The organism is Brevibacillus sp. NRS-1366 (assembly GCF_050467985.1).
On sequence record NZ_JBITPN010000025.1, the window covers coordinates 115,343 to 164,566 of the forward strand.

Below are 49,224 nucleotides of genomic sequence, written 5' to 3' on the forward strand. Positions count from 1 at the left end.
AGCAGCGCCAATAAGTGCTTTCGGGATATCTTTTTCCGGGTTTTTGGATTCCTCAGCCAACGTTGCTACAACCTCAAAACCACAAAAGGCAATGATGACAAATGGCAATGTCTTCATTAACGGCATGAACGTACCGTTTGGCGCAAAATTCATGTAGAATTCCGGATTGATCTGCCCAATCCCCAACAGAATAAAAGTAGCGGAAGATAAAATGAGGATAATGCCAAATCCTGCTTCGATAATCGTAGACAGCTTTACACCTACATAGTTGAACACCAAAAACAAAATCGCGGTCGCTAAAGCACCAGCCCATTCCGGGATCGTCGGCACTAATTCATGAAGGTAGATACCAACCGAAACAAGCTCGACATTCAACCCAAATAGAAGTGCAAACCAATATATCCAGCCCACCATGAATGAAATGGGATGATCGTTCCCGAACGATTGTTTGGTATACTCCCAGATCCCCCCACATTTTGGGAACATTGTCGCTAGCTCGGCGAAGACAAATGCAGAGGCAAAGGTCGCCAGCCCGCCAAATACCCAATAAGAAACCAGTGCGAGGGGACCTGCCGCTGTAGCTGCCCCTCCCACTCCAATCATAAATCCTGATGCCACAACAGTTGCATAGCCCGTCAGCATCAATAGCCATCTGCCTAAAACACGATTTAGCATTTCATTTTTCCTCCTCTCTCTGTTTGAACACGACCATTTTTGTTGCAGGTTGTAACCGTATTACGCCAAAAACCACTGGGGCAGTTCCATGCGAGCACGAATCACCAGGAACTTCCAGACCGCAGATGACATTCGCGAAGTCAGTCCTGGGGTATCGATGTGAAACCAGAGGTCAGTGTAAAAGAAAGTTCCACATGACCTCTGGTTACATTACGTTAGATTAAAAAATAGCTTCTCTTAAATTCTTACCTTGGTTGGATGGTAATAAGGCTTACTGCCAAAACTCGTCATCAATAGTTCATACGTATCCACTCTGCGGTCTCTGAGCATCGGCCAAATTTGGCGTACTTTTCTGTTTTGTTCCAAGTCAATCTCGGCAATGAGTACCTCATCGGTTTCTGCATTGGCCATTTCTTGGATGTGTCCCCATGGATCAATAACCAGACTGGATCCCATATAGTGCATATCATCTTCTATGCCGACCCGATTGCAAAATGCTACCCAAACGCCATTATGTATGGCGTTGGCTTTTTGCATGGTGCAAAGAGCTTCAAAAATGGTTCCACCTATGTGATCTGTTGGCGGCAAACCATCAATATACATTTCCACTGTAGGTACCAGAATCAAATCAGCGCCACGCAATGCTAAAGAACGCGTAACTTCGGGGAACCAGGCATCATAACAAATGGCAATTCCTATATTTCCCGCTGCTGTTTCATAGACTGGGTAGATTGTATTTCCAGGACCATAATAAAACTTTTCATTAAAACCTTTGTTTTCAAAGGTATGAACCATCCTTGTGGTTCCGAGCAATGTGCCGTCTGCATCAATGCAAACTGCGCTGTCATAGTACTCGCCAAGAAAGCCTTCTTCCATATAACTCGCCACAATGACAATATTCTTTTCTTTTGCTTTTTGGCACAGAAACTCTGATATAGGTCCTGGAATGGATTCGGATGATTGAAATTTTGAAACGTCATGCGGATGTTTAGGGAAAAACAGCTCAAATCCGATTTCCGGGAATAGGATTAATTTTGCACCTTTTTCGGCTGCTTCATCAATTTGAGCAGCGGCTTTTTTTAAATTATCGCTCATAGAAGGTAGTGCGCTAAGTTGACCCAATGCAATTTTCTTTTTCATTTCCATTTTGATTCTCCCCTTTTTTATAATGGTTAAAAGAATATAAGAAAATGAACGAATGAAAAAACAAATTTTGTGCTATTAAGTCCTCCTTTCCTTTATAATGAATTCGCTTTCGTGTTCATCACCTCCCTAAATACAGCTATCCGATCTAGGTTAGCGCCAGATAAAATTTGTACAAGCCCAACACCACTAACCATTTGCTTATCTCGGCGGTGATCTCGCCGCATCTTTCATTGATAGAGCGCTTCCAAATAATTTTTGTCTCAGCTCTTTCATGCTCCTCCACATATCGCAATCCCCCATTTTTTCGCTCATCGTCAACACCCTCTTTGAATGCATAAATTACCTTTACTCCCTAAAGAAGAGCGATGCTTGTCCAATTTTTTCATCTTCTTCTACAACCGCATGGACGTCGGGAAGTGACACCTCCGTATGTTTTTTGGATGCGCAAAAAAGGACAGAGAGCCGGCTAATCGCCGTATTCTCTGTCCTGGGTACCTGAGAGTTTAAACGCTCTATTCGACCGTCCTTACCCCTTTGGTGGCTGTTCGCTCTCTCCAGAGTCGCGTCGGATGGCGGTTCTTTTACCTGAGAGATTTGTCTTCGGCTGGCTGGCCGTCGACTTGCTCCTTCGGTGCCCGGTGGTCCTTGTCTTTCGCTCGGGTCTCTCCCTGCCATCGTCATTCGCTTATCAATTTGCGTAATTCATGTATTACACACCTTGTGTATGCGCGAAACAAATAAGTTCGAAAATTCTGAACCAAAAATCAATACTATATCTTCCCCGCGGCCTTGCTTTCATTGACTACGGCAGCTGAATCTGCAGATGGTCGTTACGGGAGAGATCTCTTTACTTATACCCAAATCTTTAAATATTTCTGAATAATTACGATTCCTTCTGTCCTGCAAATTTATTAATTTCTATCACTATGATAAAAGTAACCTGATGAAAAAACACCATCCAATCAACGAGTTATTTTAACCATCCAATTGAAATGGACGACTTGTAGTCGAACAGCACCGCGTGCTTGCTAAAGAAACGACAACCGATGAATTAGCCGGTTGCCGTTTCTTGGTCTTGATTACGCAAAGCTTAGTACCTACGGAATATTACTATGCTTTATAAGCATATGACCCGAAATCTAAAAACTACAAGCGATATCGCTGATAGATTACTTTACTCGTTTGGAAAGTGGATGATCTTCTTTAAGTTCTAGCAAATCCCATAGGTTTCCATATAGATCCTTAAATACCGCAACCATCCCGTACGATTGATCTTGTGGCTCTCTCACAAATTCTATTCCTCTTGCGATCATTTCATTATAATCTCTCCAAAAATCATCAGTGTTCAAAAATAGAAAAACTCTACCGCCAGACTGGTTACCGATAAATGGCTCTTGTTCAGGTTTGGATGCTCTAGAGAGTAATATTGTGGTGCCGACTGAACCAGGGGGAGAGACAACTACCCACCGTTTATCTTGTTCGGGCTGGTATGTATCTTCAACTAAGGTAAAATTTAGTTTCTTTGTATAAAACTCTATCGCCTCATCATAATCTTTTACAACTAGAGCGATATGGACTATTGATTGAATCATTTTCGCAACTCCTCCAGATTTAGGGCTTTCGAATACGCTCAATCCATATAGTAACATATTATTCCATGACCTTTATGCTTGTCATAATGACTCCAATTGTATAGTTATCTAATGAGCACCCTTTTCACTCAGTAAGTCTCTACCTCTCCCTCCGATTACTGTAAGGATGATGTTTCTAAGGATGCCATTTCAGTTCGTTCAGGTTGACAACTTGTCCCAACGAGTTGGTGAATCCAAGACTTATGCTACGATCCTCTTTTGAACTAGGTTACTCATCTTCCAGACTGGATAGATTGGTCTGCTTTCGATTTACCAAATAAATAGCGAGCATGATCAAAAACAGTCCAGCTACTAAATAAGTACTAAATGACTCATGCAAAAATGCTACTCCGACAGCTACCGATATCAGCGGCACAATAAATGTGTATACTGCTGCACGACTAGCCTCCCCTAAGCTAATAAGTTTAAAATAAGCAATGGAACCCGCGGGCACTCCAATAATAGCTCCATACAGAAGACAAGATACATATGTGCTATTCCAAACGATAGCAGTCCAATCCTCAATAACCAAACCGAGGCAAATCAATATGGTTCCTCCAATGATGCATTGCATCGCAACGCTCCATAACAAGTCCACTTTCCTCTCTACTTTTTTTAGATAGACGGTGCCAATTGCCCAACTAATTGCCGTAGAAAGTGCGAAAGAAATCCCAATGACAGAAATTTGACCGGACATTCCTTCTACACTGACTATGGCGACCCCTAAAAACCCGAGGATAAGACCAACTATTTTTATGACTGATATCGATTCCCTGAGCCAAAGCCAGGCAAAAATCCCCACGAGTATGGGTTGGAGATAGACAATAACCGAAAATAAACCGCTTGGCAAGTAAGTTAACCCCATCGTCTGTAGTCCGAAAAACAGGATGATATTAAAAAATGAAGAAATGAGATAGACAGGCCAGTTTTCTTTGAAACGAATCCGCCTACACCTTGGAAGTAGCAAAATCAGCATTCCCAATCCCCCAAGAATAGTGCGCAACCCAGCAAAAAGAATCGGTGGCGTATAACTAAGCGCAATCTTGTATATGGGCCAGGACAGCCCCCAAACCAAAACAAGAAAACTGATCAATGAAAACATTTTGATCCGCGAAAGTTCCCCCCTTGTATTCATCTCCTTGCACTTCGTAATTCTGCTGACCTTTTCTCCCCACTCATGCGACTTCTCAAATGATCTGGATCGATCTCAATAAAAGAAAAGAAAAGCGAAAGCTCTGTATGATCACAGGCCTTCGCCAAGAGCGTCACTATTTTATCCGATAAAGTAAACAGAGTAGATTACTGTTTCACGAAAGATCTTCAGCGGTTTCATTTACTAGTACTCGCGATGTTATAATCGGCGTGCATATCCGTTTTTCCCGAGACAGACTCTTTTACAAACAATACCAAGATGAGGATTGCCAAGACGTAAAAACCTGATGTTACCATTAATGCTGTCCCCAGCCCCCTAGACATAGCCGCCTGACCGATGATAAACGGAGCAAACGCACTGACTCCTCGAGCAACATTATACACTGTCCCCAATGCTGTTCCGCGGATAGAAGTAGGGAAAAGGGAAGAAAAGAACGGACCGAATCCCGCATAAAATCCATTCACAAAAAATGATACAAAGGCACCAAAAAACAGTAAAATGGTTGCCTCCTTGATTAAGAGGTAGACTGGCACCGATAGCGCCGAAATGGAAAGGAAAAGTATGAACGAGGTTTTTCGACCGATCTTGTTAGCGATAAAGCCAAATCCGATATACCCAAAAAATGCACCTAATTGAGAGACAATAATCCAATTCGATGTTTTCACGATATCCATGCCCTGCCCACCCTCACTGACTGGCGAAGACAAGTAGGCAGGAAGCCATGTTGCTAGTCCAAAAAAACCAAGTAGAGAAAATGAACCAAAGAGTACGCAGATTAAGGCAGATTTGCCGTGGCTTGTAATGATCGTGCCCATCGTTTCCCTAAAAGATAATCGCTTTTCTTGCTCTTTCCAGACATCTGGCTCTGGTGTGTGTTTTCGAATCCAAAGACCGATCAAAGCTGGGAACACACCGACAAAGAAAACTCCACGCCACCCAAATTCAGGGACGACGAAAGACGTGATCAAGGCTGCTACAGCATAGCCGACAGCAAATGCGCTTTGTACAAAAGCCATCGCTATATTCCGCTTTTGGGGTGGCCACGTCTCCATAATCAATGTCGCACCTGTCGCCCACTCTCCACCAATCCCGATACCAACAAGAATTCTAAGTATCATTAACTGTGTTGCTGTCTCAGAAAAACCGCAGAAAAACGTGGCGATCGAATAGACGAGAATACTAATAAACATCGATTTGGCGCGGCCCCATCTGTCCGCAATGAAGCCAAAGATAACACCGCCAAATGCGGAAGCAAAGAGAGTAGCAGAAGCAATCATTCCCGCAACTGATTTTGTCAGTCCAATGTCTTGAATAATATAGACGATGACCATTGAGTATAGCATCAAATCCATAATATCCAGCATCCAGCCAAGATAAGCGGCAGAAAACGTGCGCCATTGATCTTTGGTGACCCCTTTATACCATTTGTTATTCATCTATCCATACTCCCTCCCCAATTAAATCTTCTTGGTATTTGCTGTGTTTTTCAGAAAATTAAGTCAATCGATATCGGAACTATAAACCGTGTACTCATTCACAGACTTACAATCTTCCCCTTCGTTCTCAAACGCTTTCATTTTACGCTTCATCGGAAAGTAATACATGACAGCGGGTAAAACCAATCCAACAACCCATGCGATGTCCGCTCCGTTGAAAGCCTTTGCGAAAACTCCTACATAATAAGTAGTGTTGATAAAAGGGATTTCAGCCAAAATGGAGATGATAAAGGCGAAGGTGGCGATCCAATTAACTTTTCCGTAGCTGCCGTTTATGTCAAAAATATCTTTAACACTATACTCGCCGTGGCGCAGTAAATAATAATCGACAAGATTAATGGAAGTCCAGGGAATTAAGAAATAACTGATAAAAAAGATAAAGTTAATGAAAAACGATAGGAAATTCCCTTGTCCTCCTATGCATAAAACCGTACCTAACGCTGTGATAAAAAAGATGATCCCCATTCGAACTTTCGGGGTAACCTGGAACTTAATAAATGGCTCGAATGTCGTAACCGTGGACATGAAAGCACCATACAGATTAAAGACATTGATGGCTAGTTGCCCAAAGATAATGATCATATACATAATCAGTGCATATCCGCCAAATAATTCAGCTAGATTTCCTCCAGAATTGTCTAGGTAATTAGGGATCGCTGTGGTCAATAATACCCCTAAGACCATCATCCAAATTGTACCGACAATTGTGCCAGCGTAACTGTACCAAAATGTTTGGGAAGGTGGAGTAGTGATGGGAAGATATCGTGAATAGTCGGCAACATATGGAGCATAAGACAATTGCCAGGTTGCAACGATACTGACAGCTAATAAAAACGTTGATAAATCAAAGTGGCTTGATGACCAACTACCTGCTGGCAAGGGCAAATTCAATACGAGATAGGAAGCGATGAAAAAAACAATCACTGAAGTCCATGATAGCAGCTTCTGCATCTTGTGGATCAAATCATGTCCAAACAGGGTAATTACGAAACAAAAAGTATTCAGAATGATGATACTCCAAGTCTGGTCGATCGAAAATGCATGACTTAAAGTTTGGGCTCCAAGCACACCACTACTAGCAAAAAACCCCATATAGATGAACATGCAAATGAACAATGGAATTATCGCACCAATGACACCGAACTGAGCACGACTTTGGATCATTTGGGGAATTCCTAGTTGGGGGCCTTGCGCAGAATGTGATGCCATGAATATCGCACCTAAGAGGGTACCGATAATAATGGCAACTACACTCCAAAATAAGTTAAGTCCTAGACTAACCGTTATGGCCCCTGTTACTAAAGTGGTAATATGCATATTTGCACCAAACCAGATGGGAAACAAATCACGGGCCTTCCCATGGCGTTCTTCCACCGGGATGTATTCAATACTACGCCTCTCAACCTTCATTCTACTTTCCCTCCTGACGAAGTCGTTTCAATAGCGTTTACACCGAGTTGTTAGTCATGTGCAATCTGTACGATTCTAGAATCAATTGAATTTTACCATTTGATCCCGCTGTTCCATCCTTTTATGGGCTGTACAGGCTTCATCTAAACGAAAACGCTTGTCAATGAACAGCTTAAGCTGTTAGTTGCCAGGAGTGAGAAGGTCATTTAGGACGTCTTTTTTAATGTCTCTGCCGGTACCGTCGATAAGTTCCGAAACTGTATTCCACGATGGAGCAGCAAGTTGGAGTTAAGATGATTTTGCGAGAAATAATTGCTGCTTGTCCCGTTGCACTACCGAAATGGAACAAGCCTCCTATTGAGCCAGACATGCCAAACTTTTTTCAAACATCTCTCCACCCAATGAATCGGGAGTACTTGTCCCATGATAGCTTCTGGAACGACCTTTCATATTGGCAAAGCGTGCCTCAACAACAGGAAGCATTTCGCCGTGGATTCGCTTTGCTTATTACGGAAATCTCCAATCACTTCTTTCGGCATTTGGTTCAAGTCTTTTTGAATAACGAACTCCAAGCTTGATGTTCATCAAGTCAACGTTTCCAGAATCTATTTCTGAATTAGGTCGAGCGACGCTGATGAAAGCGGCTCTGCCCCGGTTGCGGTGACCAATGAAGTGCGACCCAATGTCATCGCTAGACCATTCTTATCATCGAATATAATAATGTGAATAAAGAACACCATGCCCGGAACTGCTACCACTGGGTTCCCATGGTAAAGCATGGGCCAATCTATCCATTTTGGAGCGAAAGCGGTCCCCAGACTGTAGCCAGTCGCATTCAAACGGTGTTCACGATGACCAGCAGCATCCAGAACACGAGCGTGTGCATCAAATACTTCGCCAATCGGTCGACCAGGTTTAAGGGCTGCTTCCGCTGCATGAAGGGCTTCAACACATATTGAGTGCATCTGCTTCAAGCGTGGATCAACCTTTCCAACAAGGAAGGTCCGCATCAAGCACGCGTGATAATGACGGTAAACGCCAGCCCACTCTAATGTAAGCTGATCATTAGCATCTAGATGCCTCCGACCGGTGAAGTAGCGGCACATAAGTGCTCCGGGACCCGACCCAATAATGACTTCGTTCGCCGGGTCATCGCCACCCCCTCGGTAGATTGCTCCTTGCAAATCTGCCAGAATATCTCCTTCGAAAGCACCAGGTTTCGTCGCTTTTGCTGCTGCGTATAGGGCCTCATCTGCAAGCTCAGCGGCTCGTTTTACATAAATCAGTTCAGAAGGACTTTTCACCACACGAAGCATATTTACAAGATCTGAAGAATCCTCAAGATTACAAAATCCGTGTAAAGCATCCTCCAACCGTCTAGCGTTGCGACCTGTCAATCCATACGCATCCCACTCCACGCCTAGACGCTTCCCTTCGCAACCATGTTCACGCAGGATTTCACGCAACTGTACCGTTGGCCGCGCATCGGGGCTTTCGACCCAAATCCGGATATCTTCAATAATAGACGTATACTGTGCCTGCAAGCGATCCGGCAATCGAGTCAATAGCGTCATCTTCCCATCAATGCCTAGATACAGGCATTGAAAGAAACAATAACCAAATGTATTGTAACCCGTCAAATAATACATGCTCTCCTGGTGGAACATCAGCAGTCCATCCACCCCCTGTTTTTCCATAGCAGCAATTGTCCGCGCTTGTCGTTCACTAAACTCGTTTCGATCAAAATGAATGTAGTCATTGTGAGTAAAATTTTTTACCGGTCCTGTCATAACACATTGCTCCTTTTCGTTTATAAGTCATCGTTAATAAATTGTTTACGAATATTATTTTTTTGCTATCATTTCACTGTAACCTCAGCAGACCTTAAACGTGCAGTCTCTTCTGGATCAACCTGAAAAGTAATCGGATCAATGGAAACACCGTGCTCTCTCTTTGCGTACTCAATTGTGATTTTCTCGTTCCAAACATCATTTGCTACCAATTGCGGATCTCGCTTGAATGGATTTCCAAATCCTCCTGCACCCGCCTGCTCGTGCCGTATAACATCATTTTGATACATATCCATGCTCACTTTTCCAGGCATCAAGCGATTCTCGGTTTGAGGGTTAAGGATGTTAGAAGCCTTTCGACCGGGCTTACCCCCAGCCAGACCATAAGGCGCAATCTTTACCCGGTCAGCCCGGAGCTGAAGGGTTGCCTCTTTATTCAACAGTCGATATTCGCGAGCAATGCCCAAGCCGCCACGGTACTCCCCGGCACCACACGAGTCGGAAATAAAGGAATATTCCTGAATACGTACTGGATGTTTCGATTCAAGCACCTCTACAGGAGTGTTTGACAAATTTTGTGAAGGATTCGTTATCGCCTCGATACCATCTTTTGTTGGTCTTCCTCCCCAAGCACCACAGACCATGTCTACAATAATAAACGGCTTACGTGATTGATCATAACCACCAATACAAACGACAGAATTACCTCCCTCGCCAGCAGCAGGAACCTTGTCAGGCAAGACTTGGGCCAATGCTCCAAACATCGTATCCACGACTCGATATCCTGTTGTTGCACGTGCTGCAACTGCTGCCGGAAATTCCGGATTCAGCAAGCTTCCTTTAGGCGCTCTCACTTCAATTGCCCGAAACACCCCAACATTGTTGGGAATACTCTGGTCCAAAATACATAACACACTGAGGTACGTGCAGGATTTTGTGAATGAAAAGGTGGGGTTGATTGCTCCTTTGACTTGAGGTGAAGTTCCTTCATAGTCTACAGTAATCGAATCTTCATTCACCGTTAGATTGACATGGATCGGAATTGGGTCTTCCTGAAATCCGTCATCATCCATGTAATCGACAAATCGATAGTTGCCTTTTGGCCATTTGCGGATTTCTTCTCGAGTAAGACGCTCAGCGTAATCCAGTAGTTCCTCCATATATAGTGAGACCATTTCCGGACCGTAGCGCTCAACCAATTTTAAAAATTCTCGCTCACCCACCGTGCAAGCAGCAAACTGTGCAAATAAGTCTCCTATCACTAGATCAGGAACACGAACGTTGCGCTCAATAATTCGGAGCAGGGTTTCATTTTCTTTCCCTTCGCTATACAGCTTCATCGGTGGAATACGGAGACCCTCCTGAAAAATTTCAGTCGAATCGCTCGCGTTGGATCCTGGCACACGCCCACCAACATCCGTATGATGCGTAATCGATACCGCAAATCCCTGCAGCTCTCCGTTATAAAAAACGGGTTTGAACATAAAGATATCTGGTAAATGCATGCCTCCCAGATACGGATCATTCAAAATAATCACATCACCTGGGTGCAAATCATCCCCATACATCGACAGGACTGTCTCAATTGCATCAGGGACCGCGCCAAGATGAAGTGCGATCGTCTTGCCCTGTGCCATCATCCGCCCATAGCGATCACAAAAGGCCGTCGAAAAATCCATTACATCCTTTACAATTTCAGAACGAGCAGTACGAATGACCGTATAAGCCATTTCGTCCACCAATGAATCCAAAGCGTTGCGAACCAAAGCAAAAGTTATCGGATCAATCTGTGTAACATTCCTTTGAGTATCCAAATTAATTAGCCTCCTTTGCTATTTCAAGGACGTGGTCTGTTGGGCCCTCGTAAGATTGTTCTTTTGTAGCGTTTACGTGAATCACGATATTCCCATATCGATCTGAAAGAGCAGAAGCATGCGGTGGTACAATAATAGTAGAATCATATGACTCCACAATAAGCGGTCCATTCACTGGCGTATTCATCAGATCCGCTCTGTCGATTACCGTCGTTTGCATAAAGCCGTATTTTTTACCGAAATAAGCTGTACGGACGTACTTTTCTTTTCCTATTTTCGGCTGCATCACTGTCAGAGAAGTGAGATCAGGTGCATTGGTTCGGACCCCGACTGCACGCAACCGGAGATTGACCAGTTCGACTGGTTCCCCCGTGTCGTATCCGTACGTTTTCTGATACTCTTTGCGGAACTCTTGTTCAATGACCTCCAGCCCTGCCACTTGAATAGGAAGAGGGAGCTCGATCGGGACAGTCAGTTCTGATGATTGGCCGAAATAACGAAGATCTGCAAAAAACTTGATCTGAGCCTGTGTACCCGTATAGCCTTCATTACCGAGTACTGCTCTACCTTCTTCTTCCAAATCGGTTAGCGTTTCATTGATTTGCATCAGCTTATCTTTTAGTAATCCGAGAACAGGGGAGACAAACTCACGACGCACATCGCAGGCTAACATTCCGACCGCTGTAAACACACCAGGTAATTGTGGGATGATTACAGTAGGTATCTCCAGAGAAGCTGCGATATCAGCCCCATGCACCCCCCCGTTTCCGCCAAATGCCACCATGGCAAAATCCCGCGGGTCACGCCCTCTTTCAATCGTTACGGATCGAACCGCTCTGGTCATATTAGCGTTCGCTACCTCGCGTATTCCAAAAGCTGCTTCTTCGAGTGAAAGGCCCAACGGTTCGGCGATCTTCCTCCGAATAGCATCCGCCGCTCGTTCCCGATCCACCAGCAAACTTCCTCCGGCAAGATGATGAGGATTCAAATAGCCCAGGACCAGATTCGCATCAGTTACAGTAGGATCCTCCCCGCCCAAGTTGTAACACACCGGTCCGGGTGCTGCTCCTGCACTTTGTGGCCCAATTCGAAGGGCGCCTCCTTTATCGATCCAGGCGATTGAGCCACCGCCTGCGCCTACCTCGCCAATGTCTACTGCAGCAACCTTTAACAGATATCCCCCCGCCTTAATAAACCGACTGGGTGTGGAAATCCCCTCACGTACTTCATACTCGTTTGTTAAAATGGGTTCACCTTGCTCAATTAAGGACGCTTTGGCCGTAGTACCACCCATATCAAAGGTGATCGCATCGGTTATACCCATTTTTTCAAGCAGCTTAGCCGAACCTGTCACTCCGGCAGCAGGACCAGATGCGACGATGTGTACAGGATAATCTGCAGCTGAATGAACGCTGCGTACTCCGCCGTTTGAAGCAGAGATTAATAAAGGAGCCTTGATTTGCATTTCTTCCAATCCATGCTGCAGGCGGTTGAGATAGGTATTTACTTTAGGCAAAATATAAGCGTTAACGGCAGTCGTACTCGTCCGCTCATATTCCTTCATTTCCGGCAGAACCTGGTAGGAGCATGTAACAAAAAGGTGCGGGTGGCGCTCACGAACGATTCGTTCAGCTACTTTCTCGTGCTCCGGATTCAAGTATGAATGTAAAAAACAGATAGCCACAGACTCGATACCCTCCCGAACCAACTTGTCTATGGCAGCAATTACACTTTCCTGATCAATTTCTGTAATGACTTCACCCTTTGCATCGATTCGCTCCACCACTTCCAGCCGATAGCGTCGTTCAATCAACGACTTTGGTTTATCCCATTTCAAATCAAAAAGGGAAGGCGTTCGAATACGCGCAATTTCCAAAACGTCGCGAAATCCTTTCGTCGTCAGTAAGCCAGTCTTAGCACCTTTATGTTCTAATATGGTGTTTGTGGCCACGGTCGTGCCATGGATAAACTCCTGTATGGATTCAGAGTGAATTCCCTCTGTCTGGCAAACCTCCAAAAGGCCTTCTAAGATCGCTAGACCTGGATCTTCCGGTGTAGAGGACACTTTTCTTACCAAAACCGAACCATCAGGTTTTCTGAGAACAATATCCGTAAATGTCCCGCCAATATCCACTCCTACAAAGGTCCCTGCTCCATTACTGTCTTGACTTCGTGTCATTTGTTCTTCCTCCTCTAGTCATTAAGCCAATTGATGAAAGAAGTTGTAAGTCAATTAAACTTAATTGAATATTCAGTATTTGAATCGATTCAAATTTATTATTTAAAAAAATCTTGTATCGTAATCACCAAGCCATACGCCTTCCCCCCATTCGATTTGAATCAAATTTATCCACATTATTCACTATAATCTGAATATTGTCAAATGTTTTTGTGCTACTATCAATTATTTTTTTATTTTGTCCCATCATAAGCGCTGGTTGAAGACCTGATTACTAAATCAGTTGGTATTATCAGCCCAGATGCTGATAAATGTTCTGATTCACTCTGAATCAATCGATCAAGCAATGTATAGGCCATTTTTGTTCCAATATCGTATAAAGGACGACGAATTACACTTATTGACATAATTTGAGCAAGTTCCGAATCCTCAAACGAGATAAGGGAGACATCATTTCCGATCATAACATGATGTTTTTGAAACATCTTAAGAACCCCAACTAAGATTGGATTGCCTCCAGTAATAATTGCTGTGATTTCTTGCTGTTTTATACCGGTAATCATATTTTCTACTGCCTCAATTCCAAAGTCAGCAGTAAAGTCGCCAGTGTACAATAATTCTTCTCTGATTGGGAGATCTTTCAGCTTCATAGCGTCTTTATAGCCTCTCACTCCCTCACGTGCAGGGTAGATATTCAACGAACCTGTGATAAAAGCAATCTGCTTGTGGCCCAATGAAATTAAATGATCGGTCGCCCCCCTGACACCATTGTAATAATCTGAAAAGACAAAATCAGCTTCCTTACAGTCAATTTGTCTATCCAAAATCAAAATAGGGATATCTAACTCACTTAGTAATTTGTTTACTTTTGGATTATTCTCTTCAGCAATGGCTAAAAAAGCACCGTCCACATTTCGCATGGAAAAAAAATGCTCCAGCTTGGACTCGATATTTGCCTTACCAACGTTATATAGAATGAGACTATAGTCGTATTTATCCAACACGTCATTTAACGCCTTGGCAATCGTTGAAAATGTAAAATTTGAAATATCTGTAACGATAAAAGCAAACGCTTTAGACTTGTTTGTCCGTAAATTTCTGGCGGCACTATTAGGCTGGTACTCCAATTCGCTAATCGCTCTCTCTACTTTTTCTTGCAACATTGGTTTTACTCTCTTATTGTTTAGGATACGCGAAACTGTACCTACGCTTACCCCTGCTCGTTTGGCAACATCGTTGATTGTAACTTTCTTCATTTCGATTTTGACCCCCCATTAGTTAGGACCTCAATGTCATTGAAACAATCTGTTCCCTCTATTTTACCATTTCAGACAACTACAACGCCATTAGAAGAGGGAAAAACGAGACAGCATTACACGAAAAACGGCATAATGACTCTGAAATAGAGTCACTACGCCGCAAGTCTCTACCTATGATACAAGCCTCTGGTCAGTACTTTGCAGGCAGCTTTCTTCGATTTGATAGAATCGCGCTATGCAAACCTCGCTTGCAATGTACTTACAGATTGTCAAAATCAATCTCTTTCAATGGTATGATCTTTGTCTTTTTGACAAATTTATATCCGAAATAGCATATCAAAAATACGAACCCTCCCGAATATGTCACGAAAAATTTAATCCAATCAATCGAACCGCTTACAAAATCTTTATAGTTAAAGCCTAGTACAATCACGGAACAGAGAACAAAAGCAAAAATAGGACCAAACGGGAACCATTTTGCGCGGTATTTCAGTTCGTTCAAACTACGACCTTGGATGACGAAAGCTCTACGAAAACGATAATGGCTTGCAGCGATAACCAGCCATGCAATAAAGCCCAGCAGTGCACTGCCATCCAATAGCAAATAATAGATTGCACCATCACCAACCAAAGAGCTTAAAAAACAGATTGCTCCCATGATCGCAGTTCCGAACAGGGCATTAGTCGGTACTCCCCGGGAATTTACTTTTCCTAAAAAACGGGGTGCTTTATGGCTTTTTGCCAAGGAATAAAGCATACGTGTAGAGACGTACATTGATGAAATACCGGCTGAAAGAATAGCTGTGAGGATGACCGCGTTCATTACCCCCGCTGCTATTGTCATCCCTGCATTTTGGAATAACAAAGTAAATGGACTCATAGCAACCGCTTCCAGATCGGATTGCAACAAGTTGGGATCATCATAGGGGATAATCAAACCAATAATTAGAATAACCCCAATAAAGAACAGAAGTATTCGCCAAAATACATTTCTGGTAGCTTGAGGTATACTTTTTTCCGGGTTTTTGCTCTCAGCTGCTGCAATCGCAATAAATTCTGTCCCCATAAATGAAAATCCGGCAATAAAGAATACCCCTATCATCCCTGACAATCCGCCTACAAAGGGTGCCTCCCCATACGTAAAATTTTTAAACCCAACAAATTCACCACCGATGAGTCCAAAAACCGTCAATATACCTACCACAATGAAAACGATCACGACGGCAACTTTAATCATAGAAAACCAGTATTCAGATTCCCCATATGCTTTGGTAGATAAATAGTTGATGCCAAAAATCACGGCTAAAAACAGGGCACTCCAGATGATTCCGGGTGTATCTGGAAACCAGTATTTCATGAGAATCGCACTGGCAGAAAGTTCAACTGCTAAGGTAACCGAATAGCCAAGCCAATAGACCCATCCCATTGCAAACCCCATAGCAGGGTCAATAAATTTGCTGGGATAAACTTCAAATACTCCCGACACCGATCGAAAGGCAGCCATTTCCCCCAAGCTCGTCATGAGGAAGTACACCATTATCCCTAGTATAGCGTATGTCAGCAATGCTCCACCGGGGCCAGCTTCACTAACGGTACCGCCACTTGCCAAGAACAAGCCGGTTCCAATCGTTCCCCCGATGGCAATCATGTTAACATGGCGCGTCTCTAATTCTTTTTTTAATTCACCGGAGTGAGTTTTCTGCGTCCCGTGCTCCATTTTTGCTCCCCCCACCTTTTTGATTCCCCTTACATAACCACTCTCAAATGCTAACTGGTTGTCTTAATCTTTCGTAATGACGGCAAACCCTTCGAAATCGTACCTGCGCAACCCACTCTCATCCACTTGATAGGAGGCTTTCTCATCGATAATGGCTTGAAGCGCTTTCATTGCGTCCTCAATTAACCTTGGCTCATTGACTGGTTCGTTATGCGAGCAATAAATGTAATCAATATGCGGAACCACGTCATTTGCAATATTTTGCAAGCTATTCATGTAGATTTCCAGATTAGACTTCCCGTAAAACGGTTCATCAAAGTGGGCATAAAGAGCACCTGGATAAAATGTGTCCCCAGTAAATAGAATTCTATTTTCTTCGTCATGCAGCATAATGCTGTCGGAAGAATGACCAGGTGTATGAATAACCTTCAGTTTTCGATTTCCAAGGTCTAGAATGTCACCATCATGCAACAAATCAAATTCGCAAGGGGGCATCATATAGTTTTCAGCAACGAAATCCTTTGGTGGCATTTTTCCAAACATCTCGTTTGTTACATGTGGTTTTAGTTCTTCCACTGTGTAACCTTTTTTTAGAGTGGTTACGGCATTCATATCATCAAAAATGGATATTTTCGGAAACTTGTAATTTTCCCCAATGTGGTCGAAATGAGAGTGACTGTTAACGACTTCAATATCCTTGTCTGTTAAGCGATGGACCAGTTCATGTATGTTCCCCATGCCCATTCCCGTATCGAGGAGAATGGCTTTCTTCTCGCCAATAATTAAATAGGAGATAACCTCCTGGAAATGCCCTGGTTCATAAATGGCATATACATCCTTCGGTAATTTGTATACCTCGAACCATTCATTTGTAGATTCGACTCGTTCTAGCTTTTCATAACTCTTTCTAGGGAGTGCAGAGGCCCAATTCGTTCCGACGACAGCATCTTTCATTTTATCCATGGATACATTCCTCACTTTTATCTTTGTTCTTTTCTGGCGTAATGCCCTCAGCCCGGCCTGGTTTGTTAAAACCTGTCCATCATCATAGCAATTTGACCATTTGACTTACTTCTTCCATCTCGTTTCCTCCCCTCGTGATGCAAATCAATGAGACGCAACAAGGAATAAAGCAAGAGTCATGCCAATTAATAAAATTAACCGTGTCTTGTTCAAACGAGCTAAAAATACAAAAAAACTTGCGAAAAATACGCAAGTTTTTTTGCCTAAGCGACAATCTATTTCAGTCTGTATTTATCAATCTTGTACTGTAGTGATTGCCTGGTTATCTGTAGCTTCCCGGCTGCTTCCGTTATATTCTTGGTAGCAGCCAACGCATCCAGAATGATCCCTTTTTCGTATTCTTCGACCCTTTGCGTGAGTGATTTGTTCTCATGCGTATCCTTCGAAAAATACCTTTCTTTTTCCTGATTCGAATATAAAACATGCTCCGGAATATCATGAAGGGCAATCGTTTTACCTCCGGTTACGATAAAAGCATGCTCCAATGCATTTTTTAGCTCTCTTACATTTCCTGGCCATTCATAATTATTGAACGTATTCTTTACAATTTCACTTACTCCATCAATACTTTTGCCCATCTTCTGATTATATTTTTGTATTAACAGATTCGTCAGCAGCATGATATCTTCTTGTCTTTCTCGCAATGGAGGTAGATTTATCTGTATTACGCCTAGACGGTAGAAAAGATCTTTGCGTATAACGCCTTCCTCTATCGCTTGATATGGGTTTTGATTCATTGCTGAGATAATTCGCACATCAATTTCCTTTTCTTTCTCATCGCCAATACGTCTAATCTTTTTTTCTTCAATAGCTTTCAATATTTTTGCTTGAATGGAGATATCCATTGAATTGACTTCATCGAGGAACAGTGTTCCTTTATCGGCCAACTCAAAAAGACCTTTTCGGTTTTCTGCCCCTGTAAAGCTGCCTTTGATGGTTCCAAAAAGAGTGCTTTCAAGTAGCGAGTTGGGAATGGCCGAACAGTTTTGGGATATAAACGGACCATCGTTTCGAAGACTGTGGCTATGTATAGCTTGTGCAACTAATTCCTTTCCTGTCCCTGTTTCTCCATAAATCAGTACAGGAGAGTTTTCTACTGCAATCTTCCTGATTTTTTCTTTTATTTCAATCATTGTCGGATCTGCAGTTACGATGTCATCCAAATGATACAAATAGCCGCCAGAATGTTTCTGTTTTGATTCTTTCGTTTCGCTTCTCGTTGGCACTCCGTTTACTGACAAGAAGACACTTCCTTCGATTGTACCAATAATCTTATTTTGGTGCTCAATAGGAAACGTCGAATTTACATACTCAAAGGTATTGCCTGAAATATCGGTTAATATTTGTCTTTCATTTATGATCGGATTACCGCTCTTCATGACCCGAAAGTGGCTGCTAGTTTCCTCGGTTAGCGTTGGGAAAACATCTAATATGTATCTTCCAGTAAACCCTTCATTTTCAATGTGCTTTGTCTCCGCATTAAACATAGCTGAAAATTCAATAATCCCGTCGCGATTGATGATAATCAGGCCATCTAGTTGTTCATACAACTTTGAAAAATGTTCAAGATACTTTGTTATCATCTTGTCACCGCCCCTCTGTGAGCACTAGTTAGATATCGTCCATAATTTTTAGTATAACCCAAAAACCGTTCCTACCGTTTCACAAAATCGGGATTTGCAGCTCAAAAATGACCTCGTCTGGATTATCCGTGATCGTGATGTCAATCTGAATGATCTGAAGTGCGTCCCCCGCGATTTCGTGTCCCGATACTTCGATGAATCGATAAAGCTCTGCCAGGTATTGCTCACGGTCCCATAGTTTGCCGTTATACGTAATGCAGGCGTACTTGCCCGACGGAACGACGAGTAGATGTTGCGGTTCGACCTGTGTCATGTCCTTGGCGATGACGAAGACAACGGAAGGCGTTTTCGTTTTCCTGCTACGCAGCTCCTCCTGCGGAATCAGCACGCCAAGTCGGTTGGTAGCCAGTATAGGTGCTCGCTCGGTCAGCATATTCTCCAGCTCTAGAATACCGTAGTACAATTCCAGATGGTTATTGATGGAGCGACCTTGGGTAATGAGTCGGCGCATGCCGATTTGGCGGATGAAGATGCCGGAAGCGTGATCTCTAGCAAGCATGTCTTCGAGATGGCGTATTTTGTCCCCTATGTTCTCCTCAAGCTCGGCTAACTCCTCGATTCGAGCTTGAATCTTATCATATTTTAACCTCAGAAACTGCAGCGACTTCTTCATGTTCCGCTGGTCGAAATATTCCTTAATCTCTGTCGTGCTAATGCCTATTTGGCGCAGCTCCTTGATCGTCCCTAGCACCTCCGATTGTAAAATGGAATAGTATCGGTAGCCCGTTTCTACATCCACTGCATGAGGTTTGAATAGATCGATTCGGTCGTAGTGACGAAGAGTCTCTGTCGTCACGTTGCGCAACTTGGCCATTTCACTGATCGATAGCCTTTCTTTCAAGACATTCAGCCTCCTTGATAGCGAATAGATCAAACACATGCATTGACTTTTGTGTTACACAAAGGTTTACACTCAAAAAAAATCAGTTGCTACGATAGATTTTAAGCGGTAATTCCAGTTGTAGAGTAAAAATGAATGGGAGGTAAATGCAAGTAAACTAGATGATCCTTTTAATCGAAATTGGAATGAAAAAGAATGGAGTGATTCTCATTGGCTATCAAAAAAACAAACAAAAATACATATGATTCACTTGAAAGAATACAGGTAGCAGAAGATTGGTTTCACGTTTATAGAATCCCGAACGATGTTATAGCAATTTACGAGCCATCTCACTTCCAGGGGGTTATTTCCTATCTGATTAATGGCTCTAAAACAGCTTTACTGTGGGACACCGGTATGGGGATTGGCAATATGAAGGAAGTAGTGATGGAGCTGACGGACAAGCCAGTCATTGTCCTAAACAGCCATATTCATTTTGATCACATTGGCAGTAATTATCTTTTTGATGAGGTGCTTGTTTTTGATAACAATGATGCAATAAACAGATTAAAACGGGGGTATTCGACCGCAGAATTAATACCTCATACCAAGGAGAAATTATTTTATAAAGAGGCGCCAGCAGGGTTTGAGCGATCCAATTATTTTATTCCCCCAAGTAATCCTAGACCTGTACAAGACGGGGATACGATTGATCTCGGTGACCGTATTCTGGAAATAATCCATGCACCTGGCCATTCATATGAAAGCATTATGTTGCTCGATAAAAAGAACAAAATGCTGTTTACTGGGGATGGCTATTATCCAGGACACCTGTATGCTCATTTTGATGGAACCGTCTACGGAAAGTCCGATATTGAAACTTATGCTAAGACGATGAAACGAATTAGCCAACTGGTACCCGAGCTACATTCCATCCACCCGTCCCATAATTATCCAATTAGCGACCCAACCATATTGATAAAAGTAGCGGAAGCATTGGAGTTATTAGCGGAGGGTAAAGTCAGCTCTGAAAAGTTGATGCGTGGAGACCTTTCTTTGGCATCGCTGCCAGACACCGGTGAAGTGGTAGAAGGCTATGTTGTTCCGGATGATTTATATATCTATGATTTTGATGGATTTTCTGTAATAACCAGAGACCGTCATAGTAAGTCCAAATAGAAATCATCAAAGCAAAATAAACAAATCCGTCATCATGCAGTCAGCAGAGGCTGTCTCCTAAGTAGATTTTTCTACAGAGGGACAGCCTCATTTTTTATCTGCTTTGGTCTGTTTCTAAAAAAGGTGCTTTGTGTGTATTGTCTACTGCTGAATAGCCTCAAGACCATGTATAAAGTAGTCAATGAGACGCAGCTGATCTTCCTTAAGCTCCCTGCCTAGAGAATGCGATAGCTCTTCCATAATAGCTCTTTTATTATCTTTTTTCTTTTGGCTGATTGCGCATATTTCTCTAAACAATCTGACCTCATCATGAAATTCAGATTTAGATAATGGGTTTCTTCGATGTGAAATCACAAAAATCTCAGCGTCGTATTCCTGTAATTGGTCTAATAGTTTCAGAGTTTTAGCGCTCGTATATTTCCACTCTCCAGTGTAATAATCTGGGTACAAACAATCTCCCAAAAATAGAACCTTCTCTTCTTTAACAAACACCACGCAAGAATCAGGTGAATGATCTCCCCCAACATGCTCGATCAAGCAGCTAGTTCCACCTAAATCAACTTCAATTCTTTGTTCAAAGGTAACCGTTGGCGTCACAATGGTAATATCCCTTCTAGTTGGGAACTCCTTTTTAATGTTCTCGGCACTGAAAGAGATTTCTCTGCCTTCCTTCACCCTTTGGTCTAAAGCTTCATCTGAGTAGTCTAAGCCAACCATTTTTTCAAGTTTTTTTGCTGTTTCACGATGGGCAATCGTCGGCAAGTTCATTCTGTGCATACCAAAAACATGATCCCAATGCCAATGGGTGAGTACTAATAAGTCAATCTTTGTCACTTGATTTTTTGCTAGCTTTTTTAAGAAAAGCTCGGCATGAGTCGATGAATTTCCTGCATCAACTATCAATGTTCGGTTAACACCAGAAATGGCAGCAAGGATCGGTCGATCTGTTTCATCTTCCGGAAGCATGTAAAGTATTTTGTCAGTGATCCGTATTAATTCAGTTTGTTGCATTTTCGTTCCCCCTTAGAAAGAGTTATCCTGTTTTATTTTATTGGCACTAGCCCCAACCCACGATTGAAGCAGAAAGAGTATTACTGTTCCAACGATCAAAAGTGTTGAGACAGCAGCTATCGTAGGGTCCACTTGGATCTGTATGTTTTCCCACATGGCAAGAGGTAGCGTCTTGGTTTTGGGTCCGGCTAAAAAGATCGTCAGTACCAATTCATCAAAAGAAGTAATAAATGCAAACAAGCCCCCTGATAAAATGGCAGGACGGATCAAGTGAAGGGTTACTTTAAAAAAAGCACCACTTGGTGTAGATCCTAACCCAACCGCAGCTAATTCAAGATTTCGATCCACTCCCTTCAAACTGGCGGTAACCGACATAAACACGATCGGAATCGCCAAAATGGAATGGGCAAGAACCAACCCAGCCAAACTATTCGCTAGTTTCATTTGACTAAAAGAATTGTAAAGCGCAATGCCCACGATAATGACAGGGATTATCATGGGCGCGACCATGAGTGACATAAAAAGCTTTTTCCCCCAGAAGTTTAAGCGGGTCACTGCAACGGATGCCATCGTCCCCATAATGATAGAAACAATAGCAGTAAAGAGAGCAACAGTAAGACTTCGCAGTAAACTTTCAATCCACAGCTGATTGTCAAAGAAGGTTTCATACCATTTCAAAGAATATCCAGGAGGAGGAAATTGAAAGTAACTGACAGACGTAAACGACATGGGTATTACCACTAAAATGGGAGCAATTACAGCAGCTAGGATAATCCCTACCAAAACTCTTAGCCACATCTTAATGGTCCTCCTTTAGCAAGGGATTATTACGTGTCAGCAAAAGCGAAAGGGAAAGGAGGAGTAACGTTACCACAAATAAAACAAGGGAGAGAGCGGATGCTAAATGCCAATTTAATGTTGTGGTGACATTCTCTTGAATCAGCATCGAGATCATCATATTGTTTGGTCCGCCTAATAAAGCTGGGGTAACATAGAATCCAATCGCCAGAACAAATACTAATAGAGCGCCGGATAAAATCCCGGGAAGTGATAGCGGAAAAAAAACTTGCAAAAAGGCTTTCCATGGACGCGCTCCCATGCCTTCTGCAGCTCGGACAAGGGACTGATCAATGCCTTCCATGACTGAATACAAGCTTAACACCATGTATGGGAGAAGGACGTGCGTCATCCCGATGATTACTCCAAACGTATTGTACATAAGAGAAAGAGGTTGATCGATCATCCCCAATCCAAGAAGAATTTTGTTGATAACCCCCTGTTCTTGCAGCAAAATCATCCACGAATAAGAACGAGCAAGTAAACTTATCCAAAAGGGAATCAATACTGCACCCAGAATTAGTTTCTTCCATGTGGCGGACTCGATCCTGACTAACAGATACGCAATCGGGTAGGCAAGCAATAACGCGAAGGCAGTCACGAGAAATGCCGTTTTTATTGTCAGCCATAGTACTTCGAGGTAGACAGTATGTGTAAAGAGATGGGTTACATACTCGAAAGTAAATCCGTCTTCATTCGAAATACTCAGCTTAAAGAGGCTTATCATCGAAAAGACCATTAAAAACAATATATAAGCCAAAGGGATAATCGGTAGAAGCCATTGTAATCCTGGAAGTCGAGTTAGTTTATAAGATAAGGATACACTGTTCAAGCGTACCCCTACTTCGTTTTGCGTTTTAATCATCCATCTCACCTCGCAAGAAGCCATTGTTGAAAACGCTCATTTACTTTGTCATAATTATCAACCCACCAGTTTACATTGATGAACAATTGAGTTTTATATTTTTCTGGAGATTGACCCAACCGATTTTTCACTTCATCAGACATCAGATCTAACGCTTTTTCATTTACTGGAGCATAGTCAAGTTCAGAGGAGAACACTGCCTGCTGTTTGGCTTCGAGAGCAAAAGCTATAAATTTCATTGCCAAATCCTTGTGTGGTGCACCTTTGGGGATGACCCAGTTATTTGCCATAATCAAGCCTTCATTGAATTCTAGATCGATAGGTGCTCCATCTGCCTTTGCTTTGGAAATCCTGCCATTCCAAGCCTCAGCCAACACGACTTCCTTGCTCGATAAAATCTGTACGGATTGTGCTCCTGAACTCCACCAAACCTTTATATCTTTTTTTATTTTATCCAGGCTTTTGAATGCACGATCGACGTCCAACGGATACAATTCTTCGGGTTTTACCCCGTCAGCAAGCAGGGCCGCTTCTAATGTTGCCGGGGCATACTTCCAAAGTGCACGTGAACCAGGGAATTTGTTTGTATCCCAGAATTCTGACCAATTTTTAGGGTGATTATCGTTAGAATAAGCATTCGTATTGTAAGAAATGGCAGTCGTAAACAAGTCTGAACCGACACCATACTCGTTAACTAAATCCTCGATCAACCCTTCCTTACTAATCACTCCGTAATCCAGCTTCTCTAGTAAACCTTCTTTTCCCCCACGGATTACGAAGTCCGTATCAACATTGACAACATCCCACTCTACTGCACCACTTTGTACCATTGCTTTGAATTTACCGTAGTCAGTTGGAGAAACACTAATAACTTTTACCCCGTATTGTTTTTCAAACGGCTCATAAATGCTCTTTTTGCTGGCTTCCGTTCTGGCTCCTCCCCAATCAACCACTACTAATTCTTTGTCTTCTCCCGTACTCCCGTCGATTGATGAGCCATTCCCAGGTAAAGCAGAATTTCCGCCGCAGGCACTAATCGTTAACGTGAGAAATAATGACGATAAAACAAGTCCCCATTTTTTAAACATGTAATTTCCCCCTTTTTTTGTCTGTTCATGTCTGTTCATGTCTGTTCATTACCTATACAGAAGCTTCATCAGCGATCAAGGAGGCATCTTTGTCATTCCAGCCTAATAAAACTTCCTTTCCACAAGAGATCCCATCGGAGATTGCAGAAGGTATTTTCACGGTAATTTCTTGTCCTGTAATCGTTTGGGTTTTTGCCTTGACTGCTTCTCCAACGTAAACGGTTTCGAACACTCTGGCCTTGAGCGTGTTTTGGAATTCGGATTCATCCCTAGCAATTTGGATGTTTTCTGGGCGTACTGCCAAGAGCATGGGTGTATTTTTCATATCCTTCTGATGATTTTCTACTTCGACGGTGACCATCTGTGAATCAAGGGTTTTCAATTTTGCTTTGCTTGCTTCGATTCCGACCACATTGCCTTTAATAAGATTGATTTCACCAATAAATTCTGCAACAAATCTATTTTTGGGTCTCTTGTAAAGGTTTTCGGGGGTATCCACTTGTTCAATACGGCCACGATTCATGACACAGATTCGGTCAGACATGGTTAGGGCTTCTTCTTGGTCATGAGTAACGCTGATGGTCGTAATCCCTACTTTTTCCTGAATATGTTTAATCTCAATCTGCATTTTCTGACGTAAATTCTTGTCCAGGGCTCCTAATGGTTCGTCTAAAAGAAGCAGCGGAGGATTGAATACAATCGCTCTCGCTAAAGCAACGCGTTGTTGTTGGCCACCACTGAGTTGCTTCGGATATCGCTCGCCAAAATGTTCAAGATGAACGAGCCTAAGCATCTCTTCGACTCTCTTTTTCACTTCGTCTTTAGGTACCTTACGAATCCGAAGTGGATAGCAAACGTTTTCAAAAACAGTCATATGGGGAAAGAGAGCATAATTTTGAAACAGCATCCCAATATTTCGTTCATAGGCTTTTTTTAGGGTGATATCTTGTGTGTTTAATAATATCGAGCCACTACTTAGTTCTTCGAAGCCGGCAATTAATTTGAGTAACGAAGTTTTTCCGGAACCACTAGGGCCTAAAATGGTTAAAAATTCGCTTTTGTTCACCGAGAGATTGACCGAGTCCACTGCCTTATACTTTTTGTAATACTTAGTGGCGTTAACCACTGATAAACTATCTCCTATACTCATGATCGTTCAACCCCCCTTTTCATTGCTTGAGTATGATTTGCAATTTTATAAATATTCAGTGCGTAAATGTTCAAACCAAATCACCTATTGGGACGATACTGCCATTGAATTTCTTTCGTATTCTGTCAGTGCTTCATCTAAAATTTGTAACCCTTCATCAATCTGTTCCTTCGTAACTGTTAATGGCGGGATCATTCGAATTACTTCCCCATAGTTACCACAAAGGTAAAATAACACACCTTTGTTAAGAGCAATGTCCAGTATTTTCAAGAGTCCCTCGCCATCAGGTGCTTTCGAGACAGGATGAATAATTTCGATTCCAATCATCAATCCAACTGCCCGAACGCTTCCAATAACCGTATGTTTTTCTTTTAATGCCGCAAGCTTCATTACGGCATATTTTCCCATGTTGCGAGAATTCTCAATCAGATTCTCCTCTTTAATGATTTCGAGCGTAGTTAAGGCGACAGAGCAAGCGAGCGGATTTCCGCCAAATGTGGTTCCATGGCTCCCTAATGGCCATTTGCTCATGAGTTCTTTTGAAGCTACGGTTGCACTCAATGGCAATCCAGAAGCGATCCCTTTGGCAATCGCCATAATATCAGGAGTGACACCAAATGTTTGGGCAGCAAACCATTCTCCCGTTCTCCCAAATCCGGTTTGGACTTCATCAAAGATGAGCAAGATATGATGCTTGTCACATATTTCTCTGATTTTGTGCAGCCAGCCTCTGGGCGGAACAATGTAGCCACCCTCGCCAAGCACCGGTTCGACAATCACGCAGGCTACTTCTTCGGGAGTGACCTGATGCTTGAACAGGTTTTCAAAATCCTTCTCTACTTTTTCCATACAATAAACCTCAGGGTCTGCCCCAGGTGGACACTCTTTGACGTTGGCATATGGAATTTGATAGGTGAATGCAGACGGTTGTAAATATTTTCTGTATTTACTTTTGGATGTCGTTACACTCAATGCACCTAGTGAACGACCATGAAAGCACCCTGTAAAGGAAATAACATACGGCCGTTGTGTCACATATTTGGCTAGCTTGAGGGCCCCTTCTATCGCTTCGGTCCCACTGTTGGCAAAGAAAAAGCAATCCAAATTACCAGGTAAAATTTCTGCCAATTCTTCTGCCAATCGCAAAATGGACTCGTAAATAATGACACCTGAGGGCCCGTGAGTCAGTTGATCCGCCGCATCTTTAATACTTTGAACAATTTTGGGGTGGCGGTGACCAGTATTTGCAACAGCAATACCTGAAGTGAAATCGAGATACTTTCTCCCATCCAATCCAAAATAGTAACATCCCTCTTCCTTCACTACCGGAAGATTCGGATGGTCCTTTGCCATGCTGGGAGCGAGTCGATTTGGCATATTTTTTACAAGTTGACTCCAATCATTCTTCATTTAGTAACAATCCTTCCTCAAATTGTATTCTACGAATAAAGTATAATTTCGGAACATCATCACTTGCTCTTACATGTTCTACAGGGTGGAAACAGAGTCCATCTCTTTCTTTTTCTGCAAGGCAATCAATGTGATAAATTCATAAATAATGTTCGCTGCCGCAGCGGAAGTAATCTGCCCATGATCATACGCCGGGAGAACTTCGACGAGATCGAATCCAACAAAGTTAATCCCGGTTAAACCTCTCACGAATGCCAACGCATCATCAATGCTTGCCCCTGCTACTTCAGGTGTTCCTGTTCCAGGTGCATATACCGGATCTAGGAAATCAATGTCAAAAGATAAAAATACGGTCCCCTTACCCACACGTTGATGAATCACCCCCAGCATATTTTGTACGCCAGCTCGCTTGTATTGATTGGTTGTGTATAACTCCAAGCCCAAATTACGTGCATCTTCTATGTCTTCGATTCCGTACAATCCACCGCGCATCCCGATCTGAATGGAACGAGATACATCCAGCAATCCTTCCTCAATTGCCCGTCGAAATACGGTTCCATGGTTGTATTTCTGCTCAAAGTAACTGTCCCACGTATCAGAATGAGCATCAAACTGCAACAGTGCCACCGGACCGTGCTTCTTGGCAATCGCGCGCAGTTCCCCCAGCGTTATGGAATGATCGCCGCCCAAAACAATTGGGATCGTTCCCTGTTTGACAATCGGTATTAGTCCGTCTTCGATCTTGTCATACGTTTCCGCGATATAGCCTGGTACAACCGGAATGTCTCCGTAGTCAACACCCGATATATAATCAAAAATGTTAATGTCTTGTTCGGGATTGTAGGGACGCAGCAGAATGGAAAAATCTCTTATCGCCTCAGGCCCAAACCTCGACCCGGTGCGAAAGGATTGGCCGGAATCAAAGGGAATACCGGTGATGACGAAATCCATGAACTCGTCCAACTTTTCAATGTACGGCAAACGCATAAACGTACGTGGGCCACAAAAACGCGGTGACTGAAATGAATCCTTTGGCTGGTATTTATTCATGAAATCTTCTCCTCTCATTGGTCTCACAAATGATTTTCGGTAATTGAAACTCGAATATTATTAAAAATCTATAACATCGGATTATTCTGAAATTTTCATCGACAGCCTTTGCAATGTATGTATGATTTTGCTTTTTTACACTCCATTCACCTCCCGACATTATTGCTCTATAAGTGGATTTGCCACCCCCAAGTCCGTCATCTTTTAGGTTTTCGTAAAGACAAATAGCTTCGATACGATTTTTTCGAGTGTAAACCTTTGTGTTACACAAAAGTCAATACATCTGTCCCAATCTTTATTTCCTATATTTTTCGAATGGGAAGCAGCAATTATTACCTGTCCGAGAGCGAATTTAAACGCGAGTCTGCTGGACCTGCTTTTCCCACCAAGACCAAACGGCCCAGTCGTGCGGCAAAGACAGCCACTGAGGTGTGATCCAAAGAAGGAGACACTTCCACAACGTCAAAACCAATCACCGGCAGTTCAAACAATCCATAAAGCAAATCAAGGAGTTCCCGGCTATGCAATCCGCCGAATTGAGGTGTACCCGTACCAGGTGCGTATGCCGGGTCTAGTGAATCAATATCGATCGTGACGTAAATATATTCAAAGCGGCTCATTTCCTTCTTGATTCTGCTTACCGTTTCTGCAACACCGATATTGCGAACATCCATCGCTGAATATTCATTTTGTTCTCGTTAATGGATGCCAGCTTTTCTGATTCCACAGAACGAATGCCCACAAAGTAAATGCTTTGTGTATCTGGTACGTTTGTCAATTCCAACGCTCGTCTCTCTACGGAGCCATGAGACAAAAGATCGCCGCCCATTTCATGACAGAGGTCAAAATGCGCATCGATATGGATAATTCCAAATGGCTTGTCTAACGCTCGATCCACTCCGCGTAATACCGGAATCGTCGTGGAATGATCGCCACCGATCATCGTGAATAATTTCCCGGCCTTCACACTGGCATACACGGTTTCCTCCACACTTTGAAACAGCTCGTCCCGACTTTCCCCAGGCATGTCCCCAACGTCAAGGATGTGTAGATTCGAGAGGTCTTCCCAGTGTTCTGTTGTTGGCGGGATTGTATAGGTTCAAACCGGCCCAAATTTTATTGTCTTTGATCATCTCTTGAACAGATTTCATACGCAGTTGTCCTCTCTTGGCCTTTGTCTCCTTAACTTAAAGCAAATCACGTGCCATGGCTTTTCCTTGGATGAACTTTCCATTGTTTCAGGTTTTCTGCTAGAACGCCAAAAAAAAGCAAAAAATCTTGCAAAATAAGCGCAAGATTTTTTGCTTTATACATGTATTATTTATCGATTCATCTTTTCGTACCATCGTTATTTATGCATGGGATTTATGATCTTCGTTTTCAATGAGGTTTCTGTTTATGTACACCTCCCTCACCCTTTCGATTTGGGCGAGGTGGTCGCGGACGTGCTGGATACGGAATTCCAGCAATTGCTTAAAAGTGAACCGCCCCGCATCCTCATACACTCCCACCCGCTCGCTTTGTTCTACTGTCAGATGGTCCAGAATTGTCTGCATACTGGAGCGCAGCAATTGGAACAGAAGCAAATGCTGTTCACGGTCCAATAAATCGTATCCCAAGTCTTTAGCCCATGCGTTTTGGTCAAAGGAAATCAGTAGCGGCTCCTCCTCCGCCAAGACTTTTCTCAGCCTGTGTGTGGACAAAATTTCGGAATCCGTCACATGAATGATAATTTGATGGATGCTCCATTTATCAGGTGCGGGCTTGAAACGAAGTTCCTCCTCGTCCAAGCCTTCAATGGCTTCCCGGAGCATTGCGTATCCGCGACTGTACTCTTCAATCACCGCTTCCACTTTTGTTCCCTCCTTGTATTTGAAACTGTTTTCTGCTTATTATATCATTTTAGGAAAAGTTGGAAAAAGCTAATCGAAGCGCGTATTAAGAAATGGAAAAAGAGGAGTGATGAGGCCAAATGGAACCCTATTTTCGAATCGGAGAAATATCCGCAATGTTTAACATCCCTCTGCAAACGCTGAGATACTACGATAAAATCGGTTTATTTTCTCCCGTCCATATCAATCGAGAAACAGGATATCGATACTATTCTCTGTATCAGCTTCCGCTTCTGCATCGGATTAAAAAGTTCAAAAGCATGGACATTCCCTTCTCTGAAATAAAAGAGTTGGCGGCGACACAGTGGAATGCTGACCGGATGGACCAGGTTTATACCGTCCAGCTCGAGCGGCTTGAACAGAAAATGAGAGAGCTGCAATCGTTGAAAATAGAGCTCGAAGACAAACGGAATCGTCTCATGGCGTTGCAAGCAGAGCCTAAAAACCAGATCTCGCTTCGGCGATACGAGGCAAGAAAAATATTTTGCAAATCAATTGACGTATCTACATATAAGGAGCAGGAAACGGAATATTACCGTTCATTCCTGCCCTTTTCCAACCAGGTTGATTATATCAATACGGAACCCGGCTTTATTGTGACGCAGCCCACTTTCTTTGATGAACGAACGAATGCTTCCTATTTATTTCTGGTAAACCCGACAGTCGTTCCAGAAGGATTCCGGTCTCATCACATGGCAGAAGGCACTTATTTAACGCTTCTTATCGAAGATAGCCACGCAAACTCACCTACCTATTACAGTTTGCTGCGTCAACATATTTTGACTCAAGAAATCGAGACAGTGAGCGACATCTACGAATTTTGTTACACCAGTGTGTGGGAATTACAGGTTCAAATAAACCCCTTGACCCTACAATCATTGTAGGGTTTAGACTGAGGGTACTCTCAGATGAATTTGGAGGGACCCTTATGAAAATACTTGTTGTCGTTGCTCATCCAAGAACAGATTCGCTCACAGTGAGCATGGCGAATCGGTTCACGGCAGGATTAACCGAGGCAGGTCATGAGTTCGAAATCGCCGATTTGTATGCCGAAGGATTCAATCCGATCTTGCATACAATCGATGAGCCTGATTGGAGTAATCCGAACAAAGCATACTCAGACGAGGTGCAGCGCGAAATGGATCGGATCCGAGCAAGCGATGCATTGGCCTTTCTTTTCCCGATATGGTGGTACAGCATGCCCGCCATCATGAAAGGATACATCGATCGGGTGTGGAACTATGGATTTGCCTATGGCACAGGCAAATTGCCAGTTCAAAAAATAAGATGGATCACCATGATTGGCGAGACTCAGAGTCAATTTGAAAAACGCAATTATCATTTGATGGTGGAGCATCACCTGAACGTAGGCTTGGCGCAATATACCGGCGTTCAAGATACCCATGTACACTTTATGTATAATTCATATGGAAAATTTGATGGTAGCTCGAAAGAAAAGATCGAGGCTCATTTTGCCACTTTATTGAACGAGGCTTATCAGATCGGGCAAGCCTTTTAAGTGAGTTTGCCTTCTCCCATATCTTCTTCAATCAAAAAATGCAGCCTTTCCTCGTCAGGAATTAGCTGCATTTTTGCTTATTCGACCATCATCCACTTCAACCAGTAATCATCCGATTTACTTGCCCTGTAATCATCAGCATCGCCTGCAAGACAGGCATCATGCTCACAACATCATTGGAATGAAAACGAACCGTGCGTCCATCGACCAGCTCTATTCCGGGCATCCAGCTAACCGCCGTGGCAAATTGCGTTTTGGTAAACTCTACTTCAATCGTATTCTCCGCCTTTTGCCCGAGTGGCTGCACATTACCCCTATGGAGCAATGCCTCTCTTGCCTGATTACGGATCAGCTCACGTGCGCGTACCGGATGCATCGCCTGGGAAGAGAGGCCGGTAATGCCTGACTTCACAGCTACAGTAAAGACACCCGGAATATCTTCCTCCACTTCCAAGGCGGTCTGCGAATCACCTGTGACCAGCACGACCGGAACGCCAAAAGCTCCTGCAACCGCGGCATTTAAACCGGCCTCGCCTACCTCCTTGCCATTCAAAACGAGCCGATGGATGGCAAGGCCAGACAACGTGTGATTGAGCACGGCGTCCCCTGTCCCGGCTTTTCCGTGGTAACCGATGAACATTGCCGCATCGCATGTACTGTCGATTCCTTGCATCATGCACAAAGGCTTGAAAAAACCACGAATTACATCTGCCTGTGGATGCAATTCCTCCAAAATAATATTGTTCATGGGACCGTGTGACTCGTTCACAATAATCTGCGTCGCTCCTGCTTCCAACGCACCTTCAATTGCCGCATTCACATCCTGCGTCAATAGTCTCCGTCCTGCCTCGTAATGCCGGCGGCCGGGGATGACATCCTCCCATTCAGTTAAGCCAGAAATACCTTCCATATCAACGGAAATAAAAACCTTCATTCGAATGGACCTCCCAATTTTAGTGTGATTCTACTTTGGGTAACTGTCGTGAACCCATTGCGAATCGTTTTATCAAACCTTGTGGATCGCGAACAAAACGAACGAGATTATCTGTGTTGCGACGCCTGAACAAAAAGGCATCTTCGCCGATTGGACGCAGTGGCAGCTCTTCGCTCCCAGCTGCGAGGATGAGCTGCTTCTCGGCATCATCCAGGCGAATCGTAACCTCATCACCTTCCCCAGATTTATACGTGCCTGGGCATTGCTGCAGCTGGGTAAGTGGCACCTCGTAATCGACAAAGGTGACAAACTGCGTATCAAGGGGGCGGCTGAACAAGCTGTTTACTAACCCCAGGCTCAGATCCGAAATCGGCGCATCATCGACGTTGGTCAGTAGGACGCCGGTAATTCCCGCCTCTGGAACAATGAACATGTAAGCGGTAATGCCCTTTAAGCCTCCTGCATGTTGGATCAAGGTGTACTGCTCTGTCAATGGAAGAATGCCTAGCCCATATCCGTAGCTGCGTATCGAATCGCTTTTGGCATGGGGAGCGGTCATTTGCGCTACGCTATCTTCCGTGATGATCCGAACGCCTTGGGATGTACCGCCTGTACGGAACAGCTCTGCATAGCGGAGCATGTCTCGTGCAGAGGATTTGAGAAAGCCAGCTGCACGCGTCGCTGGAGAATCCCACCAGCCAGGGGCGCGCAGCACTTCGCGAACACTATCACGTATTCGTGGTGTGTAGAGCATGGAAGAATTATCATCCGCCCCCAGCTCCTCTACAAGAAAAACAGACCTCTCCATGTCAAGCCGTTGTAAAAGATGTTCCTTAATATACGCCTCATACGTTTTTCCGCTGACACGCTCAATGATCGCTCCGAGCAAGCCATAAGCATCGTTTGAGTAGCTGAACTCGGTTCCTGGGGGGCCCAGCAATTCAAATTGCTGCCCCGCGATATACGCCATCAGCTCTTCATAAGTATCGATCGGTTCGTTGCAATCCGTTTCAAAATGTTTCAACAGCTCTTCTGCTGTCGGATCTATTTTTAAGCTGCGTAGCATCGCGGGAATGAGAGTCGAAAGAGGCGGCAAACCGAGGGTGTGAGTCATGAGATGATGAACCGTGATGCTTTTCGTATGGGCTTCATCCGGCGTGCGGAACTCTGGCAAATAAGTAACAATCGGATCATGTACGGAGAGCTTGCCGTCCTCCTGAAGCCTCATGATCGCCACACATGTAAAAGACTTCGTTATCGAACCGATACCAAATACGGTATCGAGATCAATAGGGGCTTGCTCCTCTCTGTCCCGATAGCCAAACGTTTTTTCGTAAAAGAGTTTGCCTTCTTTCGCTACAGCAACGATGGCCCCTGGTACTTGAAACTCATCGATAAGCCCCTGTGCGTATGCTTCAAACGACGCTTCCCACTCTTTCGTTTTCATGTCATGCCTCCTTGTTTTTTTGATTTCCCCGGTTTGATTACTCATTTGCTTCTCTCGCCGGTCCCATATAAATGGCAAGCAACGATGTGGTCTTTATCCATGGTGAGTTCGATTGGTCGTACAGTCCTGCAAATGTCTATGGCATGGCGACATCGTGGGTGAAACGCACAACCGACTGGTGGGTTTGCAGGGCTTGGTACATCGCCACCTAACACGATCCTTTCCTTCTTTCTGTCGGGATTGGGGATAGGTACGGCTGAAATCAAGGCTTGCGTGTAAGGGTGAAGTGGCTGTTCAAACAGACTCTTTTTGTCCGCGATCTCGACAATCCTTCCTAAATACATAACTGCAATGCGATCACTTATATGACGGATCACGCCTAAATCATGGGAGATGAACAGGTAGGTCAACCCCATGTCTTCCTGAAGCTCTTTCAGTAGGTTCAAGATTTGAGCCTGGATAGAGACATCCAGTGCAGAAACGGGCTCGTCAGCTACGATAAGCTTGGGCTTTACGGCTATGGCGCGTGCAATCCCAATGCGTTGCCGCTGTCCGCCGCTAAATTCATGGGGGTAACGGTCAGCGTGTTGCGGATTCAAGCCGACCAGCTTTAATAGCTCAAGTACTTTTACCCGCATTGTCCGGGGGTCTTTTTGCATGGCTCCCACAGACAATGCTTCGGCTAATATGGTAGAGACCGTCAAGCGTGGGTTTAGCGATGAGTAAGGGTCTTGGAAGATGATCTGCATCTGGTTGCGCAGACTTCGCAGCTTTTCTACAGACATGGAATTCAGCTCCTCCCCTCCAAAGCGGACGGAGCCATCACTTGGTTTCACTAATTGGAGAATGCTGCGGCCTGTCGTCGATTTGCCGCACCCACTTTCCCCGACAATTCCTAGCGTCTCCCCTTTTTTTAGTTGGAAAGAAACGCCATCCACTGCCTTGATATGACCGGAACTCCGCCCAAATAGACCTTTTTTCAGAGGGAAGTATGTTTTGAGGTTATCTACTACCAGCAGATTTTCGCTCATATCGCCATCTCCTTATCCTGATAGACCCAGCATCTGACGGAATGTTTATCCGTACTGATTACAGGCGGTTTTTGCTTCCTACATTTTTCTACCGCATGCATGCAACGGGAGCTAAAAGGACAGCCTTGCTGCACTTCTCCCAAAATCGGCACATTTCCCCTGATCGGAGTCAACCTGTCATTCTCCGTCTCCAGGCTCGGAATCGATTGGAGCAGTCCAACTGTGTAAGGATGTTTGGGATTGGAAAAAATCGTCCGGACATCTGCTTCTTCGACAATTTCGCCGTAGTACATAACCATCACGCGGTCAGCCATTTCCGCAACGACACCTAAATCATGGGTGATTAGCAAAATAGCCGTCTGTGCGGTCTGTTTAAGTTCGTTCATCAAATCCAGAATCTGTGCCTGAATCGTTACGTCCAATGCGGTTGTTGGCTCATCGGCTATCAGAAGGTCAGGCTCGCAAGCCATCGCCATTGCGATCATGACGCGCTGCTTCATTCCACCTGAAAGCTGATGGGGAAAATCACCTACGATACTCTCCGGCCTCGGTATTCCTACTTTTCGCAGCATTTCGATAGTTTTAGCGCGCCGTTCTTGCTTGGTGTGGGCGGTATGCAATCGGAACACTTCATCGATCTGTTTACCGATTTTATGGACAGGATTCAGCGAAGTCATTGGTTCCTGAAAAATCATTGATATATCACGACCGCGAATCTGGCGCATTTCACGTTCAGGCAATTGATTTAGGACCTTTTCTTTGAAACGGATGTTTCCTTCCAGCACACCTAATTTTTTGGAGATGAGTCCCATGATCGACAAGGAGGTAACGCTTTTGCCACAGCCTGATTCGCCTACTAGCGCTAAAGTTTCCCCTGCTCTGATCTGAAAGCTGACTTGATTCACCGCCGTAAACATCCCTCGCTCTGTTTTCAAATTCAGAGAGAGCCGATCGATATCCAACACGGTCTGGTTCTGCTTCATCGTATAGCCCCCTATCCTTTGATCACTTTACTCGGCTTTAAAATGTTCATTTTCGATTTATTTTGGATCAAGTGCATCGCGCAAACCATCCCCCAACAAATTGAAGCCGAGCACCACCAACATGATTGCTATACCAGGGAAAATGGACATCCACCAAGCCTGCCCCAAAAATGCTTTACCGACATACACCATGGCGCCCCACTCTGGCACGGGTGGCTGGGCACCCAAACCGAGAAAGCTAAGCGCTGCTGCTGCTAATATACTGCTACCGAACTGCACAGTCATCAAGACGATGATCGGCGATAAAATATTTGGCAAAATATGCTTTCCCAAAATGACAGCGTCCTTGATTCCGAGTGCCCACTCTGCCTCGATGTACTCTTTTTCACGAATCGAAAGAACAGAAGCGCGTACGATCCTCACATAGGAAGGAATGACAGCGATGACGATAGCAATCATGGCATTCGTAAGTCCCGGCCCCAAAACAGCGATGATCGCGATCGCAAGCAGCAATGCTGGCAAAGCAAGTAAAATATCCATCACTTGCATGATGTAGATTTCCAAGCGCCGATAGTAGCCCGCGATAACCCCCAGCGTCACTCCAATAACAGATGCGATGGTGACGGTAATCAAGCCCGTCAGCAGCGATATTCTGCCACCGTACAGAAGCCGTGAAAAAATGTCACGGCCGAAATCATCTGTACCCAACAGATGCTTGGCTCCAGGAGCCATCATCCGATCTTTGAAGTTCATCTGATCGATCGGATAAGGGGCTAAAAGCGGTGCACAAACACATCCGATTGTAAACAACAGCAAGATTACGGCACCAATCATCGCCATTTTGTTGCGAAGTAGACGCTTGATCACTTGCGACCAGTAGGATCGTGATGGAGTCACTGAAATTTCCGCTGCTTTATCAGGAGGCTGCGATTCATGCGCCACTTCTAGTTGGCTCAAGTTTCCGTTCACATTTCTTCACTCCTTCCTACTCGTATTTAATCCGTGGATCAAACCAGCTGTACATTAAATCGACGATCAGATTTGTAAGCGCAAACAAAAATGCGATAAAGAAAACAAGTCCTTGGATGGTTGGCAAATCTCGCTTCCCTATTGCCTCGATCGCCAAGCTGCCGAGACCCTGCAAGGAAAAAATCGTTTCCGTCACGACTGCACCGGCCAGCAGCGCACCAAATTCGAGACCAATTAGCGTAATAACCGGAATAATCGCATTTTGCAGCCCATGCCGGATAATAACCCAGTGCTGAGGTGCTCCTTTTGCCTGAGCGGTACGCATATAATCCTGTTTGATCACGTCCAACATACTTGAGCGTGTCATCCTCGCAATCATCCCCGCTTCACCCAAAGCGAGAGTGATGGTGGGCAGGACGAGCGAAAAGAATCCATCATAACCTGAAATCGGAAAGATCGGGAGCTTGTAAGCAAATATCCAAATCAGAAACAGGGCGATCCAAAATCCTGGCGCTGAAATCCCAATCAAAGATAAAAAGACCGCGACTCGATCGACCCATGTGTTCTGCTTCACCGCCGAGACCACACCGACCAAAATCCCAATGATCGTCGCAAGAATGACACTGTACAAAGCCAGTTGGAAGGTGATTGGGAATCGATCCACAATTTCTTGCCATACCGTATACCCCGTGATATAAGATGTACCCAAGTCCCCTTGCAATAGCTTTCCGAGAAACCCGGCATATTGAATAATTAATGGCTTATCCAGCCCGAGTTGTTCATTTAATGCTGCTATCGCCTCTTCCGTGGGGTAATCCCCGAGCAAATACTGCACGGGGTCCCCTGGGATCAAATGAACCAACAGAAAGATGAGGATAGTGACGCCGAAAAGCGTACCTAAGAGCGACAGCAATCTTCGATAAAGGTATCGTTGCAAAACTCCTCATCTCCCTTTCGCTATTTCATAATGCGAATGTCTGCAAACGGAATATCCCCTGTAAATGGATTCAGCTTGTATCCTTCAATATTGCGTGTCGCCGTTACGGACTCGCTCACATACAACGGCACCCATGGTGGATCTTTCACCAAGATTTCCTCTGCTTCCTCATAAACTTTCATTCGGTCCTCTTCGTTCATGGTGGTTCGTCCTTTGGCGAGCAGCTCATCCACCTTTGGATTGGAATAGTGGACGCGCTTGGAATTATCGGTCTGCATCAACAAATAAAGGATATCTGGGTCATTTAACCCAAAATAAAGAAGGAAGAGTTCATGGTTCCCTTTCGTTGACCGATCTTTGACAGTGGCTATATCATGAACGGCGATTCTGATGTCCACTCCAATCTCTTTCAATTGACTTTGTAAAATTTGTGCAACACGCTGCAGCGCTGGGTCATCCGACAAGAGCAATTCAAAAGAGAGGGGTTTGCCACCTTTATCCGCGATGCCATCGTTGTTGCTGTCCGTGTAGCCTGCTTCCGCCAGCAGTTGCTTTGCTTTTTCCACATTGTAGCCGTACATTTCCTTGGCCATATTCTCGATCTTCTCGCTGTAGCCCGGGATGGTTGGAGGTAGAGGACCATAAATCGGTTTAGCAAAACCAGACAAGGCATACTGCACAATGGGTTCCCGATCCACAGCCATCGCGATCGCCTGTTTTATGCGTACATCCTTGAAAATCTCTTTTTGGTTGTTAAAGCCTAAATATTTCATGCCTTGCTCCATGTTGGTCTCGATTTTGGTGCCAGGAATAGCCTGCAATTCTTGTACGTATGTGCTCGGAACCTCTTGCAAAATGTGAACGGTACCCTTTTTGAATTCGAGGATTCGCGTATCATCATCTTTCAGAAAACGAAAGACGAGCTTATCAATGTGAGGCGCTCCCTGATTCTCTGCAAAAGGCAAAGCCCATTTGTAATTCGGATTTTTGACGTAGGTCAAAGACGCACCGCGCTTTATTTCGGGATTCATGAACGGCCCAGTAGCGAGCGGAGCTTCTCCGAATTGATCCCCCTTTTCCTTCAGGCGTTCGGGATCAAATGGGGAAAGGAAAGATCCCACGAGCATGTTGGCGAATGGGGCAAACGGCTCCTTGAAATACACCTTCACCGTATGCGGGTCAGTAGCCTCGATCTTGTCAATCGGGCCTGCTAAATCTTTGCTTGGAGAAATGGTAGCGAATCGCTCAATCGATGCTTTGACCGATTCCGCCGTCAATGGTGCACCTGACTGGAAGGTGACGTCTTTACGCAGCACCAGCGTCCATACTTTCCCGTCATCGGAAACTTGCCACGACTCAGCCAGATGGGGAGCTAATTTCCCTTGCAGATCACGGGATAGGATTGAATCATATAGCTGACTATTGGTATTATCGAGCCACGTAGATTTATGTGGGTCCAATGTATCCGGCTCAACTGGTGCTGCGATGACGAGAGCACCACCACCTTCTGTCGATTTTTCCGGGGGCTTTGTCGCATTCGTATTGGTCCCAGGTGTGCTAGTACCCGTAGAGTTGGTACCCGTACAAGCCGCAAGTAGCAAGGTAACACCTAGTCCGATGGTAGCCAAGGTCGTATAACGCCTCTTCTTCATGAACAGTTCCCCCTTTTTTGCTTTATTGGCTTTGTGGAATCATTTTCGCTTGAATACTTTATTAGGTGCGAGTGACTGGATCAATTGGATAAACCGGTCTTTGTAGGCGCTTGTAGTCAAATGATTGGAATAAGAGGGTTGTCAGTCCTGGGGAATCTACCGTAATAATCTGCGCGCTTATTGGCTCAAAGCTGGCCCGGAAGTGTTGGCTGGATTTCAAACAAACGATTTTGAATTGAGTGACATCTATTCCGTGTAGGAGGAAGATTTGCTCATCCAGCACCTGTGTTTTTACTGAACAGACCAGAATATCCACACCACCCGCTTGCAGGCGGACGGATTTCCCCAAATTGACAGGTGACCCTTTGCCCATCGGCGAGGAGGTAATGAACTTCCCATCCGAGAGCGATTTGACATAGGCCGTGAGCGCAATCGGTTCCCCGTGCAGGTTATCTGTTTTGCCACCGAGCTGCACCTCGATGGTCGCTCCCACTCCTTTTTCATGAGCGAGTAAAGCAACCTCTGGATCGTAGATAAAACCAAAGCAGGCATCTTGCAAATCAGCCTCTAGCATCGCGCGCAGCAGGTGCGTTCCGTCTCCTGGCGTGCCACCTCCAGGGTTATCGGACGTTTCGTTTATCACCACTGGGAACTTAGTTGCTGCTTTCGCTAATGCCAGCCCCTCTTGTGGAGAGAGGACCTTGGGAGCGAATTCCTCGCGTTTTTCCCAAATCAAATTAGCAATGTCTTCAGCCGCACGTTTTGCCAAATCATAATCGTTGTTCGCCACCGCGACGACCGTAACACCCAGTTCTGGAATATCTGTGTAAGGAAAGCCGTGAAAGAAAGCACAGTCAACCATGCCGGGCTCCCGCTCCCATTTATAGCACGCTTCATTGATGTCCTTGGCTGGAGATAGATTTGTCGTAGAGGGGGGGATAATCAGTGGCAATGTCGCACGGTACATACGAGGTAACAACTCCCCTACCACCATCCGTTCTGCTAGCTCTACCGCTTCCAGGCCTCGTTCATAGCAATCTGTGTGCGGGTAGAGATGGACCCCGAGGAGGATATCTGCCTCCATTATCATTTCGTCCGTAATGTTTCCGTGCAAATCTAGCGTTACGATCAGAGGGATATCGTAGCCGACTTGCTTACGAACCGCTTTTAGTAAAGCCCCTTCCAGATCATCGAAGCCTTCCGCAACACCAGCGCCATGCAAGGACAAACAAATGGCATCCACTTTTCCCGCCTCGGCGATTCCGGAAAGCAGCTCATCCTGTAACGAATCAAATGTTTCTTTTGTAATTGTGCCCGATGGATAAGCACTTGCGGCAAATGCACCTACCACTTCAATACCCCGCTGTCTAGCCGCATCGATCATTCCCCCAAGAAAATCCCGGACCCCGCTGTGCGCCGCCAAGATTTCGTCTCCCCTCGCCCACTCCCAAAGCTCAAATAGCTCGCGCGTTGTAGGAACATTCGAGAAGGTATTGGTTTCGTGCATGACCTCCGCAATTACGATTCTCATCAACTGTTCATCCTCCCATTTTCACGATTACATCAAAATGAAGTTTATACTTTGAAAAAGGTATATATATGAAGTTGTAACTCTAGTTGCATTATAATCCTTGTTTTGGAAAACCACAATACGGATTTCTGAAAATACATACTATTGCGTTTCTTTATTCGATAAAAGCTTTTTCGTCAGGTCTAATGGACAAAAAAGCCGCCTTATTGATGTTTGAAGGATTTGAGCAACATCATGCAAGAAACGGCTATCATTTGTGTGGTATGTTATCACTACATCGACAGGTTAAGGAGGAAGACCGAATGGCTAAGGAGGTTCGAACGGTCTGTTTTGATAAAAAACTTAAAATCGAAGCTTATTGTTTTAAAGGGATTATGCAGAAATTCCCCAACCATTTTCATGATTATTACGTCTTGGGCTTTATCGAAAAGGGAAAGCGCTATCTGATATGCAAAAATCAGGAATTTATCACGAACGCCGGAGATGTGATCATTTTTAACCCGCGCGATGCTCATACTTGTGAACAGGTGGACGGGAAAACACTGGACTATCGCAGCCTTAACATTCCTGAAAATATTATGCGCCAAGCTGTATGTGAAATCACCGGAAGAGAATATCTCCCCAGGTTTACCCAGACCGTTCTTTATCAAAGCGAACTCGCAACATCCTTGCGAGAGCTTCATCTGATGATTTCTAAGGAAGAAAGTGACTTCAAAAAGGAGGAGCTGTTTTTATTTCTCATCGAGCAGCTCATCCAAGAATATTCCGATACCGTACCCGAGCATTGCGCACAAGAACCGGCCTCTGAAATTCAGTTAGTCTGTGAATTTTTGGAATCAAACTATGCAAAAACAATTACGCTTGACCAGTTAAGCGAATTAACGAAGGTAAGCAAATATCATCTACTTCGTTCTTTTACGAAACAAAAAGGCATTTCCCCCTATAGTTATCTTGAAACCATTCGGATCGGAAATGCCAAAAAACTGTTGGAACAAGGCATTCCGCCGATGGAAGTCGCATTTCAGACAGGCTTTAGCGATCAAAGCCATTTTTCGAATTTCTTCAAAAGAATGATCGGTCTAACCCCTAAGCAATATATGAAGATATTTGAACCCGTAACAGAATCACATTTGCTGGATGGCAGAGGAGAACAATAATGGAGAATCAACGGCTATCTGCCGGACATCTGGCAGCATTTGTAACCATATTGATATGGGGAACGACTTATATATCCACCAAAATATTATTAGTTGATTTTACCTCTATTGAAATTCTCCTTTACCGTTTTATCGTTGGCTATCTTACCCTGCTGGTTGTTTATCCGCATTGGATCAAAACAAAAGGTTTCAACGAAGAGCTGCTTTATGTTTTTGCAGGGTTGTGTGGCGTTACCTTATTCTTTTTACTGGAAAACATAGCCCTTACCTATACGTTTGCTTCGAATGTCGGTGTCATCGTTTCGATTGCCCCATTTTTTACAGCTGTTTTGGCACACTTTAGCCTGGAGGGGGAAAAATTACGTCTTCGCTATTTTGTCGGCTTTGTCATCGCGATTCTCGGAATTGTACTGATTATCTTTAACGGCAGCTTTCTTTTAAAGCTGAACCCTGTAGGAGACCTACTAGCGGTCTTTGCATCCATCGTTTGGGCTGTTTATTCCGTGTTAATGCGAAAAATAAGCAAGCTTGGCTACCATACTGTTGGCAGCACGCGCAAGGTGTTTTTCTACGGTTTACTGTTAATGATACCCGCTTTATTTGTGCTTGACTTTAACCTTGATGTCGCGAGGTTCGCCACCACCCCTAATTTATTGAATCTACTATTTCTCGGTTTAGCAGCTTCTGCCTTATGCTTTGTAAGCTGGAATTGGGCTGTTGGGGTTTTAGGAGCGGTAAAAACTAGCCTTTATATTTATATCGTGCCTGTGATTACGATCGTGGCGTCTTCGCTTATTTTGCATGAGAAAATCACATGGATCGCGATGATAGGGGCCGCGCTTACTTTGGTAGGGTTGTTTATTTCAGATGGGACAAAGCTTGGTTTGAAGCGAAAGCTGTTCAAACAGGCTGATCGGGAAACTCCTAAATCACAGATAGAAGTATAGCTTTCGAATAGAAGAAGCCCAGGAGATCAAGTCACCTTGTCCCTGGGCTTTATTCAATATCATTCATGCTGTTACTTATTTGCTGCTACCCCCGCTCATGAACCATCGTAATGACAACACCGTAAACAAGTAATAAATCGATCATCAATCTAGACCTCCTGCTACTAGTTCTCCTTGAAAGAATACGGCTACTCTGTCAGCACGTCGCGCAACTGCTTCTGCGGCACATGTCGCATCCACCAGCACCATGCTCGCCTCGTCTCCCAGCTTGGGCCATGCCCTTTTTCCTTCCTTGTCCAATAAGGTTCGTCCATCTGTTATAAAACCAAGCGCCTGCCCGAGCGAATACTCATCTTGCAACCTGAATCTTTCCGCCAATCTGCCCACTCTCTCAAGCACATCTCCGTTCCCAAACGGTCGCCAGGAATCGAAAATATTGTCGCAGCCTACCGCTACCTTGACACCTTTTGAGCTAAGGAGGGGGACTGGTGGCAGCGTGACATTGTGCTGCAGGGCGGTGATGATTGTAATGCCGGCTTCAGCCAGCAATGACGCCAATTCATCCGCTTCGTCAGCACGAATGTCGCCGATTGCAAAAGCGTGGCTAATGCTCACTCGTCCTTGCCAGCCTGCCTCGATGGTAAGTGCCGCCAAGCGCTGCATCGTAAAAACACCCAAGTAATCTTCATCATGCAAGTGAAGATCGATCCCAGCATTTGCCTCTACCGCCAAGTCGATCATTTCGACTAGTGACGCTTCGATATCCCCATCAACGGTCGCCGGATCGACTCCCCCAACCAGACCAGCTCCCATGCGCAATGCTTCGCGTAAAAGGGCTTTCGATTTTGTCCGCAACAAACCGTGCTGTGGAAACGCAACGATCTCATGGGAAAGCTTGCCAGAGAAGCTTTCCAGCGCAAGCATGACTCCTTCCAGATTGCTTAGTCCGACTTCTGGGTAAATATCCACATGAGTCCGCACATGGGTCGAGCCGTTGGCAAGCAAAATGTTCAATAACGCTTTTGCACGCTTCTCAGTGGTCATTGGCAATGCTGTCAAAATGCGTTTTTCGATATCGCATTGATCAACGACAGTCTCGGCCTGAATGACGGCACGCCATGATTCACCTAAAAACGTCTTGTCAAGATGGACGTGCTTTTCAACAAACCCCGGAAGTAATAATTTCATTTTTCCGTCAATGTTAGACAAATCGGTCTCCACTGGTTTAACCGCCGATCGGATCTCTGCTATTTTGCCATCCTTGATACGGATATGACAAAGCTCCGTCTGGGTACCTGTCACGGAACCGTTAACGTACTCATATCCCTTCTCCAGTAGCACGTTTGTTAACCAATACTCGTGTTTTGTCATCTGTCCAATCCCCCATAAAGAATCGCCTTTCGTCACATGTGTTCCCTAATGATTTTACATCCTAATGAAGAGGGTGCCCAATTTCAATTTTGAGTCACCCTTACCTGTTCATGCTATTCCATGACGATGTTCCTTACTCCTCACAAACAGCAAGCGTTCCTGCTACCACTTTTCCTTTGTACATAACCGCTTGGCGTTTTGCCCTTCTTGCTACTATTTCAGCGGGATGATTCCACCTGTAACGAAGCCAAGTGTTTCGGAAGGGAACGCTCGTCCATCCATTTATAGTGCTCTGCCAATCGCTGATTGCCACTCTGCCCTGCCACTTCGCATCTTCCGTTATATCTTCCAATCTTTTCATCGTGTACAAGCCAATGGAATCATAGTCGTGCAGATGCAAATCAATATCCGTGTTTGTCTCGACGGCAAGCTCCACCATCAAATCAAGCGAGCGGTCCACCTGTCCATCAAATCCAGCAGGATCTACGCCTCCCACGATCGTAGCCCCTTCTTTCATCGCCCTTATTATTCATAATGCTTGCTGTCGGAATATCGGTGAAAAAATGGGGATCAAGGCCTGTAATATCGGATTGACGAACAACCACGAGAGTATCGTTTTTACTTGATGGAGCACTCTCAGTGGCGTTCTCCTTGATTGGTTGACCAGATGAACAACCTGCTAAGGTAATGGCTGTGGCGCATATCAAGGCGAGCATCGAACTTAGAACTTGCTTTTTCATCGTACAGCGAGCACAAGGAGTTGAGTTTCAAAATGTTTACCTAATTTTTAATATTTTTTACCTTTTCTTAAAAATTATTATTTTCATCTCTTTCACGAATAATCACTTGGCATAACCTTGGGATCGTACAGCTTCGTTTAAAAGAAAAGACCCCTAGCCTGGATCGTTGAAAAATCAACCACTCAAGCTTGAGGTCTATAAGATAGAGAAAGCTCCACCGATCCACTCCAAGCAAAATGTCAACAGCTTCGATCGGAATGGTGGAAAAGACAACAAATTCAGATGCACCTATTCAAAATCTACCCCGATACCGAGCGCTAGCAAACGATCGAAATAGTCCGGACACGTTTTGGAGACACAGCCTGGGTCGGCAATACGGATGCCCTCCACCCTCAGACTGATAAGGGAAAGCGCCATCGCCATTCGATGGTCGTCATGAGAATCCAAGAGCGCTGCATGCGGGACGCCTGGGTAGACGGTCAATCCATCCGGGTGCTCTTCCACACGAACGCCGAGCTTGCCGAGCTCAGTACAAACGGCTGTAATCCGATCACATTCATGGTGCCTGATGTGGGCTGCGTCTGTAAGTGTAATCGGTCCGTCTGCGAATGGGGCCAGTGCAGCAATGGTCAGCGTCTGATCAGAGCACCGCTTCATGCTGTGAGTAAACCCGCCCTTGAGCTGGCCTGTGCCATGCACCTCGACAAATCCATCTCCTCGGGTAATGATGCACCCCATTCGTTCAAGTATTTCTACTAATTCAATATCGGGCTGAAGCGTCTTTGCCGTAATTCCGTTGATCCGAATGCGGCCATTTGTCAGCGCAGCGATCGCCCAGAAGTAGCCACATGTCGAAACGTCAGGCTCAAGTATGACTGAGCTCGCTTTATACCTAGCCGGGTGGACCGAGATCGTCTGACCGTCATTATTTATGATCGGATCAACACCAAATGCTCTCATCATGTCAATCGTCATTTTAATATAATCGGGCTGAACACTACCACCGTTGATGTGAATGGTCAATGCTTCTCGCGCGTATGGGGAAGCGAGTAAGAGACCGCTAATAAATTGACTGGAGGTAGAGCCGGGTACATTCGCCAATCCGCCTTGTAGACCAGCTGCTTTCAATGTCAATGGCAAGCAGCCTTTCATTTCCTCATAATGAATAACTGCTCCCATACTCTTTAGCGCATCAAGCAGCGGAGCTAGTGGCCTCTCACTCATCTGTTTGCTTCCGCGAAGTTTCCATGTACCTGTCCCTGCTGCAAGCGCTCCAGGCAAAAAACGGGCGATCGTCCCCGCAGATCCTACATACAATTCACAGTCTTGGTTCGGCCATTTTCCAGCTGCTCCTTCTACGATGGCTGTTTCCCCTTGTACCTCAACCCGAATACCGAGTTCACGCAGAGCACTTATGCACCAATACGAATCATCACTTTTCAGGATTCCCTCAATTGTAGAAGTCCCTTCAGCCAAAGCAGCAATAATCAGCGCTCGATTCGTTAAGCTTTTACTGCCTGAAACTGTTATATCACCATCTACCCCACCACTATGCGGTAAAACGGATACTGTTTGCTTATTGTTATATTTGGACCACGGCGACCGTGCTTCCCAATCCGGCTGGTTCTTGCTTCTCGCCTTCATCTAGTCCACCCTCTCAGATTGATTGAATCACTCAGCCTGATTATAATGAAGATCAACAAATAGATGAAATCATTATTAAAGCACTTTGTCATAGAGGTGGTTTATATCATGTTCAATCTTGAATGGTATCGCATTTTTCTTTATACCGCTACATTGGGGAACTTAACCAAAGCTGCACAGGAATTGCACATTACCCAGCCATCCGTCAGCTATGCCATCAAGCAAATGGAAGAAGGTTTTGGTGTCAAATTGTTTCATCGTCTTTCCAAGGGAGTAAAACTCACGACGGAAGGTGAGGCGCTCTATCAATATGTGCAGCAGTCATTCGCTTTGCTCCGTGATGGGGAGAAAACCATACAGAATCTAAAGTCCCTCACTGACGGTGAACTGCGGATCGGCGCAAGCGATTCACTGATAAAAAGTTTACTGCTCCCGTATCTTGATACGTACCATTTCCAATATCCCGAAATTCGAATTCGCCTTTCCCACGGGAAGACTACCGACATTGTGCATCGTCTAAAAGAGGGACTAATCGATTTTGGCATCGTGCACATGCCCATTGTTGATCCCGCTATTGATGTCAAAATATTATCCGCGATTCAAGATACTTTTGTTGTAGGGGAAGCTTTTCGGGAGCTGGCTAGTCGTCCGCTTTCCGCTGGGGAAATAGGAACGCTTCCCCTCCTTCTATTGTCACCCGGGAGCAGTTCGCGCTGCTTTGTAGAGCAATGGTTTGCTGCTCAAGGAGTCAGCATTGAGGCAGATATTGAGCTAGGCAGCATCGACCTGCTCGTTGAATTCGCGAGGCTCGGATTCGGTACCGCTTGTGTCAACCGCTCGTTTGTGAAAAAAGAGTTGGAGGAAGAAAAGCTGTTTGAGCTCCGCCCCGATTCTATCCTTCCTCTGCGAAGGATCGGCATCGCCACTCGCCTCGATATGTCGTTGTCTCTGGCCGCGTCTCGCTTTCTTGAAATGCTAACGTCAGTTTTTCGGCATCAGGACGAAATTCATGGAGAAGGAAAAAATTCCTAAATATGATCGGTCACCCAAGTCATCCGGATTGAAAAAACGGTTCACCATCTGGATTTTCTACTCCCAGATGCGAACCGTTTTTTCTTCAAGTATTTTCTCTTCGCTTTTTTTGGAGTACTTTACAAATGATCCATTTCCAAAGCGGTAAGAGTTGATTTTGTGCTAAAGCTTACCGAATTATTCACAAAAATCTTCTTTCTTGATTCAAGCAATCTTTTTACCTTTTTTAGCACGGAGCTTATTTGCCTGGCGTTTATTTGTTCGCTGCTGAGGAGCCGCAACCTTGGAGTAGGATTGTTTTTTAGGAGTCGTTGCATTTTGTGGTTTTCTGGAGGATATAGATTTTTGCCCTTGCTTGGTGGATTTTCGGTTTCCTTTCAGCTTTTTCGCCTCTTGCCTTTCTATTTTTACATTACGCATTTGCGACGAAGCGACTTTTATCGCTGGTTTGATTGACGAGTTACGCGTTTTTTTCGTTTTTATCTTATTTTTGGCATTCGTGGCTTTTGAATCAGCAGCTTTTTTGCTCTTTGTGGCCTTTTCATTTTTCGCGTTCAAGATAGGTGCGACTTCGATCGCAATGGTAATATAAGTTGACGAACGGGTAACTTTTTTTCTTTTTCTTTTGAGTGTTTTAGTCACGGGAGTTGAAACTTTCTGCTTTGCTGGAATGACCTTTACTGAAGGTGTGGCTGCCTCTACGTTTCGTTGAACAGATGCGGGCATCTTTTCAGGAGAGACTGATTTTGACTTTGATTTTGGGGCCTTTTCCTGAACCGGAGCTGATTTTGATTTTTCTTTAACAGATTTTTCTTCTACTGGAGCTTCTTTTGATCTAGCTTTGGCGAGTTTCTCATCTACAGCAGTTGTCTTTGATCGAGCTGTTGCGGGCTTCTCTTGTTTGGCTTCTTTTTTAGATTTTAGCTTGTCGGACTTTTCCTCAACAGGAGTAGCTTTTTGTCTTGCTGTAGCGGACTTCTCTTCTAGGGGAGCTGTTTTTACTTTAAGTTTAATCGACTTTTCCTCAACAGGAACAGGGTTTGATTTTGCTGTCACAGGCTTCTCTTCTGGGGCAGCTGTCTTAGATTTTAC

Annotated in this window: 40 protein-coding genes, 1 pseudogene and 2 riboswitches (1 of these 43 running past the window's edge); of the genes and pseudogenes, 6 read left to right on the top strand and 35 right to left on the bottom strand. The window is 44.5% G+C overall.

Going from position 1 to position 49,224, the window contains the following annotated elements; all coding sequences use genetic code 11:
- From ACIFQN_RS22660 to ACIFQN_RS22725, 14 genes are all read right to left on the bottom strand, one after another.
- Positions 1 to 675, bottom strand: partial view of an APC family permease gene (locus tag ACIFQN_RS22660; RefSeq protein WP_429835310.1) — the 5' portion only. 657 nt of this gene lie to the left of the window's left edge; the window shows 675 of its 1,332 coding nt (coding positions 1–675); the start codon lies at positions 673 to 675; the stop codon falls past the left edge of the window.
- A 237-nt stretch (positions 676 to 912) separates the two neighbouring features.
- Positions 913 to 1,821: a nitrilase-related carbon-nitrogen hydrolase gene (locus ACIFQN_RS22665; RefSeq protein WP_429835311.1), complete on the bottom strand. Its 909-nt coding sequence runs from the start codon at positions 1,819 to 1,821 to the stop codon at positions 913 to 915.
- A gap of 480 nt (positions 1,822 to 2,301) precedes the next feature.
- Positions 2,302 to 2,381, bottom strand: a riboswitch (glycine riboswitch).
- A 3-nt stretch (positions 2,382 to 2,384) separates the two neighbouring features.
- A riboswitch (glycine riboswitch) is annotated at positions 2,385 to 2,502 on the bottom strand.
- A gap of 488 nt (positions 2,503 to 2,990) precedes the next feature.
- Entirely contained in the window at positions 2,991 to 3,413 is a 423-nt protein-coding gene (locus tag ACIFQN_RS22670) for a VOC family protein (RefSeq protein ID WP_429835313.1), read from the bottom strand.
- A 268-nt stretch (positions 3,414 to 3,681) separates the two neighbouring features.
- Positions 3,682 to 4,587: a DMT family transporter gene (locus ACIFQN_RS22675; RefSeq protein ID WP_429835314.1), complete on the bottom strand. Its 906-nt coding sequence runs from the start codon at positions 4,585 to 4,587 to the stop codon at positions 3,682 to 3,684.
- A gap of 194 nt (positions 4,588 to 4,781) precedes the next feature.
- Positions 4,782 to 6,041, bottom strand: a complete 1,260-nt coding sequence (locus ACIFQN_RS22680; RefSeq protein ID WP_429835315.1) for an MFS transporter — start codon at positions 6,039 to 6,041, stop codon at positions 4,782 to 4,784.
- Positions 6,042 to 6,104: 63 nt separating this feature from the next.
- Entirely contained in the window at positions 6,105 to 7,511 is a 1,407-nt protein-coding gene (locus ACIFQN_RS22685; RefSeq protein ID WP_429835316.1) for a purine-cytosine permease family protein, read from the bottom strand.
- 605 nt (positions 7,512 to 8,116) lie between these two features.
- Complete coding sequence (locus tag ACIFQN_RS22690; RefSeq protein WP_429835317.1) at positions 8,117 to 9,301, bottom strand: M24 family metallopeptidase; 1,185 nt, start codon at positions 9,299 to 9,301, stop codon at positions 8,117 to 8,119.
- A 68-nt stretch (positions 9,302 to 9,369) separates the two neighbouring features.
- On the bottom strand, positions 9,370 to 11,115 hold the full coding sequence (locus tag ACIFQN_RS22695; protein ID WP_429835318.1) for a hydantoinase B/oxoprolinase family protein: 1,746 nt from the start codon (positions 11,113 to 11,115) through the stop codon (positions 9,370 to 9,372).
- Position 11,116: 1 nt separating this feature from the next.
- Positions 11,117 to 13,294 carry a hydantoinase/oxoprolinase family protein gene (locus ACIFQN_RS22700; protein ID WP_429835319.1) on the bottom strand — a complete coding sequence of 726 codons (2,178 nt, stop codon included), beginning with the start codon at positions 13,292 to 13,294 and terminating at the stop codon, positions 11,117 to 11,119.
- A gap of 233 nt (positions 13,295 to 13,527) precedes the next feature.
- Complete coding sequence (locus ACIFQN_RS22705; protein ID WP_429835320.1) at positions 13,528 to 14,550, bottom strand: LacI family DNA-binding transcriptional regulator; 1,023 nt, start codon at positions 14,548 to 14,550, stop codon at positions 13,528 to 13,530.
- Positions 14,551 to 14,812: 262 nt separating this feature from the next.
- Positions 14,813 to 16,270, bottom strand: a complete 1,458-nt coding sequence (locus tag ACIFQN_RS22710) for an amino acid permease (protein ID WP_429835321.1) — start codon at positions 16,268 to 16,270, stop codon at positions 14,813 to 14,815.
- A gap of 63 nt (positions 16,271 to 16,333) precedes the next feature.
- A complete protein-coding gene (locus tag ACIFQN_RS22715; RefSeq protein WP_429835322.1) occupies positions 16,334 to 17,233 on the bottom strand; it encodes an MBL fold metallo-hydrolase in 900 nt (299 codons plus the stop codon).
- 275 nt (positions 17,234 to 17,508) lie between these two features.
- Positions 17,509 to 18,876, bottom strand: a complete 1,368-nt coding sequence (locus tag ACIFQN_RS22720; RefSeq protein WP_429835323.1) for a sigma-54 interaction domain-containing protein — start codon at positions 18,874 to 18,876, stop codon at positions 17,509 to 17,511.
- 79 nt (positions 18,877 to 18,955) lie between these two features.
- Positions 18,956 to 19,777 carry a MerR family transcriptional regulator gene (locus ACIFQN_RS22725; protein ID WP_429835324.1) on the bottom strand — a complete coding sequence of 274 codons (822 nt, stop codon included), beginning with the start codon at positions 19,775 to 19,777 and terminating at the stop codon, positions 18,956 to 18,958.
- A gap of 210 nt (positions 19,778 to 19,987) precedes the next feature.
- Here ACIFQN_RS22725 and ACIFQN_RS22730 point away from each other — a divergent pair, with 210 nt between their 5' ends.
- On the top strand, positions 19,988 to 20,935 hold the full coding sequence (locus ACIFQN_RS22730; protein ID WP_429835325.1) for an MBL fold metallo-hydrolase: 948 nt from the start codon (positions 19,988 to 19,990) through the stop codon (positions 20,933 to 20,935).
- A 141-nt stretch (positions 20,936 to 21,076) separates the two neighbouring features.
- On the opposite strand, the gene ACIFQN_RS22735 is transcribed toward ACIFQN_RS22730, so the two are convergent.
- The 9 genes and pseudogenes from ACIFQN_RS22735 to ACIFQN_RS22775 form a co-directional block, all read right to left on the bottom strand.
- Complete coding sequence (locus ACIFQN_RS22735) at positions 21,077 to 21,946, bottom strand: MBL fold metallo-hydrolase (RefSeq protein ID WP_429835326.1); 870 nt, start codon at positions 21,944 to 21,946, stop codon at positions 21,077 to 21,079.
- 12 nt (positions 21,947 to 21,958) lie between these two features.
- Complete coding sequence (locus ACIFQN_RS22740) at positions 21,959 to 22,744, bottom strand: ABC transporter permease (protein WP_429835327.1); 786 nt, start codon at positions 22,742 to 22,744, stop codon at positions 21,959 to 21,961.
- A gap of 1 nt (position 22,745) precedes the next feature.
- Complete coding sequence (locus ACIFQN_RS22745) at positions 22,746 to 23,648, bottom strand: ABC transporter permease (RefSeq protein ID WP_429835328.1); 903 nt, start codon at positions 23,646 to 23,648, stop codon at positions 22,746 to 22,748.
- Positions 23,649 to 23,653: 5 nt separating this feature from the next.
- Positions 23,654 to 24,736, bottom strand: a complete 1,083-nt coding sequence (locus tag ACIFQN_RS22750) for an ABC transporter substrate-binding protein (RefSeq protein WP_429835329.1) — start codon at positions 24,734 to 24,736, stop codon at positions 23,654 to 23,656.
- Between the two features lie 52 nt (positions 24,737 to 24,788).
- Positions 24,789 to 25,886, bottom strand: coding sequence for an ABC transporter ATP-binding protein (locus ACIFQN_RS22755; protein ID WP_429835330.1), 1,098 nt, complete (start codon positions 25,884 to 25,886; stop codon positions 24,789 to 24,791).
- 84 nt (positions 25,887 to 25,970) lie between these two features.
- Positions 25,971 to 27,296, bottom strand: a complete 1,326-nt coding sequence (locus ACIFQN_RS22760; protein ID WP_429835331.1) for an aspartate aminotransferase family protein — start codon at positions 27,294 to 27,296, stop codon at positions 25,971 to 25,973.
- Between the two features lie 78 nt (positions 27,297 to 27,374).
- Positions 27,375 to 28,346, bottom strand: a complete 972-nt coding sequence (gene speB, locus ACIFQN_RS22765; protein WP_429835332.1) for an agmatinase — start codon at positions 28,344 to 28,346, stop codon at positions 27,375 to 27,377.
- A 332-nt stretch (positions 28,347 to 28,678) separates the two neighbouring features.
- Positions 28,679 to 29,373, bottom strand: a pseudogene (locus tag ACIFQN_RS22770) (arginase family protein).
- A 325-nt stretch (positions 29,374 to 29,698) separates the two neighbouring features.
- The gene (locus ACIFQN_RS22775) at positions 29,699 to 30,199 is read right to left on the bottom strand and encodes a DinB family protein (protein WP_429835333.1); all 501 of its coding nucleotides are present in this window, start codon (positions 30,197 to 30,199) and stop codon (positions 29,699 to 29,701) included.
- A 119-nt stretch (positions 30,200 to 30,318) separates the two neighbouring features.
- Here ACIFQN_RS22775 and ACIFQN_RS22780 point away from each other — a divergent pair, with 119 nt between their 5' ends.
- Both ACIFQN_RS22780 and ACIFQN_RS22785 read left to right on the top strand, forming a co-directional pair.
- Positions 30,319 to 31,122: a MerR family transcriptional regulator gene (locus ACIFQN_RS22780; RefSeq protein WP_429835334.1), complete on the top strand. Its 804-nt coding sequence runs from the start codon at positions 30,319 to 30,321 to the stop codon at positions 31,120 to 31,122.
- 44 nt (positions 31,123 to 31,166) lie between these two features.
- Entirely contained in the window at positions 31,167 to 31,757 is a 591-nt protein-coding gene (locus ACIFQN_RS22785) for an NAD(P)H oxidoreductase (RefSeq protein ID WP_429835335.1), read from the top strand.
- 97 nt (positions 31,758 to 31,854) lie between these two features.
- Here ACIFQN_RS22785 and ACIFQN_RS22790 read toward each other — a convergent pair whose 3' ends face one another.
- The 8 genes from ACIFQN_RS22790 to ACIFQN_RS22825 all read right to left on the bottom strand — a co-directional run bounded on the left by ACIFQN_RS22790 (position 31,855) and on the right by ACIFQN_RS22825 (position 41,241).
- The gene (locus ACIFQN_RS22790) at positions 31,855 to 32,691 is read right to left on the bottom strand and encodes a M55 family metallopeptidase (protein ID WP_429835336.1); all 837 of its coding nucleotides are present in this window, start codon (positions 32,689 to 32,691) and stop codon (positions 31,855 to 31,857) included.
- A 19-nt stretch (positions 32,692 to 32,710) separates the two neighbouring features.
- Entirely contained in the window at positions 32,711 to 34,138 is a 1,428-nt protein-coding gene (locus tag ACIFQN_RS22795) for a serine hydrolase domain-containing protein (RefSeq protein WP_429835337.1), read from the bottom strand.
- A gap of 41 nt (positions 34,139 to 34,179) precedes the next feature.
- Positions 34,180 to 35,169 carry an ABC transporter ATP-binding protein gene (locus tag ACIFQN_RS22800; RefSeq protein WP_429835338.1) on the bottom strand — a complete coding sequence of 330 codons (990 nt, stop codon included), beginning with the start codon at positions 35,167 to 35,169 and terminating at the stop codon, positions 34,180 to 34,182.
- Complete coding sequence (locus ACIFQN_RS22805) at positions 35,166 to 36,152, bottom strand: ABC transporter ATP-binding protein (RefSeq protein ID WP_429835339.1); 987 nt, start codon at positions 36,150 to 36,152, stop codon at positions 35,166 to 35,168. Before ACIFQN_RS22805 ends, ACIFQN_RS22800 begins: the two co-directional genes overlap by 4 nt.
- 57 nt (positions 36,153 to 36,209) lie before the next feature.
- Positions 36,210 to 37,055 carry an ABC transporter permease gene (locus ACIFQN_RS22810; RefSeq protein ID WP_429835354.1) on the bottom strand — a complete coding sequence of 282 codons (846 nt, stop codon included), beginning with the start codon at positions 37,053 to 37,055 and terminating at the stop codon, positions 36,210 to 36,212.
- Positions 37,056 to 37,137: 82 nt separating this feature from the next.
- Positions 37,138 to 38,058, bottom strand: coding sequence for an ABC transporter permease (locus ACIFQN_RS22815; RefSeq protein WP_429835340.1), 921 nt, complete (start codon positions 38,056 to 38,058; stop codon positions 37,138 to 37,140).
- A gap of 20 nt (positions 38,059 to 38,078) precedes the next feature.
- Positions 38,079 to 39,710 carry an ABC transporter substrate-binding protein gene (locus ACIFQN_RS22820; protein ID WP_429835341.1) on the bottom strand — a complete coding sequence of 544 codons (1,632 nt, stop codon included), beginning with the start codon at positions 39,708 to 39,710 and terminating at the stop codon, positions 38,079 to 38,081.
- 61 nt (positions 39,711 to 39,771) lie between these two features.
- A complete protein-coding gene (locus tag ACIFQN_RS22825; protein ID WP_429835355.1) occupies positions 39,772 to 41,241 on the bottom strand; it encodes a M81 family metallopeptidase in 1,470 nt (489 codons plus the stop codon).
- 302 nt (positions 41,242 to 41,543) lie between these two features.
- Here ACIFQN_RS22825 and ACIFQN_RS22830 point away from each other — a divergent pair, with 302 nt between their 5' ends.
- Entirely contained in the window at positions 41,544 to 42,398 is an 855-nt protein-coding gene (locus ACIFQN_RS22830; RefSeq protein ID WP_429835356.1) for a helix-turn-helix domain-containing protein, read from the top strand.
- On the top strand, positions 42,398 to 43,345 hold the full coding sequence (locus ACIFQN_RS22835) for a DMT family transporter (RefSeq protein ID WP_429835342.1): 948 nt from the start codon (positions 42,398 to 42,400) through the stop codon (positions 43,343 to 43,345). Before ACIFQN_RS22830 ends, ACIFQN_RS22835 begins: the two co-directional genes overlap by 1 nt.
- Positions 43,346 to 43,489: 144 nt before the next feature.
- On the opposite strand, the gene ACIFQN_RS22840 is transcribed toward ACIFQN_RS22835, so the two are convergent.
- The 3 genes from ACIFQN_RS22840 to aroA all read right to left on the bottom strand — a co-directional run bounded on the left by ACIFQN_RS22840 (position 43,490) and on the right by aroA (position 47,100).
- Complete coding sequence (locus tag ACIFQN_RS22840; protein WP_429835343.1) at positions 43,490 to 44,716, bottom strand: amidohydrolase; 1,227 nt, start codon at positions 44,714 to 44,716, stop codon at positions 43,490 to 43,492.
- 133 nt (positions 44,717 to 44,849) lie between these two features.
- The gene (locus tag ACIFQN_RS22845) at positions 44,850 to 45,212 is read right to left on the bottom strand and encodes a hypothetical protein (protein ID WP_429835344.1); all 363 of its coding nucleotides are present in this window, start codon (positions 45,210 to 45,212) and stop codon (positions 44,850 to 44,852) included.
- A gap of 532 nt (positions 45,213 to 45,744) precedes the next feature.
- A complete protein-coding gene (gene aroA / locus ACIFQN_RS22850; protein ID WP_429835345.1) occupies positions 45,745 to 47,100 on the bottom strand; it encodes a 3-phosphoshikimate 1-carboxyvinyltransferase in 1,356 nt (451 codons plus the stop codon).
- A 108-nt stretch (positions 47,101 to 47,208) separates the two neighbouring features.
- Here aroA and ACIFQN_RS22855 point away from each other — a divergent pair, with 108 nt between their 5' ends.
- A complete protein-coding gene (locus tag ACIFQN_RS22855; RefSeq protein ID WP_429835346.1) occupies positions 47,209 to 48,132 on the top strand; it encodes a LysR family transcriptional regulator in 924 nt (307 codons plus the stop codon).
- A gap of 204 nt (positions 48,133 to 48,336) precedes the next feature.
- Here ACIFQN_RS22855 and ACIFQN_RS22860 read toward each other — a convergent pair.
- Positions 48,337 to 49,224, bottom strand: an 888-nt coding sequence (locus ACIFQN_RS22860) for a hypothetical protein (RefSeq protein ID WP_429835347.1), incomplete at its 5' end; no start/stop codon positions are given.

Bases quoted from the DNA above. Each gene is read 5' to 3' on its own strand.
- ACIFQN_RS22665 (WP_429835311.1), bottom strand. From the start codon at position 1,821: ATGGAAATGAAAAAGAAAATTGCATTGGGTCAACTTAGCGCACTACCT.
- ACIFQN_RS22670 (WP_429835313.1), bottom strand. From the start codon at position 3,413: ATGATTCAATCAATAGTCCATATCGCTCTAGTTGTAAAAGATTATGAT.
- ACIFQN_RS22675 (WP_429835314.1), bottom strand. From the start codon at position 4,587: ATGAATACAAGGGGGGAACTTTCGCGGATCAAAATGTTTTCATTGATC.
- ACIFQN_RS22680 (WP_429835315.1), bottom strand. From the start codon at position 6,041: ATGAATAACAAATGGTATAAAGGGGTCACCAAAGATCAATGGCGCACG.
- ACIFQN_RS22685 (WP_429835316.1), bottom strand. From the start codon at position 7,511: ATGAAGGTTGAGAGGCGTAGTATTGAATACATCCCGGTGGAAGAACGC.
- ACIFQN_RS22690 (WP_429835317.1), bottom strand. From the start codon at position 9,301: ATGACAGGACCGGTAAAAAATTTTACTCACAATGACTACATTCATTTT.
- ACIFQN_RS22700 (WP_429835319.1), bottom strand. From the start codon at position 13,294: ATGACACGAAGTCAAGACAGTAATGGAGCAGGGACCTTTGTAGGAGTG.
- ACIFQN_RS22705 (WP_429835320.1), bottom strand. From the start codon at position 14,550: ATGAAGAAAGTTACAATCAACGATGTTGCCAAACGAGCAGGGGTAAGC.
- ACIFQN_RS22710 (WP_429835321.1), bottom strand. From the start codon at position 16,270: ATGGAGCACGGGACGCAGAAAACTCACTCCGGTGAATTAAAAAAAGAA.
- ACIFQN_RS22715 (WP_429835322.1), bottom strand. From the start codon at position 17,233: ATGGATAAAATGAAAGATGCTGTCGTCGGAACGAATTGGGCCTCTGCA.
- ACIFQN_RS22720 (WP_429835323.1), bottom strand. From the start codon at position 18,876: ATGATAACAAAGTATCTTGAACATTTTTCAAAGTTGTATGAACAACTA.
- ACIFQN_RS22735 (WP_429835326.1), bottom strand. From the start codon at position 21,946: ATGCAACAAACTGAATTAATACGGATCACTGACAAAATACTTTACATG.
- ACIFQN_RS22740 (WP_429835327.1), bottom strand. From the start codon at position 22,744: ATGTGGCTAAGAGTTTTGGTAGGGATTATCCTAGCTGCTGTAATTGCT.
- ACIFQN_RS22745 (WP_429835328.1), bottom strand. From the start codon at position 23,648: ATGATTAAAACGCAAAACGAAGTAGGGGTACGCTTGAACAGTGTATCC.
- ACIFQN_RS22750 (WP_429835329.1), bottom strand. From the start codon at position 24,736: ATGTTTAAAAAATGGGGACTTGTTTTATCGTCATTATTTCTCACGTTA.
- ACIFQN_RS22755 (WP_429835330.1), bottom strand. From the start codon at position 25,886: ATGAGTATAGGAGATAGTTTATCAGTGGTTAACGCCACTAAGTATTAC.
- ACIFQN_RS22760 (WP_429835331.1), bottom strand. From the start codon at position 27,296: ATGAAGAATGATTGGAGTCAACTTGTAAAAAATATGCCAAATCGACTC.
- speB (WP_429835332.1), bottom strand. From the start codon at position 28,346: ATGAATAAATACCAGCCAAAGGATTCATTTCAGTCACCGCGTTTTTGT.
- ACIFQN_RS22780 (WP_429835334.1), top strand. From the start codon at position 30,319: ATGGAACCCTATTTTCGAATCGGAGAAATATCCGCAATGTTTAACATC.
- ACIFQN_RS22785 (WP_429835335.1), top strand. From the start codon at position 31,167: ATGAAAATACTTGTTGTCGTTGCTCATCCAAGAACAGATTCGCTCACA.
- ACIFQN_RS22790 (WP_429835336.1), bottom strand. From the start codon at position 32,691: ATGAAGGTTTTTATTTCCGTTGATATGGAAGGTATTTCTGGCTTAACT.
- ACIFQN_RS22795 (WP_429835337.1), bottom strand. From the start codon at position 34,138: ATGAAAACGAAAGAGTGGGAAGCGTCGTTTGAAGCATACGCACAGGGG.
- ACIFQN_RS22800 (WP_429835338.1), bottom strand. From the start codon at position 35,169: ATGAGCGAAAATCTGCTGGTAGTAGATAACCTCAAAACATACTTCCCT.
- ACIFQN_RS22805 (WP_429835339.1), bottom strand. From the start codon at position 36,152: ATGAAGCAGAACCAGACCGTGTTGGATATCGATCGGCTCTCTCTGAAT.
- ACIFQN_RS22820 (WP_429835341.1), bottom strand. From the start codon at position 39,710: ATGAAGAAGAGGCGTTATACGACCTTGGCTACCATCGGACTAGGTGTT.
- ACIFQN_RS22825 (WP_429835355.1), bottom strand. From the start codon at position 41,241: ATGAGAATCGTAATTGCGGAGGTCATGCACGAAACCAATACCTTCTCG.
- ACIFQN_RS22830 (WP_429835356.1), top strand. From the start codon at position 41,544: ATGGCTAAGGAGGTTCGAACGGTCTGTTTTGATAAAAAACTTAAAATC.
- ACIFQN_RS22835 (WP_429835342.1), top strand. From the start codon at position 42,398: ATGGAGAATCAACGGCTATCTGCCGGACATCTGGCAGCATTTGTAACC.
- ACIFQN_RS22840 (WP_429835343.1), bottom strand. From the start codon at position 44,716: ATGACAAAACACGAGTATTGGTTAACAAACGTGCTACTGGAGAAGGGA.
- aroA (WP_429835345.1), bottom strand. From the start codon at position 47,100: ATGAAGGCGAGAAGCAAGAACCAGCCGGATTGGGAAGCACGGTCGCCG.
- ACIFQN_RS22855 (WP_429835346.1), top strand. From the start codon at position 47,209: ATGTTCAATCTTGAATGGTATCGCATTTTTCTTTATACCGCTACATTG.